Annotated in this window: 54 protein-coding genes and 5 pseudogenes (1 of these 59 cut by a window edge); 38 read left to right on the forward strand and 21 right to left on the reverse strand. The window is 57.9% G+C overall.

Features of this window, described 5'->3' with window-relative positions:
* The 3 genes and pseudogenes from Q4Q11_RS09415 to Q4Q11_RS09425 form a co-directional block, all read left to right on the forward strand.
* On the forward strand, positions 1-646 hold a 646-nt coding region (locus Q4Q11_RS09415; protein WP_498569319.1), incomplete at its 5' end, for an SDR family oxidoreductase.
* A 161-nt stretch (positions 647-807) separates the two neighbouring features.
* The gene (locus Q4Q11_RS09420) at positions 808-1,530 is read left to right on the forward strand and encodes a trehalase-like domain-containing protein (RefSeq protein ID WP_498569320.1); all 723 of its coding nucleotides are present in this window, start codon (positions 808-810) and stop codon (positions 1,528-1,530) included.
* A pseudogene (locus Q4Q11_RS09425) lies at positions 1,452-1,634 on the forward strand (IS110 family transposase); the annotation flags it as partial. The gene Q4Q11_RS09420 and the pseudogene Q4Q11_RS09425, both read left to right, overlap by 79 nt.
* Positions 1,635-1,985: 351 nt before the next feature.
* Here Q4Q11_RS09425 and Q4Q11_RS09430 read toward each other — a convergent pair.
* The 3 genes from Q4Q11_RS09430 to Q4Q11_RS09440 all read right to left on the reverse strand — a co-directional run bounded on the left by Q4Q11_RS09430 (position 1,986) and on the right by Q4Q11_RS09440 (position 3,685).
* Positions 1,986-2,276 carry a type II toxin-antitoxin system RelE/ParE family toxin gene (locus tag Q4Q11_RS09430; RefSeq protein WP_112513263.1) on the reverse strand — a complete coding sequence of 97 codons (291 nt, stop codon included), beginning with the start codon at positions 2,274-2,276 and terminating at the stop codon, positions 1,986-1,988.
* A complete protein-coding gene (locus Q4Q11_RS09435) occupies positions 2,273-2,518 on the reverse strand; it encodes a CopG family ribbon-helix-helix protein (RefSeq protein ID WP_112513262.1) in 246 nt (81 codons plus the stop codon). Before Q4Q11_RS09435 ends, Q4Q11_RS09430 begins: the two co-directional genes overlap by 4 nt.
* Before the next feature lie 255 nt (positions 2,519-2,773).
* Entirely contained in the window at positions 2,774-3,685 is a 912-nt protein-coding gene (locus Q4Q11_RS09440) for a LysR substrate-binding domain-containing protein (RefSeq protein WP_498569356.1), read from the reverse strand.
* A 104-nt stretch (positions 3,686-3,789) separates the two neighbouring features.
* On the opposite strand from Q4Q11_RS09440, the gene Q4Q11_RS09445 reads away from it, so the two are divergent.
* The 4 genes and pseudogenes from Q4Q11_RS09445 to Q4Q11_RS09460 all read left to right on the forward strand — a co-directional run bounded on the left by Q4Q11_RS09445 (position 3,790) and on the right by Q4Q11_RS09460 (position 5,583).
* Entirely contained in the window at positions 3,790-4,536 is a 747-nt protein-coding gene (locus Q4Q11_RS09445; protein WP_498569321.1) for an SDR family oxidoreductase, read from the forward strand.
* A 1-nt stretch (position 4,537) separates the two neighbouring features.
* Positions 4,538-4,810 (forward strand): annotated as a pseudogene (locus Q4Q11_RS09450) (cupin domain-containing protein); the annotation flags it as partial.
* 151 nt (positions 4,811-4,961) lie between these two features.
* Positions 4,962-5,177, forward strand: a pseudogene (locus tag Q4Q11_RS09455) (IS110 family transposase); the annotation flags it as partial.
* 94 nt (positions 5,178-5,271) lie between these two features.
* Complete coding sequence (locus tag Q4Q11_RS09460) at positions 5,272-5,583, forward strand: sensor histidine kinase (protein WP_498569357.1); 312 nt, start codon at positions 5,272-5,274, stop codon at positions 5,581-5,583.
* A 196-nt stretch (positions 5,584-5,779) separates the two neighbouring features.
* Here the strand turns inward: Q4Q11_RS09460 and Q4Q11_RS09465 are convergent, their stop codons facing one another.
* Both Q4Q11_RS09465 and Q4Q11_RS09470 read right to left on the reverse strand, forming a co-directional pair.
* On the reverse strand, positions 5,780-6,925 hold the full coding sequence (locus Q4Q11_RS09465; RefSeq protein ID WP_498569322.1) for an acyltransferase family protein: 1,146 nt from the start codon (positions 6,923-6,925) through the stop codon (positions 5,780-5,782).
* A gap of 34 nt (positions 6,926-6,959) precedes the next feature.
* A complete protein-coding gene (locus Q4Q11_RS09470) occupies positions 6,960-8,051 on the reverse strand; it encodes a helix-turn-helix domain-containing protein (RefSeq protein WP_498569323.1) in 1,092 nt (363 codons plus the stop codon).
* Between the two features lie 426 nt (positions 8,052-8,477).
* Here Q4Q11_RS09470 and Q4Q11_RS09475 point away from each other — a divergent pair, with 426 nt between their 5' ends.
* A complete protein-coding gene (locus Q4Q11_RS09475) occupies positions 8,478-8,873 on the forward strand; it encodes a DUF1236 domain-containing protein (RefSeq protein ID WP_498569324.1) in 396 nt (131 codons plus the stop codon).
* A 459-nt stretch (positions 8,874-9,332) separates the two neighbouring features.
* Here the strand turns inward: Q4Q11_RS09475 and Q4Q11_RS09480 are convergent, their stop codons facing one another.
* The 4 genes from Q4Q11_RS09480 to Q4Q11_RS09495 all read right to left on the reverse strand — a co-directional run bounded on the left by Q4Q11_RS09480 (position 9,333) and on the right by Q4Q11_RS09495 (position 11,918).
* Complete coding sequence (locus Q4Q11_RS09480; protein WP_498569325.1) at positions 9,333-9,572, reverse strand: hypothetical protein; 240 nt, start codon at positions 9,570-9,572, stop codon at positions 9,333-9,335.
* Between the two features lie 613 nt (positions 9,573-10,185).
* On the reverse strand, positions 10,186-10,917 hold the full coding sequence (locus Q4Q11_RS09485; protein ID WP_498569326.1) for a molybdate ABC transporter substrate-binding protein: 732 nt from the start codon (positions 10,915-10,917) through the stop codon (positions 10,186-10,188).
* Positions 10,914-11,174: a hypothetical protein gene (locus Q4Q11_RS09490; protein WP_498569327.1), complete on the reverse strand. Its 261-nt coding sequence runs from the start codon at positions 11,172-11,174 to the stop codon at positions 10,914-10,916. The genes Q4Q11_RS09485 and Q4Q11_RS09490 overlap by 4 nt, the downstream gene beginning before the upstream one ends.
* Positions 11,175-11,270: 96 nt before the next feature.
* The gene (locus Q4Q11_RS09495; RefSeq protein WP_498569328.1) at positions 11,271-11,918 is read right to left on the reverse strand and encodes an ABC transporter substrate-binding protein; all 648 of its coding nucleotides are present in this window, start codon (positions 11,916-11,918) and stop codon (positions 11,271-11,273) included.
* A gap of 257 nt (positions 11,919-12,175) precedes the next feature.
* On the opposite strand from Q4Q11_RS09495, the gene Q4Q11_RS09500 reads away from it, so the two are divergent.
* The 4 genes from Q4Q11_RS09500 (at position 12,176) to Q4Q11_RS09515 (ending at position 14,602) form a co-directional block, all read left to right on the forward strand.
* Positions 12,176-12,580, forward strand: a complete 405-nt coding sequence (locus Q4Q11_RS09500) for a thioredoxin family protein (protein ID WP_498569329.1) — start codon at positions 12,176-12,178, stop codon at positions 12,578-12,580.
* Between the two features lie 92 nt (positions 12,581-12,672).
* Entirely contained in the window at positions 12,673-13,380 is a 708-nt protein-coding gene (locus Q4Q11_RS09505) for a cytochrome c biogenesis CcdA family protein (protein WP_498569358.1), read from the forward strand.
* Between the two features lie 10 nt (positions 13,381-13,390).
* Entirely contained in the window at positions 13,391-13,942 is a 552-nt protein-coding gene (locus tag Q4Q11_RS09510; protein WP_498569330.1) for a sigma-70 family RNA polymerase sigma factor, read from the forward strand.
* Positions 13,943-14,602 (forward strand): NrsF family protein, encoded by a 660-nt coding sequence (locus Q4Q11_RS09515; RefSeq protein ID WP_498569331.1) that lies wholly within the window; start codon positions 13,943-13,945, stop codon positions 14,600-14,602. It begins immediately after the preceding gene.
* 269 nt (positions 14,603-14,871) lie between these two features.
* On the opposite strand, the gene Q4Q11_RS09520 is transcribed toward Q4Q11_RS09515, so the two are convergent.
* Complete coding sequence (locus Q4Q11_RS09520) at positions 14,872-15,447, reverse strand: HXXEE domain-containing protein (RefSeq protein WP_498569332.1); 576 nt, start codon at positions 15,445-15,447, stop codon at positions 14,872-14,874.
* Positions 15,448-15,667: 220 nt separating this feature from the next.
* On the opposite strand from Q4Q11_RS09520, the gene Q4Q11_RS09525 reads away from it, so the two are divergent.
* A complete protein-coding gene (locus Q4Q11_RS09525) occupies positions 15,668-15,982 on the forward strand; it encodes a hypothetical protein (protein ID WP_498569333.1) in 315 nt (104 codons plus the stop codon).
* 263 nt (positions 15,983-16,245) lie between these two features.
* The gene (locus Q4Q11_RS09530) at positions 16,246-17,274 is read left to right on the forward strand and encodes a hypothetical protein (RefSeq protein ID WP_498569334.1); all 1,029 of its coding nucleotides are present in this window, start codon (positions 16,246-16,248) and stop codon (positions 17,272-17,274) included.
* A gap of 278 nt (positions 17,275-17,552) precedes the next feature.
* On the opposite strand, the gene Q4Q11_RS09535 is transcribed toward Q4Q11_RS09530, so the two are convergent.
* The gene (locus Q4Q11_RS09535) at positions 17,553-18,017 is read right to left on the reverse strand and encodes a chemotaxis protein CheW (RefSeq protein ID WP_498569335.1); all 465 of its coding nucleotides are present in this window, start codon (positions 18,015-18,017) and stop codon (positions 17,553-17,555) included.
* Complete coding sequence (locus tag Q4Q11_RS09540; RefSeq protein ID WP_498569336.1) at positions 18,017-20,008, reverse strand: methyl-accepting chemotaxis protein; 1,992 nt, start codon at positions 20,006-20,008, stop codon at positions 18,017-18,019. The genes Q4Q11_RS09535 and Q4Q11_RS09540 overlap by 1 nt, the downstream gene beginning before the upstream one ends.
* A gap of 645 nt (positions 20,009-20,653) precedes the next feature.
* On the opposite strand from Q4Q11_RS09540, the gene Q4Q11_RS09545 reads away from it, so the two are divergent.
* The 5 genes from Q4Q11_RS09545 (at position 20,654) to Q4Q11_RS09565 (ending at position 24,601) form a co-directional block, all read left to right on the forward strand.
* A complete protein-coding gene (locus Q4Q11_RS09545; protein ID WP_498569337.1) occupies positions 20,654-21,328 on the forward strand; it encodes a histidine phosphatase family protein in 675 nt (224 codons plus the stop codon).
* A gap of 290 nt (positions 21,329-21,618) precedes the next feature.
* On the forward strand, positions 21,619-22,209 hold the full coding sequence (locus Q4Q11_RS09550) for a cadmium resistance transporter (protein ID WP_112513250.1): 591 nt from the start codon (positions 21,619-21,621) through the stop codon (positions 22,207-22,209).
* 120 nt (positions 22,210-22,329) lie between these two features.
* A complete protein-coding gene (locus Q4Q11_RS09555) occupies positions 22,330-23,418 on the forward strand; it encodes a nucleotidyltransferase family protein (RefSeq protein WP_498569338.1) in 1,089 nt (362 codons plus the stop codon).
* 254 nt (positions 23,419-23,672) lie between these two features.
* Positions 23,673-23,855 (forward strand): hypothetical protein, encoded by a 183-nt coding sequence (locus tag Q4Q11_RS09560; protein ID WP_498569359.1) that lies wholly within the window; start codon positions 23,673-23,675, stop codon positions 23,853-23,855.
* Between the two features lie 104 nt (positions 23,856-23,959).
* A complete protein-coding gene (locus Q4Q11_RS09565; protein ID WP_498569339.1) occupies positions 23,960-24,601 on the forward strand; it encodes a transglutaminase-like cysteine peptidase in 642 nt (213 codons plus the stop codon).
* 980 nt (positions 24,602-25,581) lie between these two features.
* Here the strand turns inward: Q4Q11_RS09565 and Q4Q11_RS09570 are convergent.
* On the reverse strand, positions 25,582-25,755 hold the full coding sequence (locus Q4Q11_RS09570) for a hypothetical protein (RefSeq protein ID WP_162701733.1): 174 nt from the start codon (positions 25,753-25,755) through the stop codon (positions 25,582-25,584).
* Between the two features lie 103 nt (positions 25,756-25,858).
* On the opposite strand from Q4Q11_RS09570, the gene Q4Q11_RS09575 reads away from it, so the two are divergent.
* The 5 genes and pseudogenes from Q4Q11_RS09575 to Q4Q11_RS09595 form a co-directional block, all read left to right on the forward strand.
* On the forward strand, positions 25,859-26,116 hold the full coding sequence (locus tag Q4Q11_RS09575) for a type II toxin-antitoxin system VapB family antitoxin (protein WP_007818561.1): 258 nt from the start codon (positions 25,859-25,861) through the stop codon (positions 26,114-26,116).
* Positions 26,113-26,517, forward strand: coding sequence for a type II toxin-antitoxin system VapC family toxin (locus Q4Q11_RS09580; RefSeq protein WP_498569340.1), 405 nt, complete (start codon positions 26,113-26,115; stop codon positions 26,515-26,517). The genes Q4Q11_RS09575 and Q4Q11_RS09580 overlap by 4 nt, the downstream gene beginning before the upstream one ends.
* Positions 26,514-27,689, forward strand: a complete 1,176-nt coding sequence (locus tag Q4Q11_RS09585; protein WP_498569341.1) for a site-specific integrase — start codon at positions 26,514-26,516, stop codon at positions 27,687-27,689. The genes Q4Q11_RS09580 and Q4Q11_RS09585 overlap by 4 nt, the downstream gene beginning before the upstream one ends.
* Positions 27,690-27,925: 236 nt before the next feature.
* A complete protein-coding gene (locus Q4Q11_RS09590) occupies positions 27,926-28,339 on the forward strand; it encodes a hypothetical protein (RefSeq protein ID WP_112513244.1) in 414 nt (137 codons plus the stop codon).
* Positions 28,340-28,462: 123 nt separating this feature from the next.
* Positions 28,463-28,760, forward strand: a pseudogene (locus Q4Q11_RS09595) (PIN domain-containing protein); the annotation flags it as partial.
* Here the strand turns inward: Q4Q11_RS09595 and Q4Q11_RS09600 are convergent.
* Positions 28,744-29,721 (reverse strand): chemotaxis protein CheB, encoded by a 978-nt coding sequence (locus tag Q4Q11_RS09600; RefSeq protein ID WP_498569342.1) that lies wholly within the window; start codon positions 29,719-29,721, stop codon positions 28,744-28,746. The pseudogene Q4Q11_RS09595 and the gene Q4Q11_RS09600 overlap by 17 nt on opposite strands.
* Positions 29,722-29,910: 189 nt before the next feature.
* Between Q4Q11_RS09600 and Q4Q11_RS09605 the strand changes: the two genes are divergently transcribed.
* From Q4Q11_RS09605 to Q4Q11_RS09640, 8 genes and pseudogenes are all read left to right on the forward strand, one after another.
* Positions 29,911-33,411 (forward strand): chemotaxis protein CheB, encoded by a 3,501-nt coding sequence (locus tag Q4Q11_RS09605; protein ID WP_498569343.1) that lies wholly within the window; start codon positions 29,911-29,913, stop codon positions 33,409-33,411.
* Positions 33,395-33,778: a response regulator gene (locus Q4Q11_RS09610; RefSeq protein ID WP_112513242.1), complete on the forward strand. Its 384-nt coding sequence runs from the start codon at positions 33,395-33,397 to the stop codon at positions 33,776-33,778. The genes Q4Q11_RS09605 and Q4Q11_RS09610 overlap by 17 nt, the downstream gene beginning before the upstream one ends.
* Before the next feature lie 234 nt (positions 33,779-34,012).
* The gene (locus tag Q4Q11_RS09615; protein WP_112513241.1) at positions 34,013-34,216 is read left to right on the forward strand and encodes a cold-shock protein; all 204 of its coding nucleotides are present in this window, start codon (positions 34,013-34,015) and stop codon (positions 34,214-34,216) included.
* Between the two features lie 885 nt (positions 34,217-35,101).
* Entirely contained in the window at positions 35,102-36,664 is a 1,563-nt protein-coding gene (locus Q4Q11_RS09620; protein ID WP_498569344.1) for a glycosyltransferase family 39 protein, read from the forward strand.
* A gap of 203 nt (positions 36,665-36,867) precedes the next feature.
* On the forward strand, positions 36,868-38,589 hold the full coding sequence (locus tag Q4Q11_RS09625) for a peptidoglycan D,D-transpeptidase FtsI family protein (RefSeq protein ID WP_498569345.1): 1,722 nt from the start codon (positions 36,868-36,870) through the stop codon (positions 38,587-38,589).
* 200 nt (positions 38,590-38,789) lie between these two features.
* The gene (locus Q4Q11_RS09630; RefSeq protein ID WP_498569346.1) at positions 38,790-39,299 is read left to right on the forward strand and encodes a hypothetical protein; all 510 of its coding nucleotides are present in this window, start codon (positions 38,790-38,792) and stop codon (positions 39,297-39,299) included.
* Between the two features lie 729 nt (positions 39,300-40,028).
* Positions 40,029-40,547: pseudogene (locus Q4Q11_RS09635) on the forward strand (HIT family protein).
* A 773-nt stretch (positions 40,548-41,320) separates the two neighbouring features.
* Complete coding sequence (locus Q4Q11_RS09640) at positions 41,321-41,494, forward strand: hypothetical protein (RefSeq protein ID WP_498569347.1); 174 nt, start codon at positions 41,321-41,323, stop codon at positions 41,492-41,494.
* A 76-nt stretch (positions 41,495-41,570) separates the two neighbouring features.
* Here the strand turns inward: Q4Q11_RS09640 and repC are convergent, their stop codons facing one another.
* The 7 genes from repC to Q4Q11_RS09675 form a co-directional block, all read right to left on the reverse strand.
* A complete protein-coding gene (gene repC / locus Q4Q11_RS09645) occupies positions 41,571-42,803 on the reverse strand; it encodes a plasmid replication protein RepC (protein ID WP_498569348.1) in 1,233 nt (410 codons plus the stop codon).
* 187 nt (positions 42,804-42,990) lie between these two features.
* Entirely contained in the window at positions 42,991-44,028 is a 1,038-nt protein-coding gene (gene repB / locus Q4Q11_RS09650; RefSeq protein WP_498569349.1) for a plasmid partitioning protein RepB, read from the reverse strand.
* Positions 44,025-45,248: a plasmid partitioning protein RepA gene (gene repA, locus Q4Q11_RS09655; RefSeq protein ID WP_498569350.1), complete on the reverse strand. Its 1,224-nt coding sequence runs from the start codon at positions 45,246-45,248 to the stop codon at positions 44,025-44,027. The genes repB and repA overlap by 4 nt, the downstream gene beginning before the upstream one ends.
* Before the next feature lie 460 nt (positions 45,249-45,708).
* Positions 45,709-46,254 (reverse strand): sarcosine oxidase subunit gamma family protein, encoded by a 546-nt coding sequence (locus Q4Q11_RS09660; RefSeq protein ID WP_112513235.1) that lies wholly within the window; start codon positions 46,252-46,254, stop codon positions 45,709-45,711.
* Positions 46,247-49,180: a sarcosine oxidase subunit alpha family protein gene (locus tag Q4Q11_RS09665; protein WP_498569351.1), complete on the reverse strand. Its 2,934-nt coding sequence runs from the start codon at positions 49,178-49,180 to the stop codon at positions 46,247-46,249. Before Q4Q11_RS09665 ends, Q4Q11_RS09660 begins: the two co-directional genes overlap by 8 nt.
* Positions 49,177-49,455 (reverse strand): sarcosine oxidase subunit delta, encoded by a 279-nt coding sequence (locus Q4Q11_RS09670; protein ID WP_112513233.1) that lies wholly within the window; start codon positions 49,453-49,455, stop codon positions 49,177-49,179. The genes Q4Q11_RS09665 and Q4Q11_RS09670 overlap by 4 nt, the downstream gene beginning before the upstream one ends.
* A gap of 12 nt (positions 49,456-49,467) precedes the next feature.
* Positions 49,468-50,718 (reverse strand): sarcosine oxidase subunit beta family protein, encoded by a 1,251-nt coding sequence (locus Q4Q11_RS09675; protein WP_498569352.1) that lies wholly within the window; start codon positions 50,716-50,718, stop codon positions 49,468-49,470.
* Between the two features lie 88 nt (positions 50,719-50,806).
* Here Q4Q11_RS09675 and Q4Q11_RS09680 point away from each other — a divergent pair, with 88 nt between their 5' ends.
* The 6 genes from Q4Q11_RS09680 to glnT form a co-directional block, all read left to right on the forward strand.
* Positions 50,807-51,766, forward strand: coding sequence for a GlxA family transcriptional regulator (locus tag Q4Q11_RS09680; protein ID WP_498569353.1), 960 nt, complete (start codon positions 50,807-50,809; stop codon positions 51,764-51,766).
* Between the two features lie 78 nt (positions 51,767-51,844).
* On the forward strand, positions 51,845-52,528 hold the full coding sequence (locus Q4Q11_RS09685; RefSeq protein WP_498569354.1) for a helix-turn-helix domain-containing protein: 684 nt from the start codon (positions 51,845-51,847) through the stop codon (positions 52,526-52,528).
* 93 nt (positions 52,529-52,621) lie between these two features.
* Entirely contained in the window at positions 52,622-53,530 is a 909-nt protein-coding gene (locus Q4Q11_RS09690; RefSeq protein WP_112513229.1) for a class II glutamine amidotransferase, read from the forward strand.
* 29 nt (positions 53,531-53,559) lie between these two features.
* Entirely contained in the window at positions 53,560-54,246 is a 687-nt protein-coding gene (locus Q4Q11_RS09695; protein ID WP_498569355.1) for a protein GlxC, read from the forward strand.
* A 15-nt stretch (positions 54,247-54,261) separates the two neighbouring features.
* Positions 54,262-55,590, forward strand: a complete 1,329-nt coding sequence (locus Q4Q11_RS09700; RefSeq protein ID WP_112513227.1) for an FMN-binding glutamate synthase family protein — start codon at positions 54,262-54,264, stop codon at positions 55,588-55,590.
* A 77-nt stretch (positions 55,591-55,667) separates the two neighbouring features.
* Positions 55,668-56,761 carry the 5' portion of a type III glutamate--ammonia ligase gene (gene glnT / locus Q4Q11_RS09705; protein ID WP_112513226.1) on the forward strand. Its footprint extends 214 nt past the window's final position, so only the first 1,094 of its 1,308 coding nucleotides appear in the window; its start codon is at positions 55,668-55,670; its stop codon lies off the right edge, out of view.

Below are 56,761 nucleotides of genomic sequence, written 5' to 3' on the forward strand. Positions count from 1 at the left end.
TCTCGGACAGGTCAACGGCACGCGTGCGGCACTGAAAAGGATGCTGCCTCGCAATCGCGGCTCCATCGTTCTTACTGGCTCCGCTCTCGCCTATCGCGGTATTCCACTCCAGTCTGCCTATTGCGGTGCCAAACATGCGATCCAGGGATTTCAGGATTCCGTCCGGTCCGAACTGTCGCACCTTGGAAGCAGGATCAATATTGCCATGGTTCAATTGCCCGGCGTCAACACACCGCAGTTTGACTGGATCAAGACCAATCTCGCAATGAAGCCGAAGCCTGCAAGTCCGCCCTATCAGCCCGAGGTTGCAGCCGAAGCGATCTACTTTGCTGCTCACGCCAAGCGTAAGCAAATCATGGTCGGCCTTCCGACCATAAAGGCCATTTGGGGTGACCGGATCGCCTCTCCTCTTCTTGACCGTTATCTCGGTTGGACTGCGTTCAAAGGACAGCAGGATCGCCAGCCCGTTGAAATCGACCGGCGTGACAATCTCTGGACACCGGTAGCCGGCGACCACGGTGCACATGGCCGCTTCGATGCGGTCGCACGTTCGTTCAGCCCGCAGCTCTTCACAACAATGCATCGCAAATGGTTGTTCGCAGGACTGGCATTTGCAGTTGGACTGGCGTCCATTTCAAAAAAGTGAGGGATGATAGAAACCCCGGAAAATGCGTGACAGATCCCGGGACTCGCGGCGGATCAATGGCTCGCTATGAACGACAAATCATTTGAACATGAAGATGCTAATCATATGGCAGCCTCGAAGCGGCCCCCCGAATACGCCAAAATGACGATGGAACAGCGCGAATGGGTTGGAAACCCGAGACGCTTGAAGGTCATGCGATGTTGTCGGACGCGAAAAGTGCCGCGCTCATCTATGAGGACGGTACGATCGACTGGCTGTGCTTGCCGAGATTCGACAGCGCCCCCTGCCTGGCGGCTCTGCTCGGCGATGACGAAAATGGAGGATGGTGGTTACGACCATCCGATGAGATCTTATCGTGGACACGGGCTTACTTGGGCGAAAGTATGATCCTTGAGACAGTTTATCGGACACGGAAAGGAGAAGTCGCCGTCATAGATTTTATGCCACTCAAGCGTGAACAGGCCCCGGACATTGTGAGAATTGTCGAGGGGCGGCGTGGACGGGTTGAACTCATTTCGCGTCTTGCGCCACGCTTCGACGGCGGCAGAACCCATCCGCTAACAGTCAGCGCATCCGATGGGGAGATTGTTGCTATTGCCGGGCCGAACGGACTTGCTCTTCGTTTTGATACTCCGATCGAGACAGGCCCGCGGGCATATGAAAGCCGCTTTTGCGTCGAAGCGGGTGAACGAAAAGCGCTAACTATGACCTGGTTCAACAGCGTCGACCCGGTTCCAGATCGTCTGGATATCGACAAAGCATTTTCCGAAACCATGAGATATTGGAGGGAGTGGTCGAGGATATCCTATGGTTGCGGCACCAACCGAAGTCGGCACTCACTTGTTGGTTCAAGGAGCGCATTGCTCAAAACAGCGGTCGTCTGAAGAAGCCGATGATTGTGGCACTGGCCCGAAAATTGCTGGTCGCACTCTGGAAGTATGTCAGTTCCGGCGTCGTGATCGAAGGCGCAATCATGAAGAACGCCTGAAGCGCGAGCGTCTGCGAAAAGCAAATTTTAATCCTCAGGGAGTGATTGCCCTGACGGATCCAGGTGAACGGACCGGGATTCCTTTTGGCTTCAACCGCCGGTCTTGAGTTTGGTCCCGTTCTCCTGAGCACGCGCCCGCGAAAGCGGGAAATTGGTGCCTGCCGCCAAAGTGCGGCGACCGGATGTGAGGTTGTACAGGCGCGAAAACCGGGCCGGTAATTGCTATGGGCTCAGACCGTGGATCCGTTTACCTAGGAGAAATTCGATGCCACTCGAATGAACAATTGACAAAAAGCCTGATGTGAAGGGAATCGACATCGCTCGCATCAGGCGGAAACTCAAGGTAAAAATCTAAAACCCTGATGGCCATCGCTGATGAGCATGCATGACCGTGAGAATCTCTACGTCTTGCTCGACACGGTAAGGAATGATGTAGGGAATATCCGGCAGCACCAGTTCGCGGGTGCCATTGATGCGGCCAACGCGACCTGTTGCGGGAAACTCCGCAAGCATGTCTACCGCCGACACGATTCGCTCGATGACCCGTGCAGCAGCATCCGGATTATCCTTCTGGATATGCGCGCCGATCCCATCAAGCCGCCGCAATGCTCTCTTTGTCCAGCGGATACGCTTTTCGCTCATGATTGACGAGCAGACTTGATGTACTTTCCAATGACTTTCGCCACCTCGCCGTCGCTGGCGAATTCGCCTCGGCTGGCTTCAACCAACCCAGCCTCGATTTCAACAATTTGCCACTCTTCGCGAGCGACATAATCCTCGATCGCTTGGGCTGCCATATAAGAGCGCGAGCGATCAAGCTTTTCCGCGATCTGGTCGAGTTTGCTAGCCGTTTCGTCCGAAACACGCACGGTGAATGCAGTCATGACACCAAACCTTCCATAGTTCACAATGATTATAGGTGAACCACTATAGTTCATCAAGGTTCAGGCCACTAAGGAACTTTTCATCAAGCCACAGATGGCTATGCTCTTGAACTAATTCGAACCGGTGGATTACGCTCACGGACCAAACTAAACATCTGAAAGCAGCCATATTTTCCGCGCCGCGATACTGCTTTCAGTCGGTCCTTTATTGCGTGAGGCTGGAGCACGTTCCCTTTACCGCCGTCGCGACGACCGCTAGACGGACGCGACTCCAGAGGCCAACCAATCGTGGAAAGTGTTGACCTCGGAGCGCAGCAACGCTTTGGGCGACGCAACCACATAATAGGCCCATTTGACCGGCCACCGGACCTCCGGCATCAGGTGCACGAGACGGCCGCCCTCGATCTCCTGCGCCACGAGAGCCTTGCGGACCAGCGCAACGCCACGTGCCGCGACCGCCCCATTGATCACGGCCGCCGTGGAGTTGATCTTCAGCCCACCGTCGAGCGGGGTCTGGTTCGCGCCGGCGCGCGCCAGCCATTCGCTCCAGGTGGGGAAGTCGCCACCAGGATGCGGCGTGCCGTCATGGATGAGGGTCTGCTCTGCGATCCAGCCGGCCGTGACGTCGCGGTCGATCGGCAGCAGCTTGTTGTGGCAGACGGCGATGATCTCTTCGCCCATGAGATAGGTTGACTTCACGCCCTTCCACGTGCCCAACCCGCACCGGATCCCGATATCCGCCTCGCCCTGCGACAGATCGATCACGCGGTCGGAGACATCAAGCCTGACATCAATGTTCGGATATTTCGAAGAGAAGTCCTCCAGGCGCGATATGAGCCAGTTGGCAACAAGCGCCTGCGACGCCGTCACCACGATCACAGAACGCGCCTTGCGACCACGCAGCTTGTGAAGACCAGACTCGAGGAGATCCAGTCCTTGCGCGATGTCCTCAAGAGCCTCCCGTGCCTCTTCGACCGGCGTCAGACGTTCGGCTCCTGAACGGCTCCTCTTGAACAGAGGGTAGCCAACCCAGTCTTCGAGCGAGCGCACAAGCTGCCCGACAGCGGGCGGCGTCACGTCAAGTTCGGCGGACGCGCCGACGAAGCTTCCGTGCCTTGCCGACGCTTCCAACGCTTGTAGCGATTTCAGTCTTGTCAGGTTTCTCATATCGGTCACGACAAAGATTTTCTTTCTTACCGATATGGCGTCTTTTCCTCGTGAATGCAAACGCTGGGGTCTAGGGATGGACGACCGGACACGAGGAAAGACAAATGGCTCTTGAAGGAAAGACGGCGCTGGTTACCGGTGGATCGAGCGGGATCGGGCTCGCCGCAGCGCGGACTCTGCAGGAGAGCGGCGCCCGCGTTGCCATCACCGGGCGCTCGGAGGAGAAGCTCGCGAAGGCTGCCGCGGAAATCGGCGGCGATGTACTTCCGGTCGTGGCGGACATCACGTCGGTGGAGGATCTTGCCGTCATGAGAACGAAGCTCGAGAGCGCCTTCGGCTCGCTCGACATCGTGTTCGCGAACGCGGGCGTTGCGATGGGCACGCCGCTGGCGACGACCGACGAGGCGACCTACCACAGGATCATGGATGCCAATGTCAAGGGCGTGTTCTTCACCGTGCAGGCGGTGCTCCCCCTACTGCGCGACGACGCCTCGGTCATTCTGAACACCTCCTGGCTCAACCAGGTCGGAACGCCCGGCCGTGCCATTCTGTCTGCGTCAAAGGCCGCGGTGCGCTCGTTTGCGAGAACGATGTCGGCGGAACTTCTCGACCGGCGCATCAGGGTGAATGCTGTTAGCCCCGGATCGATCGAGACGCCGATCCACCGCGGCAAGGATCAGACCGAGGAGGAATTCCGCGCATATGCCGAACGTGTCGGCACGCAGGTTCCGCTTGGGAGAATGGGCAGACCGGAAGAGATCGCAGCAGCCGTCCTCTTTCTGGCCAGTGACGCATCGAGCTACATGCTTGGCGCTGAGATGGTAATCGACGGCGGCAGGTCGGAGCTTTGACATGCTGATCAACGAAGACCTTACCAGCCGCGCGCTCGTTCACGCTGCCAGACTCGAATGGGTTCCAAGTCCGGCGAAGGGCGTCGACAGACGGATGTTGTTCAGGGTCGGGGACGAGAAGGCTCGCGCGACATCCATCGTCCGCTACGCGCCGGAAAGCACCTTCGCCCATCATCAACATCCGGGCGGCGAGGAGTTCCTCGTGCTCGACGGCGTCTTCCAGGACGAAAGCGGCGACTATCCCGCCGGCACTTACGTGCGCAACCCTCCCGGTGTCAGTACCGGAGCAATACATGGGGTAATCGCGGTGCGATCCCCTGCGGCCATGCTTCTGGATGATGGCGGATTTGGCTGGTTGCCCCCGATAAGATGGAAGTACGGGCTCACGATTCGAACCGGGCCCAAGCACCAAATGGGAGGCAACCATGGACCAATATATGGGACTCGACGTTTCGTTGAAAGATACTGCGATCGCCATTCGAGAAGATGGCAAGCGGATCTGGCGAGGAAAAGGGCCCTCAGATCCGCATGTTCTGGCGCAGATGATCCGCAAGCATGCCCCAAACGTCAAACGCATCGTCTTCGAGACTGGGCCACTCTCGACGTGGTTCTATCATGCACTGACTGCGGAAGGACTGCCTGTTGAGTTGCGCGAGATTTTGATCCGCATTTTCATTTTGCGCTGACCGGCTTGGAAAATTCAACCATTTGAAATAATTGATTTATTCTAAGCTTTTGCTGGACCTTGGCCAAACGCAAAAACGGATTAAATCATCACGGAAATCAACAATTAAGTTCACGCCGAGGGAGGGCCGAGCGATCGTGGAGGTCGAAGGTGGACGCATTGCGACAATAACGGTCGAGGACACCGGTATAGGAATCCGCACGGAAGATGCCGAGGCCGTGCTGCGTCGCTTCTACAGGGCTGAAAAAAGCCGGCATGCCCCCGGCAATGGTCTGGGCTTGAGAGCAATCGCGAGACTACATGGCATGGGTTTAGAAATCACGACGGCGGATATTGGCACCCGTGTTCGGCTTGCAATATAATCACCAATGTCGAAGGCGCATGATGCGAGATTCCGGTTTCGTAGCTGGAATTCATGCGCCCGATCGTTTCATCAACTCGGCACAGTTCGTCGAGGGTCGCTAATGATCTGATCTTACTTCCCTTTTTGACGGGGATAACGGACAGGACTGGACCCGCCGCCGGCTTGGCCCGGTCGCGAATAGTCCATAGCCGAGTTCAGAGAACTGCGCGCAAACCAGGCGTTCGTTGGGCCACGAAGCCGACAATGAGAAAGCTTGCCACGATGCCGCCCAGACTAGCGAGGGCGAATTTGACGCCAATGGAAGCAGGTAAAAAGTGCAGCAACCGTGTAATCGCTACCAAGATTGGCGCATGCAAGACATAGACACCAAACGCATTGCGCGTGAGGAAGCGCGCGACGCGTCCTTGGCTGTCAAAGCGGTCTCGGTACAGGACGATGGCCCCCAACGAAAGCGCAAGACATGTGAATGAACGCCACGTATCCATGCCGGCAGCCTGCCAGTTCCAACCGCCGCCGTAGGGAGACACGTCGCCGCTCATGGCACCCCCTACAGCGATCAGCACGATCCACAATGCACCACCGACCCAAAGGCCGCTCCACAACCAACGCCGTCCGACACGCGATGATATCCGGCGCAACCAGTCACCTTCCCATGCGGCAATTCCGGCGGCATACATTAGCGGGTATTGCGGGAAGTCGTGTACATCGATGTTGAGAACAGTCGTCGCGTTCGGAAAGATAGCGCCGACGACAAAGGTCACGATGGCGATCACGGTGGCGTAACCTAACACGGTTCCCGTCGAAGGCGGATGACTGGGAGCGAATTCTATCGGGCGCGCCTGGCAGACAACTGCGTAGATGGCCGAGAATAGGAGAAGTACACGGCAGAACCATAGAGGTCCCGAGCCGTCGAGTAGTTCCCCTGAACGGAAGTGCAGCCACCAGTCCTGGGCGAAGGTGCGCGGCGGATTCGACCGCCACGACCCTGCGACGAAGTATTCGGTCAGCGGACCGATCAAGCTCATATAGAGCAACAATGGCAGGCCAAGTCTCCGTAGCCGCTCGCGGATGAAGCTTTGGACGCCATTGCGCGCAACGGCACCGGCCGAAAAGAAGCCTGCAATGCCGAAAAGCAAACCCATTGCCACCGCGTGCTGGAAGGATTGATAGGTAGCAAAGGCAATCTTCGCTTGGATACTCAGTTCGGGATGTTCACGGTAGTACCATGCGCCAAATGGCGAGTAGGTCACGGCCGCGTGCATGACGACGACCATGCTGATCGCTGACCAACGCAGATTGTCTATATATAAAAGGCGATGGCTCGGCCTCTCACCAGGCATGACTTGTCCTCCGGTTTTACGCCCGGATCAGGCCTCATGCCGAGGTCGGCGTCTTGCCAGAAGTCGCATCCGCCCTGGCTGAATCTCGCAAAACATGGCCGATTGCGAAATCGGCCAGTGCGCGACGGCGGAATTCAGTGGGCGTTTGGCCGGTTTGGCGCTTGAAGGCGCGATTAAACGGACCGATCGATCCCCAACCGGCATCAAGGGCGATCGTGAGGACTGCGACGCGCGATTGTGCGGGATCGGACAGCGCCTCCCGCGCCTCTTTCAACCTGTGCTCGTTCACAAAATCAGTGAAATTCCTATAGCCGAGGCGCTGGTTGATCATTCTCCGGAGACGATATTCTGGAACTCCCAACTGCTCGGCCAGTCGATCCACCGAGAGGTTCGAGTCTCGATAAGCCCGGTCTTGCTCCATCGCCCACCGCAGCCGCTCCGCCAATTGGCGCTCCTCAGTACTCAGTTCCGTTGCCGCGGTGTATATATCAGGGCCACTTCGCGCGGCTGGCACCGGTTCAAGCGTTGGCTCAGGCATCACGGCACGCAGACGCATCAAAGCGGCGACTATCACCAAGCCCAGCACGGCCGAGAGACCGGGCAGCCAGCTCACACCTGCTGCATCGAGCATGGTTGTTGCCAGGATTACCAGACCCACGGCGCACGTAAAAATGATCCTAAAGCGCCGTCGTCCCTCAACCAGATCTGCTTTGCGTCCTGCAAGTACCCGAGCAGTTTCGACCCCTACCACGATTAGCGTTGCAGCATGCGTCGTATTCCACGCCAAGTTTGAGCCGGATAAGGTTGCCACGCCTGCGAGCGGCAGGAAAGCAACGAAGACCGCCCACCTCCATGGCGTCGACGCAGAAGCATCACCGAAGACGGTCTCGGCCCACGCAACGAAAATGCCGGCGATTGAGTTGCTAAGAATCCGCAGCGGGACGATCCACCAGACGAGTCCCTCGTGTATTGTGGGAGCCGTTTCAATAAGAAACGCTATTGCGCATAGGTCGAATAGCAGGGAGGCGCGACCAATCGGTGATCGGAGCGTGCCAGGAAGACCGATGATCGCAAGTAGACCGAGCAGCGCCAATGCACCACCTCGGACCCCGGTTTCGAGCAGCATTCGCGTACCTCCAATGCTTTATCTGGCTCGAAAAATAACCTGATGCAAGCCCTAGAGACATTGCGGGTCCATGGAACATCGCTGAGGCATTTTTGCCGCACTGATACTCCCCTGCGGACGATATCGAAAGTGCGATCTGCAGCTTCAAGAGACGATCTCGTCACCTACCGCGGTCCTCAAAGCCGAGGGCGCAGGTGACGAAAATTGACAGCGCTTTGGCTATTTGCACCGGCGCACATTCAATTGTCGGCCCCCTGAAGGTCGAGAGCCGATTCTGAGCCGCGTTCGTCATAGCGGGAGAGGTCAATTCAATCGGGCTAGGACTAAGGTCTGACGGTTCGGGGGCACGAAGTCTTAGCCGGGAACTCTAGGTCCATCCGACGGTTAATTCTCCAGCGTATCCAATCGCAGAACAGGAGAAAAAATATGAATATCAAAGTTGTAGGCGTTGCCACGGGTATCCTGCTGGCATCGACATCTGCCTTTGCCCAATCCTCGACGGTTAACGGTGCGGCCGGTGGCGCAGCCACCGGAGCGATCGTCGGCGGCCCAGCTGGCGCAGCTGTCGGTGGTGTTGCCGGCGCAGCCATCGGCGCCGCGATCGATCCGCCGCCGCAAAAAGTGGTGACCTATGTTCGGCAGGCTCCCGCCCCGACCACACGAGTCGTGGTGAAGGAAAAGGTGGTTGTCGGGCAGTCCCTTCCGGAAACCGTCGTCGTAACGCCGGTTCCCGACGATCCGAAGTATGCGTATGCAATCGTCAACGACCAGCGTGTTATCGTCGAACCTTCCTCGCGGAAGGTCATCCAGGTCATCCGGTAACCGACCGGCGGCGGCAGCCGTCCTCTTTCCAACCATAGGACATGCATGCGCCGCATGGGAATGCGGGTGGCATGCCGTGCCGAAATCGACGTTCCCTGGCGGGCCATGCGCACCGCCGATCCCCAGGAGCAATCAATGATCTTCCATAAAAACAAGCCGTCTGGCACAGCCCTTCCCATCGTCGTCATCCTGGTTGCGATGATTGCGATTGTCGCCACCCTAGCGCTGTCATCAGGTCACCAAGCGCCGGCTCGAGTGTGGGTTCCCGCCCAATCGGCAGGACCTTGAGCCCGATTTCGGCGCCGGCTATTTGTTGACGGCCTATCTTTCCGATCTCCTCTTAAATAAGCTCACGGTTGACCAGTCCCACTTATGCCGTACCCATATGGGGCTCTCAGATAGCAGTCAGCCCAGGCTACAAAACAGAAATGCGAACATGGTCGTCGAGATCCGCCCGCATCACGACGCGGCGAATTTCACCGTCACGCCGCGTTGTCGAAAGTAGGCCTGCATAAGTTTTCTGCCGGAACGGTTATTATGCGCGAGTCTGGCCGGATCGAATACGGCCTCCTTCAAACCCGCCTGCGCCAAGGCTGTCTTGAGCGTCGCGATATGCAAGTCGATGTAGGCATTTTCCGCCTGAAGAGATTCATAAATGCGGTTGACTGCGTCTGCTACGGTCGGTTCGATCACTCTCATGCTCCAGTTATGATTGGCTCACGCTTACCACGTTTCTCGGGCCTGGCCTTATTGTGGTGAAGTATGTCCACGTCAACGAGGAACGATAAAACCCTGATCGCCGTTCGCGCACCTTTATCTTCAATCTGGCGTCTCTTCTCGGTGGCGAGTGGAGTTCAATGAGCGGGCCCAGTCTGAATGAAGAAGTCATCTAACAGCACCGAGGCACTATTCCGGATGCGATATTGACTTGTGTCAGTAATGATCTCGTCATGTCGTCGACACAAGCACTGGTTTTCAAGAAAAGCGAGACAATTCGTCTCCCGATAGGATAGAGACTGCGCAGCCGCTCGTCGCGCTCGAGTGCAAGGGCGTGACGGGAGCGGCCATGCCAGCCGGCTTACGTCTCCAGACACCTCAGAGCAGACCTCACCAAAATTCACAAGAGATTACGAGCGCCTGCAAGAGTACTGCTTTCGATGTCAAATCTTTGGAAGATTGGCCGCGATCTGGTTGGCGACCGTGCGCCGCGGTAGATCGGACGAAGATCTGGCATTCGTGGAAAGTAGAGCTCTGATGATCAAAAGGCCTGAACGCTTACTCCTTTGGACCCGATCGCCAAGCCACGAAAAGGTCAGAGGATTGGACGGAATGCGGCCATTTGTAGGATTTGCTGCGCGAACGTCGATAATAGAAAATCCCATAGATTCTTCGTATGTTCATCGGCATCCGTGCGAACAGCCATACCGTATTCAACTTCGGGCGAAAATTCCCTCGGAAGCTCAACGATTCTGAATGAGGAGTCCGATTCCAGAAAGCGCGCATTCGAATAATAGCTCATCATCAGGTCGGCTTCTCCGGTGGTTATCAGATGGCCGGCGCCCGTACCGGCGGGCGTCGGTGGTGAGTTGCGACCACCCACCAGCAGGCGAGTTCGGGATTTGATCGCCGCTCCCTTGCCCGGATGCACCGCCTCGATGCGATCAAACACTTCGAACGCATAGTCGCCGCCCGGATCGTCGCCCGGTGTGGACGTGCCGATCTTCACGGTCGGATCGGACAGCACCGCGAGAAAGTTTTCCATCGTCAAACCAAGATCGGCGCGCGAGAGCACGCAGAGCCGATTGCGGGCAAAACAGACCGCATCTTCCGCAAGACCCATAGAAACAAGCCGCCGCGGATGCGCCATGTTGGCGGAGGCAAAGAGATCGAACCTGGCGCCTGCTTCGATCGTTTCGCGCAACAATCCCGCAGGTCCGAGCGTCAGCGAAATGCCAATACCAAATTCATGGCCAAAAGCATCGATGATCGCCGGAAAGGCATGACGCAGACTGCCGGCCGCCAAGACTTGAACTGCATTGCTCACGGGCGATTTCCTTTCCTGTCTCTTTGCCGGAACAGTGGCACGAACGCGGTCTCCACAAGCTCGCCACTGCCGAGCGTCGCCGAGCGAACCGGAAGGCCATAGAGCGCTTCGAGATTTTCTTCCGTCATCACATCATCAATGGCGCCGAAGGCGGCCCTCGCGAGGCCGAGCATGAGCAGCACCTTGTCGGCGATGGCGACCGCATGGTTCGGCTGATGTGTGGTGAAGGCAATCGCCAGCCGCGGCAAGGGTTGCAAGCAGCGACAGAACAATATCCTGGTTCTTGAGATCAAGCGCCGAGGCCGGTTCGTCAAGCAGCAGCACGGCGTTCTCGCCGGCCAACGCCCGCGCGATCAGCAGACCGGCACGCGCTTGTCTTCTTGGAGGTCAGCAAGGCGATCGGCAACGAGCCTGCGGGTCTTCTTGGTCGCCGCAATCATCGCCTCGCCCTGCTCCTTGCGCCCGAGCACATCGGCGATGAGGCGCACGCCGGTCGCAAAGCCGGCGTCGATCGCGGCAGGCTCGTCCTTGACGGAAGGGTTGAGCTTGACGGCCTCTACCGGTGGCACGTCGAGCAACGAGATCGCCACGACGGAAAGGCCGACATCCTCGATCTGCTTCACCATGTCGGCCGGCGCATAATTGGCCACGAAGACCACGTCCGGCTTCAGCTTCAGAATCTCCTCGATGTTCACCTTGGTCAGGCCGCCCGGCATCGGCAGATTGGGCAGCTGCGGCGCAGGCCGCACATAATTGGCGCCGAGCTGCTTCTTCCACTCGTCGAGAACGCCAACCACCTTGTCCATCGCATCGAGCTGGACGACGATATTCAGCGTCTGATGCTGCAGGACGATGACGCGGTTGACGGCATCGGGAATATGCACCTGCCGGCCGATCTGATCGGTTACGACACGGTCAGCCCACGCGGGAGCGGAAAATAACAAGCTGCTGAAAATAATAGCGCTTTTTGTAAAAGCAAACAAATGACGGAGCTTGAACATGGGATCCTCCTGAGAAGATCCCGATCGCTATCATTATATTCCTCTGTATACAACGATGCAGGCCTTCGAGGTCTTCATTCTCGCAGTGAGCTGATAGCCGCCATTGGGTTTTTCGATGCCGATGTCGATCGCTGCTCACTTCCAGTGGCTTCCAAAATTTCCCGCCAGCGGCTGTAACCTTTTCCCGGAAAGTTTCGAACATTGGATCAGAAGCCAGGCTGTGTTTGCCGAGGCCGCTAACTGACCGGAGATTTAAGATGCGCTTTTCAAAGATTGCCTTAGCAGTCGTATTGACGCTAGGCCTTTCTGCCGTATTGGGTTCTCCCCCCGCATTCGCTGGAACGGAGCAGCCGTTCACGCAGCAGGCGTTTGAGAACTCTCAGCATGAGGGTAAGTCAATTCTGGTGCACATTACGGCACCTTGGTGCCCATATTGTGCCAAGCAGAGGCCAATCCTCGATACGCTGGAAACCAAAGCTGCATTTAGGAATTTGGTCGTCTACAATGTCGATTTCGACACACAAAAAGATATCGTCCGCGCCGTGGGCGCCCAGAAGCAAAGCACTCTGATCGTCTTCCATGGCATCGCCGAAAGGGCTCGCTCAATCGGTGATACTGACGCCGTGTCCATCGAGACGCTCCTCGAAAAAGCGAATGACTAGCATTCTGGCTGACACATTTGTTGCGCAAGCAGAACTCGTCTCAACGAAGAACGACCTATGGAGACATTGGCGTGACCTTATCATTTTCGAGTATGGGATTAGGATTTGCTGCCGGCATCATCTCGACCTTGTCTCCCTGCGTGCTACCCTTACTGCCGCTCGTACTCGGCCCGGCGCTTGCCGTAAATCGGCAGGCGGTGGCCGCGTTGCTTGTCGGTTTGACATTGTCTTTTGCCAGTATCGGGATGTTTGTTGCCACGGTGGGCTTTGCAATCGGTCTCGACGGCGATGTGTTCCGTAACATATCGGCTATTCTGTTGGCGGCGTTGGGCGCTGTGCTGCTGAGCGGCGCATTACAGCAACGCTTCGCTTTGGCAACCGGCGGCATCAGCAACGTCGGTGGTCGCATTATCGCGGGCATGGATCCGGGCAGTATTAAAGGGCAGTTCGCGGTCGGCGTGCTACTGGGCGCCGTCTGGAGCCCTTGCGTGGGACCAACGCTCGGTGCTGCTTCCATGTTCGCAGCCCGGGGTCAAAACCTGGCAAATGCAACTGCAATCATGCTTGCATTCGGGTTTGGGACCTCGGTCCCTTTGCTTGTCATTGGATCGCTATCGCGAACCGCGATGATGCGCTGGCGGGGCCAAATGATGAGCGCCGGGAACGCGGGCAAGCTTATACTCGGTGGCAGCGCAGTAATAGTTGCGGCGCTGATCCTGACAGGTACCGATCGCGTTCTGGAGTCTGCACTTGTTGCCGCTTCACCTGCGTGGCTTGCCGACTTCACTACGCGGCTTTGAGGTGCATGAGTTGCGCGAGACGGATCCGCAGAAGTGGTCAGTGCTCATGGTACGGGCGCAAGGTGGCGATATGGATGCCTATCAAAGTCTACTGCTTGGCGTCACACCCTATCTGCGGGCCATCGCAAGCCGGGCACATCCCAATGGGAGTGATGTGGAAGATACTGTTCAGGACGTGCTGCTTACGTTGCATGAGGTACGACAAACCTATGATCCGTCACGCCCATTCAAGCCCTGGCTGGCTGGCATTGCGCGATATCGTATTGCGGACCGCTTGCGAATTCTGGGGCGGGCCGTGGCCCGAGAAGTTCCGCTGGACGCCGAGCACGAATCCATTGCCGCCAGCGCCCAAAGCCACGACGCACTGGATAACCGCGCCGTCAACGCTGCCCTACGGGCTCTTCCGGAAGGACAGCGTCAGGCCATCATGCTATTGAGGTTGAAGGAGCGATCGCTGAAGGAAGCTGCTGCGGAGAGCGGGATGTCGATTGCGTCTTTGAAAGTCTCCGTTCATCGAGGCATCAAAGCGCTCAGGCGTCTTTTGGGCGAAGGGGGTGAGTAGATGGAGACCAGTGCTTTCATCAAGACCTTGGCCAACGCGGCCGAGCCGGTGCGCGCCATTCAACGGCCGATGGTTCGCACCGTCTACTGGCTTCTGATTGCCGGTGCTGTCCTGATTTTGCTGTTGGCCGAGCATGGCCTTCGGTCGGACATCGCAAACCAGCTGCGAAATCCGCTGTTCCTCATCGGAACGACGGCATCCTTTCTGACAAGTGTGCTGGCCGCACATAGTTGCCTGGTTGCAAGCCTGCCGGACCGTTCTCGGGTCTGGCTGCTGCTGCCCCTTGCACCGCTCGCGGTATGGATGACAACCGTCGGTTATGGTTGCCTCACGAATTGGGTGAACTACGACGCCGGCGAATTGCGAATGGGGATTGCTGTTCAATGCTTCGCCACGGTCCTTCTCGTCAGCTTGCCATTGTCGATATCGATATTCGTGATGTTGCGGCACGCCGTTCGCTTGCGTCCGACTTTCGTGACCTTGGTTGCCGGGTTGGCCGTTGCCGGAATGACGTCGACGGCGATGTCGCTCCTCTATCGCCTCGATGCCACCATCATGAATCTGATCTGGAACCTCGGAACGGCGGCTCTGATCGTCATCTTCAAAGCGATTTTCGGGCGACGAGTCCTGAAGGCAATCGCAGGAGCCGTCAGAGGCTAACCAGTAGGATCAACACCGCAACAGGTGAGAACGGATTGGGTAGCTTTTTGCTGGCTGCCGCAGATCTTGCCGGAGCAGATAGCCCGTCCAATGTACTGTGTATGGTCGCCGCTGTCAGCCATGGCAACTGCCTTGCAGTTCGGCACTGCCCGCAAACCTGCCCCGCTTAGTACGCGGGATAAAATCGGTGGCAGCGCTTCAGCGAGCGAACATAAGCCGGCAGGCTATTTCACCGCAATTCGCAATGGAAACGTTCTTGATGGTCAGATCTATTTTTCCTGAGAGGCACGTCTGCGGTTTCCTAAGACATAGGCGACGATGGCAACGTGGACAAGGATCGCCGAGAGGAGGCCGAGCACATGATGAGGCCAACTGACACCCGAAACAGATGAGACCTCGACCAAAGCCCAGATGCCGAGCGGCAGAAACAAGACGATGCCGCTGACGAGGCCGGGATTATAGCTGCGCAGGCGGATGGCCGAGATGATATGCACAACCGAATTGACCAGTGTCAGATAGACGCCGATCAACCCGAAGCCAGCACCATATTCTGCCGCCAGCCAGATCGAGATCATATTGATGCCCCAGACGCCCGGGACATTGATGACGAAAATCGCAGCCGACGACAGCAGTGTGCAGCCATTGCCTAGCATGTCGTTGACGAAACGCCCGAAACGATTGGCGTCGTGCTCCTCGTATTGATGAAGCATGTAGACAGGCAGCTGCAGGAAAATGGCAATCATCGGCCAGGGCCAGCCACGCAGCATAAGGGGTGTGAGGCAGAGGATCAGGATACCGGCCAGCATTCCACCGTAAATCCAGCTTTTGAAGATGCGATCAAACATGGGAAGTTCCTGCGAATTCGGGTTTCTCTAGCGAGTGTCGATTTGTGCCAAAGTTTGACCGATTCGGCACCAGAAGCTCCAATTTACAATTGAGTTTTCGCACATGGCACGGACTGGAGTAGCGACCCGAATTGAGCTACCACGTCCTTCCAACCAATCTCCATAGTGGCTCTTCCTGGATTGTTATGGCGAAGCTTTTTCTTTCCGCCCTGGCGGATAAATGCGTGATCAAGTTTCCTTTTCTGCTGGATTTTTCAACCGGCTCCGGGATGGGCGGGATGCGGATGCACGGGCTGCCAGCATTCTCGCTCGCGAGGCAATGGCGCTACCACCGAATGCGATCGCTCGCTTATTGAGCGCGTTTTGTTCTTTCGATATTCCGGAAAGACCAGCGCTCATCGACAAGGCTTTACCGGCGCCGCATGACCGCTCGACCGAGATTTTTTATCGCGATCGTATTGCGGATCTGCACGCAGTTTCTCTCGCGCCTATGGCCTTGGCAGATCCCAACCAAGCCCTCGACTTGGCTCCCTAGATCCTCGGGCTCCCTGACAGCGACGCCGACTCGCCTGAGATTGTTGCAATGCTGCTGGCAATTTTGAGCCACATGTATTGTCTGACACCGGGTATTCCGGTGGAGGCAACTGAACTTCCCCCGCCAAGTCTGGTGCTGCTAACCTTCTAAACAATCTGGGACCTCGCCGTGCGAATGCGACGCGCTCAGCCATATTCGAGATACTTGCCGACAAGCTGGAGCGCGCCAGGCGGGCTGGAAAATTCAATTTCGATGCATCAGCCGTGGCGGCCGTTGCGGCCAAGCTCGGCGAGCCTAGACTTGCAAAGGTGGCTATTGATTTTTCTGACGCGGGTCACGGAACTCATGTCGAATACAATAGCGGCCTGTTCAAACTGATCGGTGATATCGCCGAACTACAGCGTTTGCCGTCCATGACGCACCGTTTTCAAAGCAAGATCACCCCCTGTCTGACAATCGCCACATTACAGTTGCAGGAGGGGAATTCGCAGGCAGCTTTCGAGACAGCCGAATCAATCATCCAAGAAGCACTGGTCGGCGAGAACCTCAACGAGACCGACATCGTCAATGCGGTGCAATCTGTTATTGGCTTGCACTTACTCGGCGGTGATCAGAGCGGTGCACTCACACTTGCCAAAAGGGCTTCCGAAACGTTGATGGCGCTTGTAAGCCCGCGCATCTACAGCCTTTCGATTTTGTCTTCTCAGCTCTCGCATGTCGGCGATACACAGGCTGCTGCCGAGCTCTGCCGACGTGGCTACGACATCTACGCATCCTCACCCCCTAACTCCTATCCCGAACACTACTACCTCGCCTACGCCGCGTATTGGGCAGGCCTTGGCGACATGTTCTCCGAACTCAAAGCCAAGGTTCCGTCTGAGCATCGCGAGATTTTCTGGGTATGGTTTGTAATGCTCGCGACGGATCATCGGAATGCTAGCCCAAACGACAGCGATGTTTTAGCCGGTGGCGGCGTCCGACTCTGGGACAGGTTGATCGAGCGTGCCATCGTACTGGGTGATCGCGAAAAAGCGATAGCCTTTCTGCCAAAGGCAATTCAGGCGACGATCAATGGCGCAAATGCAGGATCTCTCCAGACGCTACGCCAACTTGCGGCCTATGCGGTATGCCTAGGCCGTCCAGATACGGCGAAAGACGCCCTATATCATGCCGCTCGCGTGGCCACCGTGGTGGGCAAAGGCCACGACGGCATTAAGGCACAGCTTGACGTCCTGATCTGGAAGCGAGCGCTGGCGCGAAATGAGCTCACGGCGACTATGCGCCTACCGTAGTTAGCGAAAAGACTGGGAGGCATGAGATGCCTTTCCTCCTAAGCCACCTAGCTGATTCAGAGTAAGCGCAGTCCTGGGCCACGGCGGGTGGGATCTGATGCTGCTATTTTGTGGGCTGATGGGCAGCCAGACGCTCTGCCTGTACCAACGCGGCAGTTTTGGTTTTAAAGGGGTCGACATCATGGTCTTCCGTGTCAGGCAACCATTTCGGAAGGAACCACCAGCCTCCAGGGGGGTAGCTGGAACTGTTTCTCACAGAACCGACATTCTTGGCGAAGCTAGGCAGCTTCTGTTGCCCCGTCAAGATTGGCAAACATGTGGTCGAGATTGAGGAAACAAACCATCCCGTGGTCGAGAGGGATGATCCCGTGAGAAAACGCCGGATCGAAGGTCCTGCCGAGATCGGGCACGGGCTGAATCTGGTCGCTGGCAATGGAAAGGATATCGGACACGCGGTCGACGACCAAACCGATGATGTTGTCGCCAATTTCCGCCACAACGATGGCACTGCGATCGGTATGGGTTGCGCTGCGAACCCCAAGCTTTGCCGCAAGGTCGATGACCGGGATCACCAAACCGCGCAGGTTCATCACACCAAGAACATCCGGCGGAGCATGGGGCAGCGGCGTTGCCGCCGCCCATCCCCGGATCTCCCGGATCGCGGTCGTCCTGATGCAGAACTGCTGCTCGCCGAGATGGAAGGCGATGATTTCCATCGTCGTGTTGTTGAGCAAGGATTCCATCAAAACTCCTCCCATTCCTTCGTCGCCGCGACTGCCGTGGTGCGTCTGCCGAATGCTCCGGCAAGTTTCTGAGTGAGCGCACGAGCCGGCGAAGCCACAGGCCTGCTGTCGTGCCGAGCAGCGTGTGTCGGAACGACCTGACCACCGAGCTTGAAGCGAGCGATAAGCTGCGCCAAATTTGCGGCTTCGTCGGCAAGCCGGTTCGTGGCCGCCGTCGATTCTTCCACCATTGCTGCGTTCTGCTGCGTCGTTTGATCCATCTGATTGACGGCGGTGCTGACTTCCGACAGGCCTGTCGATTGCTCCTTCGCAGCCGTGGCGATCGAATGTACGTGCTCATTGACCTTGACGACATGGCCCTGGATAAGACCAAGGGCCTCGCCGGTCGCGGTCACCAACTTGACGCCAGTGTCGACTTCCTCGCCAGACCGGTTGATCAACGCCTTGATGTCCTTGGCGGCAGTCGCCGAACGCTGCGCCAGTTCGCGTACCTCCTGGGCGACGACGGCAAAGCCCTTGCCCGCATCACCGGCGCGCGCTGCCTCCACCCCGGCATTGAGCGCAAGAAGGTTCGTCTGGAATGCGATCTCATCGATGACATTGATGATCTGGCCAATCTCGCCCGAAGCCTGCTCGATCCGCCCCATGGCCGCTACAGCATCCTTGACGACGGCACTCGACCGCTCGGTGCTCCTACGGGCTTCATCGACCATGTGACTGGCCTCCGTTGCCCGCTCCGTCGAACTTTTCACCGCGACAGTGATCTCTTCGAGAGCGGAAGACGTCTCCTCAAGTGCGGCCGCCTGCTGCTCCGTGCGCTTCGACAGATCACCGGAAGCGATGCGCATTTCGTCCGCGCCGCCATTGATCGTGTCGATCGCCGATCGAACCTCACCGAGAACGGAGCGAAGATTGGCCATCGTCGCGTTGACGTTGTCCTTCAACTCGCCGAAGGCACCCTGGAACTCGCCGCGCATGTTCTCGGTCAGATCGCCATCGGCAAGTGCTGAGACAACCCGGCCGGTTTCAGCGACACCACGGTCGACGGAGGTCACGAGCTCGTTGACGCTTGCGGCAAAGCTGTCGAGGTCGGCGTTGTCATAATGCTTGCTGATACGTTGAGTAAAATCACCCCTAACGGCAGCCGACACGACTTCGCCGATGCTTGATTGCAGATCGGCGCTCTTGGCCTGCCACGCCGCCTCCTGCGTGTTCATTTCCTGGACTTTGATACCGTTCTGCTTGAACACCTCGACGGCACGCGCCATGGCACCCAGTTCGTCACCACGTGTGGAACCGGGAACATCGACCGCGAGATTTCCTTCGGCGATCACCGTCATCGTGTCGGTCAGCCTTGTCATCGGTCGCACAACCTGCGTGACGGTCACATAGACGCTCAGCAAGAGCGCAAACAATTCGCCAATCCCGAGAACAACATAGGCGGTGGTGATCGTCGTGTCGGCAACGGCGCTCGCCGCATCGTTCTTTCGTTTCAGCTCCGCCTTGGCCCAGTCATAGAATTTGGTGGCATCACTATCAAACTTTCGGCGAGCGGGCATGAAGCTCTCCTTGCCGAGCTGCAATGCCGTTGCGTTGTCGTCGGCTAGCGCTGCCTTTTCGATCGGCGCCGCCGCTGCTCGCACCGCGGCGAGATCGGACGCCAGCATCGTAAAGTCATCCTTCCGCGCGGGATAATAGACTGCCCCCTGCTCGATAAGTTTGCCGGCTTCGTTAAACACTTGAGTCAGCTCTTCGGTGGATTTCTGCATGTCCGAGCCGTCGGTTTCCGCGATCATGCGGTAGAGAACGCGACCGATGGAATCGGAGGTTCCTGTGATCTCCGCCAGTTTGAGCGACCCATTCACGTCGTCATCGAGCACAGCGCTGTAAGCGTTGTCTATCGACCGCAATTTTGTCGCCTCGTAGATGCCGACGGCGGCCCCAATCGCAACCGTCACGAGCGTCAATATCAGCAACTTTCTACCTATCATTAGAGATTCCAATGTATTGGTAAACATCGACGGGATGCTCTTTAAGTCAAGAAAACACAATTAGAGTGCGACCTGGTAAAGATTAAACAATCTCTGCGTTAGTTCGCGCCATATATTTCCGATTCAAATCATTTAAATCGTAAGGCCAGGCTATCTGCGCCGTTTGCCGGAATTCTTTCGAGATAATACTTAGTCACGTATAGTTAAATAATTTTTTCGAGATCTCACTGCGTCGTAAGAGCTGCAGATCGGACAGGGCCGCACTCGAATATCAGTCGAGTCTTTTGTCATCACGTTTCGGGCGGATTGGTCGAACTCATTGGGTAAAGCTATTCGCTGCGATATAGTATGTCCGTTCACCCCGTATGTGCAAAACATCGCACCGTTCTATCCGGAGAAAGACGAGGGGCGAATAAAGTGGCTTTGATGGAGTGGACGCCTCCTCAAAATGGTGGTCAATGTCTCTATTCTGGCACACAGATGCCGTCGGGGGACGTCCACCCCATCAGAGCCCCCCAATTCCGCCCCTTCGTCTTTGTCACAAAGCCGCATCGGAATGTGCTGTAGTAAAGTTGGTATGATCAACTTTGCCCGAGCGTGACCATGCGAATTCGCCTTCTTTCCAAGCTTCTCATAGCCGGTCTGATGTCGCTGATGTTCCAAGGGGCGGCCCTGGCGCAGCCGGCGCAGATTGTTATCGCGCGTCATGCCGAGAAACTCGACCCCTACGCGATTTGCGACATGGGTACCCAGCGCTCCCAGGCGCTGACGGAGCAATATGTCGGCCGCGGCGCGGCGCACCCCCTCTTCGGCACCAAAGGCCCAGACGCGATCCTCGCGATCGGCCTGCATCCGATTGAGACGAGCACGCCGATAGCGCAGAGTTGGGGGATGCCGGTCGTCGCATACACGGTCCTTCCGGCCAAGGGCGGCAAAGGCCGCGCGGAAAAAGTCCTCGAAAACCAGCGCACCCAGCAAGCAGCGCATGATGTCCTCACCGAACCACGCTACGACGGCAAGATCGTGCTGATGATCTGGGAGCATGATCACATTGCCAAGGCCAAGCTCGAACAGGAATTCCCGGGAGAGAAGGTCACTCTGCGTCAACTTCTTCATCTCGATCAGATTGCCGACGTGCCCGACACATGGCCCGACGCGACCTACGACTACTTCTGGATCATCGATTACGCGCCCGGCAATCCAGTGCCGACAAAGTTTCGCATGGTGCGGCAGGTCTTTGTTCCACCGTTTGAAACCCTCCCGGCCAATAGTTGGGGCGAGCCAGAGCCGAACCATATAGCTGCGGGCTGCCTCAAATAGCGGTGAGATCCGAGCAGGACCGGCCCGGCCGGACCGCCATCAACCGCTATGACGAATGCCGAGCACTCCGGCTGGTGCGCATCCGCGCAGGCGGCAGAGAGGACTTCGCAGACGCAGCTTGATGACACTCCACACCCACTGATTCGACGGCACTGACACTGAGCGGCCGTTGATTTCGTCCATGTGGACCGGGATCTGTTGCGATGCGTCGACGGATAAGTCATGAGCATCGGGAGATGCCAGAGCTGAAATCTGGCCACCGTTGAATCTAAGCTGCGAGTTGAAGCTTGATGTTGAGTGCTGTCGGTCTTGCGATTGTCCTGTTCGCCTCTACGAATATCGACGACATCTTCGTTCTACTGGGCTTTTTCGCCAATCCGAAGTTTCAGACGCGACAGGTCATTATCGGCCAGTATCTCGGCTTTGCCGTCTTGGTCGCCGCCAGCCTCCTGGCATCGCTCGTTTCGCTCGTCTTTAGCCCCGCCCATGTCGGCTTGCTTGGACTACTTCCAATCCTCATCGGCGGCAAGAAGCTTGTCGAGCTATGCGTAAGCCATGGCGACCCGGAAGATGACTTAGGCAAGCCTGCCCTCGGCAATGTTCTCGCCGTCGCAGGCGTAACGATCGCAAACGGCGGTGACAATATTGGCATCTACACGCCAGTGTTTGCCACCAGCCCCGCTGCATCTATTGTGGCGACGATCCTGGTGTTTGTCATCATGGTGGCGATCTGGATCTTGATATCCCACTTTCTGGTCAATCATCGTGCGCTCGGTGCGCCCATCCGGCGGTTCGGACACATTGCGACACCCATCATTCTAATCGTAATCGGGGCGCTCATCCTGTATGAAGCCGGCAGCCTGCCCCATCTCTCATTGTAGCCTGTTCACAAAAAGGGTATAACTCAGCCGTCCTGGCCATCCCTGTGACAAGGCTCTCTTGTTCCCTACTTCCTAATGCACTATATCTTTTCCCCGAAAAGGTATAATGCGAGGCGACCCTTGAAGACCATTGACCTTATGTACCAGACCATGCTCGCCGAGCTGGGCCAGCGTTCGCTCGACGCTGCATGGACAGCCGACTTTCCTCCAGAGGGTAGATTTACTCCCGTCACGGTGAAGGGTCGGCGCTACTGGTATTTCGACATCCCCGATGGGACAGGTGGTAGGACACGTCGCTATGTCGGTGCCGCGGACGATCCGGACATCGCGCAGCGTGTCGAGGCTCACAAGCGCGACAAGGACGATCTCCGCGCAAGACGTCGCCTGGTCTCGTCCCTGACCCGAGAAGGTGGCATGATCGCGCCCGACCACATGTCCGGCGACGTCGTCGAAGCTCTGGCGGCCGGCGGCTTATTCCGGCTCCGTGGCGTTCTGATCGGGACCGTCGCTTTCCAAACATACGCGGGCATTCTCGGCGTTCGGCTACCCATGGCCGCGCTCCTGACCGGCGATGCAGATCTGGCCCAGGACTACGCCATTTCCCATGAGGTCGAAGACAGTCTACCGCCCATTCTCGATCTGCTGCAGGCGGTCGACCCTTCCTTCCGGGCGGTGCCTCATCGATCGGGCGGAGCCGCCTCCTCCGCATTCGCTACCGAGAGCGGCTATCGCGTTGAGTTCCTGACCTCGAACAGAGGTAGCGACGACTATATGGATCAGCCCGCGAGGATGCCCGCCCTTGGCGGTGCCAGCGCCGATCCTCTGCGCTTCCTCGATTTCTTGATCCGCGATCCGGTCCGCACGCTGCTCCTGCACAAAAGCGGCATTCCGGTTGTTGTCCCGGATCCGTCCCGGTACGCTGTCCATAAGCTCATCGTCGCCAGCCGCCGGCACATCGACGGAATGAGCGCGATCAAACGGGATAAGGATATCCGGCAAGCCGAGCTGCTGTTCGAAGCCCTAGCCCTAACGCGCCGGATGTCTGACCTAGCGCTGGTCTACAATGAGGCATGGGAGCGTGGCTCAGCATGGCAAGACGCCATACGGGCAGGGGCAGCGATGATGACCGATACTGGCCGTCGGCAGCTCCTCGATACCCTTCAGCTCGGCGCTACCCAAATCCGGGAAGATATCACCACACCGTTCTGAAGAGCGCCGTCATATCTTTACACAAGAATGGGGACTGCCTTGGATGTGCCCATGACCAAGGGATTAGAAGACGCTTAGCGAAGCAAAAGCACAGGAATGGATGGATGCAGTCGGGGCCGAGGCTCGGCTGGAGCCTATCTTGGATGAGGTGGATGCGACCTACACTCGGGGAATTCAAATCATTCCCGGGCCTGAATGGCTCCTGCTGCCATCCGCCTCGTCAATAGTCTCATCGGAAGCAAAGCTATATCATTCTGTGCAAGGGTCAGGATGAGGTGATCGTCGAACACGCGCTTCGAGATTCAACAAAGCCGATGGGTGTTGCCGAATACCGGCTCTCTGACGCCCTTCCCGAGCCGTTGCAGACAGAGCTACCGACAGAATCGGAATTTGCACGCGAATTTCCCCTGCGCTTACCTCTTGGCTCTCGCCATTAACCATCTATTAAGATTTGCGGCGCCGGCCTGGCCGCCCAAATTGACTTTGGGTGCCGCAAAACTTAACGATCCGTTAATATTGTTCCTTAGGTAAAGGCGACTTTATGTTTTGCGTAGTCCGGCCAACCAGGATGCTCTCCCTATATAAGAGCATTGTCTCGGCTTTGACCTTTGCCATTGCGCTGCTTTCGTACGGCGCGAGTGCATCGGCTGCATCAAACCAGTTTATGTCGACAGGATCGATAACCTCACAGCCGATCGGGCATTACGAATTTTGCAAGCGGCGGCCTGATGAATGCTCGATGCATCCCACTGATTTGCACCCAATCACGATCAACCAAAAGACTTGGGATGAGATCGTGGAAGTCAACACCTCCGTAAATAAATGGGTCCACCCAATCAGCGATATGGATCACTACGGCGTCGTCCAGTATTGGAATTATCCTGACGACGGCATGGGCAATTGCGAGCACTACGCTCTGGAAAAGCGAAGGGAACTCATGGAAAAGGGCATGTCGCTCGCCGATTTGCTAATCACGGTTGTCCGCCTGCCGGATGGCGAAGGTCATGCGGTCGTCACCGTGCGCACCGACCGCGGCGATTTCATTCTCGACAACCTGACCGACGACGTAAAGAACTGGACGCAGACGCCATATCATTTTCTGAAGCGCCAGGCGACCGATGATACCGGGCGTTGGGTGGATATCATCCAGGAGCCGATTGTCGTGGCCACTATCGTGAAATAGCGATCCGAGCGTTCCCGGGTGATAAATCACTTCCGAACCGATTTCCCCAAGCAATATGCCTCAGTCCGCAGAATTATCCGGCAACCGGGCCGCACCCTTTGTCTACGATGGCGCAATAAACGGTAACGTCGCCATCATGGACAACTTGCCGATGAAAATTACGCTATCCTCTGTCAAGGTTCGCCTCACTAAGCTTGGGCTCGGCTCCGGCCTATCCAGGGCACTTCCTGAATCCAGACTGCTCGTCGAGGGGGCTATCCCTCCGCCAGAGTCGTGCAAACCCCGGGGTGTCCGTTTGTGTCGAGATTTCACCCAGATTTGCATTTCATCGTAACCCTGTCTGGATGTCGAAACCACAAATTCGTCAATGGATTCGCAGCCGCTGATTGGATCAGCCTCAAATGCAAATCTAGATCAAAGCGCGATGAAACTGAACAGTCGAGCCCTTGAATGTCTCACCAGAATCCATTCTCGCTGACGCTGGAAGGACAATTTCAGCCTTTCCCTGGGCCGGTGGCTTCTTTGGGCCTGAGCCCGAAATCCTCAAAGCCCTCAAAACACTCGCAAGCATACCGCCGCCTTGCTTGAACTGAAGGTAATCATCATAGGGGATACGGCCTCTCGCATAGGCGGTGAGGACACGGCGGCAAAACTCTAGCCGGACATTCGCCTCCGACACACCCATGAGCTTCGCAAGCCCTTCCTGCACCTCAGGTCTGATGCCACCGTGGCTGCATGCCTCGATGTTCCAATTGAGAGCCGATGGATCGCTCAGCAAATTTTGTCGTATTCATATCCGCCCCTGCTTGCCGCCGATTGTGCCTGTGCCGGTATTGTAAGCGCCGCCATAGCGATCGCCCCCGAAATTATTTGCCTTTTTCACTGTGCCCGTTTTCCCTTTGATTGGTCTACCGCTCCTGCATGGCCTCGGAGGCGACTTGTGCAAGCGGCGAGAACTGCCTGAAGATCCTATACGATCTCTAAGATCCGCCCTGGTCTTCCGCTTCTAAGTCGATATCGGCCTCTAGATCGAGCTCCAAATCCATTTCGTCGCCAAGACCACTAGCATCTGTTGTAGCTGCCGCCTCCGATTGAACTTCCTGCTCGGAGTCACCGCGAAAAACCTCGTAAAGGAATTCGAGTTTCGCTAGCATTTCGTATCAAGTATCGATAGTTAGCCATCAGACGCCAAACCTTGCTATCTTCGCCGCAAAGCACTATCTTTGCGCCATGATATCCGGGCCAGGAGTGCTCAACATGTCCGAACCGCAGCTTTCCATCCGCAGCTCCAAGGCACGCGATCTGGCGCACGCGCTGGCCAGACGTACCGGCCAACCAATCAACAAGCTCGTCGAGATCGCGCTCGAGCACTACGACCAAGAACTGCGGCAAAAGCCAACACAGACGCCAGCCGACACGCTTTGGGAGTTAATGGCGGAGGGCCGACGGTCCGTGCCACCCGGCACCACCTCCGCCCACGATGATCTCTACGACGAAAATGGCTTGCCGAAATGATCGCCGTCGATACGTCGGTGATTGTGGCCACTTCACTGGGAGAGCCCGAAGCTGAACGGTTTCATGCGCTCGTCACCCGTCAGGAAGTCGTCATTGGCTGGCCGACCTTGCTTGAGGCACGAATGGTGCTCACCGGCAAGAGCTTTCCCAACGCTGCAACCATCATTTCACAGCTCGTGGCGCTGCCAAATGTGACCGCGTTGGCCTTTGGCGAGCGGCATTATTATGCCGCCGAGAAGGCCTTCGACCTGTTTGGTAAAGGTCGCCATCCGGCCAGCCTGAACATAGGCGACTGCTTCTCCTATGCCGTTGCCGCGGTTGCCAAGGCCCCTCTCCTCTTCAAGGGAAATGATTTCGGGCAGACAGACGTAAAGTGCCATCCCGCATCGGCTACGCAATGACAAGCAAAGCTGTCGTCCAGCCCTCCCCCGCTGATCCAGTGCTCAACCGCGCCGAAGAACTCGATGCGCTCGACGCCATCCTGCCAATCGACCGCCGCGACCAACTGGCGACGCTGCTGACGGACGAGGATGTCGCCACCCTCAAGTATCTCGCCAAGGAAGGAATGGGCGCCAATACGCTGCGCGCGCTTGCCTCCGATCTCGGCTATCTCGAAGCCTGGTGCGAGCTTGCCACCGGCAGCGCCCTCCCCTGGCCGGCGCCGGAAAGCCTGCTCCTGAAATTTGTCGCCCATCATCTCTGGGATCCGGTCGAACGCGCCGAGGATCGCACCCATGGCATGCCTGACAACGTCGAGGTGGGACTGCGGACCAAGGGGCTCTTGCGTGCCGACGGTCCGCACGCGCCGGATACCGTGCGCAGGCGACTGACGTCCTGGTCGATCCTCACCCGCTGGCGTGGCCTGAGCGGATCGTTTTCCGCCCCTTCCCTGAAATCCGCACTCAGGCTCGCGGTGCGGGCCAGCGCTCGGCCAAGGCGACGCAAGAGCAAAAAGGCGGTCACCGGCGATGTCTTGGCAAAGCTGCTGGCCACCTGCGACGGTGAACGCCTGGTCGATCTTCGCGATCGCGCGCTGCTGCTGACCGCATTTGCCTCCGGCGGCCGGCGGCGCTCCGAGGTCGCCGACCTGCGGGTCGAGGATCTGGTCGATGAAGAACCAGTCCATGATGATCCAAGAAACCCCACCTCCCCTCTCCTGCCGTGCCTCACTGTCAACCTCGGCCGCACCAAGACGACGACGGCAGACGACCGCGTGCATGTGGTGCTGATCGGTCGGCCTGTCGAGGCGCTGAAGCGCTGGATTGAAGAAGCTAGGATCGAGAGCGGTCCGCTCTTCCGGCGGATCGACCAGTGGGGCAATATCGACCGGCGAGCGCTGACGCCGCAATCGGTCAATCTGATTTTGAAGAGCCGGTGCAAGCTGGCTGGGTTGGATGCCGAGATGTTTTCCGCGCATGGGCTGCGGTCCGGCTATCTGACGGAAGCCGCCAATCGTGGCATACCGCTACAGGAGGCGATGCAGCAATCCCTACATAAGTCAGTGACGCAGGCCGCGAGCTACTACAACAATGCCGAGCGAAAGAACGGACGCGCGGCTCGGCTCATTCTGTGAACTATGACATTCGCGCTCTCCAGCTCTGCCAAGGCATCGCCGTATCAATCATCCGCTTGTAAAGAAGGGCCGACTAGCGTCGATTTTAGTGCCGCCACAATAAACACCTGTTGGCCGTCACGACTATTTTTGGTTCGCTGGGCAATAACGCCAAAAATGTCTGTGGCGGCTGCATGCTCCTAATTTTGGATTCATGAAGTCGTCCTAAGAAGACCTGCTAATCGGGAGAATTTAAGATGCAGAATATCACGAACATCTTACGAGCGGTTGTTTTTACGGCAGCCATTGCCTCGACTTCGACGGCTTGGGCCTCAGGCTTTGAGAACATCATCGTCTCGAACAGCAAGGATGCCGATGCGACAGAGACGACGCTTCCGGCGAACAGTGCCGCCATTTATCTGTCGGCGGACGTTGCAGAGGACATTCAGTCAGGCTCAAAGATCACCGTTTCGTGGATCGCTGTTGATACCAACGGTGTGGCACCAGCGAATTATAAAATAGACGAATCCAGTTTCGATATCGGCTCGCTGGAAAACCGCGTTGATGCGTCACTTAGCAAACCGAACGCAGGTTTCCCCGTCGGCAAATACCAGGCGGTCCTATCTGTGGACGGCAAGGTGCTGAAAACCGTCGACTTTTCCATCAAGTAGGCCCGTCCGGATACCGAGCAGGCCATAACGGACATTTCCAGATGAAGTTCGCGTGAACACCGCGGTAATGTCCTGTTCATTCGCGGGGGTGCCATGCGAAGCTGGTTTCAATGTTCTAGGTGTCGAGACGTCGCCTTGATGGACGCTGGGCGAAAGCGTGATGCCCTGACAGAATGGCTGGCGACAGACCTCCCCGGGCGCTTCGAAAATCGGGGGGGTCACAGTGAATGAACCGATCGCCTTGGCATGGAGCAATCTTATGGGCCTTGCAAAGCGCAGTGGTCGAGGGCTTTCATCTATGGACGGTTTGATTGCCGCCACCGCGATTGTCCATGACCTCACGATCGCGACCCGCAACGTCGAGGATTTTGAGGGATTTGGAATGGCTTACCGGCACCATCGATCTACGGCATTGCGATAGCCTTAAGTAGAACGTCGGCATAGGTTCGGCTCTCGTTCAATCGCTTTTCATACAAGGCAGCCGCCGCATCTCTGCCGGACCTGCGCGCATCCTCGGCCATCTTTTGGGTAAGGGCGATCCGCTCTTCCATGATCCTCAGCGCCACGCGAACCGCCTCGTCCACCGAGCCCTCCTGTTCACTCGCGAGGGCTTCGGCGGTGTAGGCGTGGCCGACCTGGCACCGGAACCGCAGTGGCGAGCCTTGTTTGATTTGTGAAAGGACACCCCCACATGCCGGGCATGTGAGCGCAACCGGATCGGCGAGCCGTGCGGTCGTCTCGGCATCCGCTCGCCTGCCCAAAGCGATTGCGACCTCGCTCCTGATATTTTCCGGAATTTCGACAGCAGGACCTGCTTCTTCACTGCAGAGCTTCACCAAAAGCTCCGCCATATTCGACAACGGGGCGCGATAATCGACATCGCTGGCTTGAAGCGCTCCCATCGGCATATCCGGAGCGAACGCATCCGCAGGTGTTTGCACCACGGTGATCCCACCGCATCGTTTGACATCCGCGAGCCCGGCCGCCCCGTCATTGAGCATGCCCGTCAGCACCACCGCAATCGCTCGTGGTCCGAAGGAGACGCCGACGGAGCGAAAAAGTGGATCCAGTGCCGGACGGGCCATATTCTCGCGCGGTCCCCGGCCTAATCTCATCCGATCGCCCATCACCAGGAGGTGGTGGTCGGCGGGAGCGACATAGGCGTGACCCGGCCGCAGAACCTCCCCATCTACCGCTGTCTGGATGGAAATCGCTGACTGGGCGTTAAAAATCTCGCCCAGCAGGTTGTTACCCTTAGCGCCGACATGAATAACGATAAACATCGATGCAGCAAGGTCGCCCGGCAGCCCCTGACAGAGCTGCCTGACCGCGTCCACAGCCCCTAATGATCCTCCGATTGCAATGATGTCGCGGCGGTTCATGTTATCTCCTGCGCCTCCCGAACATCTCAGAAACCTTTTTGTTCGATCGGACGGGCTCCACGGCCTTAAGACAAGCGGCCCAGCTCTGCCATTAGAACGATTGCCCGGACGCGGAACTAAAATGTACAATGCGAACTCATGAACGGCTGCGCTTTCTGGGGCAATGGCCAGCAGATAGGGAGATATGTCATGGCGTCAGATTCCGATCCGTCGATCGTAGGGGTCGGTGCATCAGCCGGTGGTGTCAAAGCCCTTCAAAGCTTCTTCGAGGCACTGCCGGACGAGCCGAACGCGGCTTTTGTCGTCATCGTTCATCTTGATCCGGAGTCCAGAAGCCAGCTCGCCGACATTCTCGCCACGAGAACGCCGATGCCGGTGTCTCAGGTCAACGAGACAGCAAAGCTCGAAAACAACCATGTCTATGTCATCGCGCCGAACAGCCGGCTTCTGATCTCCGATCACACAATTTCGGGAGTTCCTTTCGATGAGCCTCGTTTCCATCGCGCGCCGATCGACCTTTTCTTTCGATCGCTCTCTGACCAGCACGCCAATGGCCGCATTTATGGCGTCATCCTCACCGGGGCCGGCACCGATGGCGCCAACGGTGTTAAAGCACTCAAGGAGGCAGGGGGCATTATTCTCGTGCAGGATCCAAAAGAGGCGGAATACCCATCCATGCCGCGCAATGCGATCGATGCCGAAATCGCGGACTTCGTGCTTCCGATCCGAAGTCTGGCGCAACAGCTCACTGATCTTTTGAATGACGGTGAAAAGGGATCGGTTACCCCAGTACAGGATACGGACGAGGAGACGCTTCGACGCATATTGGGCCACCTTCGCATCAGGATCGGCCATGATTTTTCCTTGTATAAGCGCGCGACCATCCTGCGTCGGATCGCGAGACGCATGCAGGTCACGCGACAAGACAGCCTTTCGGATTACTATGCCTACCTGCGAGAGAACCCCGAAGAGGCTCAATCTCTTTTTGCCGACTTTCTGATCTCGGTTACTACGTTCTTTCGCGATCCACACGCCTTCAATCTTCTCGCCCGCGACGTCATACCCGTGCTTTTCGAAGGAAAGGACGCAGCCGGCAGCATCCGAGTCTGGGTGCCAGGCTGCGCGACGGGCGAAGAAGCCTACACGCTCGCCATCTTATTGCTTGAAGAAGCGGCTCGTCGAGATCTGAGGCCAGAACTTCAAGTTTTCGGTACTGATCTGGACGTCAGGGCTCTGGCCGTCGCCCGGGAAGGCCGGTTTCCCGCGACGATCGAAGCGGACATTTCCGATGAACGGCTTCGCCGGTTCTTTTTGCGCGAAGGAGAGCATTATCGTGTCCGACGAGAGCTTCGTGACGTAGTGCTGTTTTCCAATCACAGCCTTCTGCGCGATCCGCCTTTCTCGCGGGTAGACATGATCTCGTGTCGTAATCTTCTTATCTATCTCGATCGGGAATTGCAGCAGCAAGTCTGCAATACCTTTCATTACGCGCTTAATCCAGGTGGTTTCCTTTTCCTGGGGGCCTCAGAAAGCGCCGATCAGCCAGCCGGCCTCTTCAGGGCCATAGACCGTGATGCAAGAATCTATCGCTCGACAGGCAATCCGGCGGAAAAGCGATCCGCGCTACCGATGCTGCTTGGCCCCCGCCAGGCAGCAGAGGGCGGACCAGCAGTTCCCCGCCCCTCCTCGCCAGGCGCGAACATCGGCGATGCCGCTTTGCATCGGCAGATGCTGGAGAAGATCGCTCCCCCAAGCATGCTGGTAGACGAACATTTTCGAGCCGTTCACCTTTCGGAAAATGCGGGCCGGTTCCTCCAGTATTCCGCCGGATCGGTGAGCATGGAAGCGACCGAAATGGTCCGAGAAGCGCTTCGTTTCGATCTCAGGACAGCCCTTCACCGCGCCTTTGAGCGTGGCGAAGCGACACTCAGCATGGCGCTGCCGGTTCAGCTCGACGGCTCAAAGCGTAGCGTTTACTTGCAAGTGAAGCCCGTGCTTCAGGACAATGATCCGGCGCGCTATGCGCTCGTCATGTTCATCGAGGGTGAGGCGCTGGACGAAGACTCGCTCCCAGGTGGCGCTCGGTTTGATCGGGGAAGCGAAGGAGAGACCGTCAAACAGCTCCAAGAGGAGCTTCAGCTGGCTCATAGCCGTCTTCGTGCAACACGCGAGGAGTCCGAGGCGACGAACGAGGAGCTACGCGCTGCCAACGAAGAACTCCAATCGATTAACGAGGAGTATCGATCCACTTCCGAGGAACTGGAGACGAGCAAGGAAGAACTGCAATCCATCAACGAGGAACTCCAGACCGTCAACAATGAGCTAAAGCTCAAGCTGGAAAGCATCTCGCGCGCCCATAGCGATCTGCAAAACCTCATGGCAGCAACCGATTTCGGCACCCTGTTTCTCGATCCATACCTGCGCATCAAGCGCTTCACGCCTCGCCTGACGGAATTGTTCAACGTTACCGCAAGCGACGAAGGCCGTCCGATCACCGATTTCACTCACCAGCTCCGTTATGACGGATTGGCTGATCACGCCCGCGCTGTTTTGAAAGACCTGGCACCGGTCGAGCACGAAGTCCAAAGCCTCGACGGTGGATGGTTTCTTGTCCGCCTCCGGCCGTACCGCACTGTTGATGACAAGATCGATGGGGTCGTGGCGACCTTCGTCGATATTAGCGAACGCCGCCGCGCGGAGGAAGCCTTACGCGAAAGCGAGGAACAGCTCAGGCAGGAAACACTGTTGGTTGAACTCTCTCGTTCCCCGATTTTCGTCTGGGATTTCGATGGCGGCATCATTCAGTGGAACCGCGGGAGCGAGGAGCTCTATGGTTACTCGCGGCAGGAAGCGATCGGAAAGAGAAAGGAGACGCTGCTCAGGACGTCCGTTCCGGGCGGCACGTTCGATGAACTCCAGCAGTCGCTGCTGCAACAAAAGAGCTGGAGCGGCGAATTACTGCATCGAACAAAGGACGGGCGGCTTCTGACGGTGGAAACCCAAATCGAGCTGGCTTTGATGAGCGGTCGACGTCTGGTTCTGGAAAGCACGCGAGACGTAACGGATCAAAAGAAATGGGAACGTCGAAGCAAATTGCTAATCAGCGAACTCAGCCATCGGGTGAGCAACACATTGGCTGTTGTTCAGTCCATTGCACGGCAAACGTTGCGGACAGCAGGCTCCGAGAAACGATTTCTGGAATTGTTCGAGGGCCGTCTGGACGCCCTGGCACGCGCCCATAGCCTGTTGGTCGAAGCTCGGTGGGAAGGGGCCGAATTTGCCGCTCTCGTTCGTAGCCAGCTCGGGGCCTATCTGACGGATGATCCGCGGCGCCTCGTCTTCGAAGGAGATGCAGTGATGATTCCTCCAGACTTCGCGACGCCCTTTGGCCTTGTCCTTCACGAGCTTGCGACGAACGCAGCAAAATATGGCGCACTGTCAGCTGGAACAGGACAAGTGCTGCTGAGTTGGGGGGTCCAACGCGAGAGCGGTCATCGCCGCTTCATGGTTAGATGGCGGGAAACGGGAGGTCCACCGGTGGTCGAGCCTGAAAGAGTAGGATTTGGAGGTTCGCTCATCGAGCGTGGCTTGCCTGGCGCAGTCGTGCAGCGTGAGTTCGCTCGCGAGGGACTTACCTGCACAATAGAGCTTGAGCTTCCGGAGGACCAGCACAATGGGGAACGAGGCTGAGCACGCCCAGGATCTGCGGGGGATGCGGGTTCTCGTCGTCGACGATGAGTTCCTGATTGCAATAGCAATTGAACAAACCTTAACCGAGGCAGGCGCCGATATTGTAAGTGCAGCAACGTTGCCGGCCGCTCTGAAAATCGCGTCGGAAGAGCCGCTTTCAGCCGCTTTGCTGGATGTCGGCCTTGGCCGTCAGACGTCGGAAGGGATCGCGGACATATTGGCAGCGCGTGGGATACCGTTCGTCTTCTACACCGGCCAGCCCTTGCCGGACAGCATGCGGGAGAAGCATCCAGCCGCCCAGGTGCTCATGAAGCCAATCCATCAGGACGCATTCGTTCGAGCGATAAGACAGTGCACCAGCGAATGATTGCTGCCAGCAGTCGTGCCATCATTGCCCCCGATTGCAAGCCTGTGGCTCACATCCATTCAAAATGGCCGAATTCACGAGGCTTCAGCCGTAGGAGCCCGCTCAGATAACGTCCGTATGCCTGCTTCACCTTGAGTGAAGTTCGAACCAATCATTCAAGCGATCCGCTTGATCTGACAATGGCTGACCGCTAGGTTGGCGTCGCGTTCAAACTGCAAAGACATGAGGATTGTTATGCCGACTGGCAAGGTTAAGTTTTTCAATGCTGACAAGGGCTTTGGTTTCATCACGCCTGAAGCCGGAGGACCGGACGTTTTCGTCCATGTCTCCGCCCTGCAATATGGCGATGTGCTGAGAGAAGGGCAGTCCGTTTCCTACGACATCGGCCAGGATCGAAAGACCGGCAAGTCAAAAGCAGAAAACGTCAGGCCACTTTGATAGCAGTGGACACACCGCTACCCGACATGTCGGGTAGCGTTTCTGCAGGCGTCAGCTGATCTGACCCGAAAATGCATCTTTCATCTGGGCGAGCGTCAGGCATCATCTGCGAACAGCCGCGGGACTGGTGAACAACCCGGCTGGATATGCGATCATGTCCGACATTCAACACGAGAAGTGCGGGAAGCCGGAGAGTTAAAGGCAGTGCTGCTCTCTTATCGGCATCGCACCCGTCCGACCGGCGGTGCGGCATGCATCGGTATTGTCCGACCGCCGCTTCCGAAGACCTTTTACGCAGCATACGCAAGCTGACGCCGTCGCCGACGGCAGGTAAAGCCTGAAAAAGAGAAGGATCCGGAGGGAAAGCCGGATCCTTCTCGCTTTGATCGGAGGTCAACCGATCTAAGTGAGCAGCTTCTCGGATTGGAGACGATCAGCTGCTGCTACCGACACGATGTGTCGGATACCGTTAAACTTCTGCTCAGGACGAGGAGCCATCATCCCATTTCGGAAGATCAAATCCGCTTCCCGAGCCTCGGTTCAAGTTCGGTAATAGATATACATACGTTTGGTATGTTTGACAATACACCCAATGCTGGATAAGCCGTCGCCGAGACCTAAAATTTGACGGCGCAAGTTCGTGCTTTCCGAAACGCCGCATGCGTTCAGGCGAGCAAGCCGATCGCACCTGCGGCAAGCTCGCCTCGCTACCGGCGGTCCCCCACGCGTGACGAAAATGCACCAACGATCCGCGACCGAATGCACGACGGCGGCAATTAACGCAGATCCGCTTTCAATATGATGACCTCAGGCGGTATGTCAGAAACCGTTACGGGGCAGCGACGTGGCGCGGACCACGACATGGGCAAATGCACGGAGATCGGGATGAAGCCTCTGGAGAAGGGCAATTTTGCAGATGCGTTCGGCGGAGAAGCATCTGCGGAAGATGGCCGATTGTCCTCCGTTTTCAGATGGGTCCCCTGGATTCTCGCAGCATATTTCGCCGTGCAGGCCGCTATCCGCATCTCCATCTCGGACTCGCTGCGGATCGACGAGGCTCAGCAATTTCTCGTAGGCCAGTGGCTTGCTTGGGGATACGATGCGCAGCCGCCGCTCTATAACTGGTTTCAATACGGCGTCTTTGAAATTTTCGGCACGAGCGTCGTGTCCTTCGTCGTCGTGAAAAACCTTCTGCTCTTCCTCGTCTATCTCGCCTATCATAAATTGCTGCGGCTGCTGGTGGTCGACAAGAAACTGGCGGCTGTCGGAACCCTGTCTCTTCTGACGATGCCGCAGATGTTCTGGCAGGCTCAAAGGGATCTCACCCATACGGTCGCGACGCTTCTTGCAGTTGTCTTATTCATCTATTTCGTGGTGTCGACCATTCGCCGACCGACCCTCGCCTCCTATGCGATGGCCGGTTTCTCGGCTGGGCTTGGAATGCTGACGAAATATAATTTCGCTCTCACCGTGCTCACCGTCCTTGCCGCAACCCTTCTTCATCCCGAGGGTCGCAAGCGGCTCCTCGACAGACGTCTCCTGCTGACGCTGGCAATTGCCGTTCTGGTCTTTCTGCCGCATGCCGTCTGGATGATGTCCAATATGAATCTTGTCCTGACCACGACGGTCAAGACGATGTCGGAGCAAGAGACGGGCGGAAAATTGTCCGACATCGGCTTTGGAATTGCCGAATTGATCCGCACGACCGCAGGGATCGTCGTTCCCACGACCGCGGTCTTCCTTCTGGTCTTTCGTCAGTCCTTCCTGCGGTCGCTGCGCGCCAGAAGCGAATGGAGCGACTTTTTTGGAAGGATGCTCGCAAGCACCGCGATCATCCTGCTGATGTTGATACTGATCGTGACGCTCACTGAGTTTCGTGACCGCTGGCTTCTTCCATTCCTGTTTCTGCTGCCGATCTATTTCTGCCTGAAACTCGACGCTGCCGGCAAGCAAGACCCGGCCGTCGTGAAAAGGTTCCTTTATGTGCCCATCGTCATGATGGTAGCCTTGCCCATCATCATTGCGGGAACTGTCCTGCTGGCGAGATACTTCCACTCATATGAGCATCTGAATACACCTTACGCGGCCTTCCTGGATAAAAGCATCGCAGCGGAGGGCCGTCAGCCCAAGGTCGTGGTGACGACGACATGGCACAAGGCGGGCAATATTCGTGTGAGCATGCCGAATACGGCCGTGATCTCCACGGAATATCCTGCATCGGACCTCAGCCGCCAGGCTATCGGCGAGGGGCCGGTCCTTTTGGTCTGGAACCAGCGAAACGGACAACCATCACCCATGCCGGATGAGTTGAAACGATGGTTTACGGCGAAATTCGGAAACGAGGTTCAGCTGCCGCCGGAACAGGATGCCGCCCTTTCCTACTATTACGGGAAGGACCCGGATCGTTATCATTTCGGCTATGCGTGGTATTATCCGAAGGCCGAATAGCGGCTGAAACTGGCGCTCCTCCCGCGCCGGGACTTGACCATAAGGCCGATTTCAGCGCCGGCGCCTCATTCGATCGAGACGCTATTTTCTGAAGCGCGCATGGTAAGGCGGTCTTAATATTAGACTTCTGTTAACCATCTCAAGGTTAAAGATTTCTGATCGGAAGGCGCATCCGCCCCTCCAGTTTTTGCGAACAATCGGTCATGTCGATCATCCACGCCCTCAGCGCAAACAGCGGTCGCCTTATCAGGATCACCTTCGGCCCGGGAGGGCGCGTGCGCCCGCCGGCGAGAGCTACAGGCCAAGCCAAGCTCGCCAGAGCGCGCATTATGATGCTCGCGGGCGGGCTCGTCATCTGCTACGCGGCGATCTTTGCCAGGCTTACCTATTTCGATATGGAGCCAAGGACCGACACGTCGGCGATTCCGCCTGACCATGTGAGTGCGGCGCGTCCGGATATCGTCGATAGAAACGGCGAATTGCTTGCGACGGATATCCGCACCGTCTCGATGTTTGCTGAGCCCAACCGCGTGGTCGATCCGGACGAGGCGGTGGAGAAAATCGCTTCGATCTTTCCGGATATCGACCGCAAATCCCTCTATAAGAAGCTCGCCGACCGCCGTTCGCATTTTGCATGGCTGCGCCGGCAGCTGACGCCGAAGGAACAGAGCGAAATCCTGGCGCTCGGCATTCCGGCGATCGGGTTTCGGCCGGAGGTCAAGCGCTTCTACCCGGGCGGACGAACCGCCGCTCACATTCTCGGCTATGTCGATATCGACAATCATGGCGTTGCCGGCATGGAGAAATATCTCGACATGCAGGGCCTCTCGGATCTCGCATCCACCGGCCTGACGAGCCGCGACCAACTGGAGCCGGTGCGCCTTTCGATCGACCTGCGCGTCCAGAACGTCGTCCACGATGTGGTTTCGGATGCGATCGGCCGCTACCAGAGCCAGGCGGCCGGTGCCGTCATTCTCGACATCCACACCGGCGAGGTGCTGGCCATGGCCTCCGCTCCCGATTTCGATCCGAACGATCCGCAGGCGGACGTCAAGGGCTGGCTGAACCGCATGTCGAACGGCACCGACGAAATGGGTTCGGTATTTAAGACCTTCTCGATCGCAATGGCCATCGACACGGGCATGGTCAAGCTGACGGACACCTTCGATGCCAGCGCGCCCCTGCACTACGGCGGCTTTACCATCCATGACGACCGCGACGTGCCGCGGCGCGTCCTGTCGATCCCGGAAATCTTCCGCTATTCGTCCAACATCGGTACGGCCAAGATGATGGACAAGGTGGGTATGACCATCCAGAAGAGCTATCTGACCCGCTTCGGGCTGTTGACGAAGATGCAGACGGAACTGCCTGAGGTGAAGGCGCCCAGTCAGCCGAAAGTTTGGAAGAAGCTCAACTCCATAACCATAGCCTTTGGCCATGGTGTCGCCACCACGCCGATGCAGACCGCCGTCGCTGGCGCAGCCCTCATCGACGGCGGTAAGCTGATCGAGCCCTCCTTCCTGCCGCGCACGCAGGAAGAGGCCGAAAAGACCGAAACGATGATCGTCAAGAAGAGCACCAGCGACACGATCCGCTACCTCTTCCGGCTGAACGGCGAGCAGGGCACCGGCAGAGCCGCCGACGTGCCCGGCTATCACGTCGGCGGAAAGACGGGCACCGCAAACAAAGTCATTCACGGTGTCTATTCGCACAAGCTCAGCTTCAATTCCTTCCTGGCTGCCTTTCCCATGGAAAATCCGAAATATGTGGTCCTAGCTTTCATCGACCAGCCGCTGACCGGGGTGCACAATCTGAACCTCGCTGCCGAAACGGCGGCACCGATGGTTCACGACATCATCAGCCGCGCAGCACCGATCCTCGGTATCGAGCCCGATTTCGGAACGAACCTGGTTGCATCCTACTGAGCGTCGTGTCCTTTCGCGGCGGCTGAAAAGAAGACCTGGAAATATCGATGACGCCTTCCTGCCGGCCACTGTAAGAAGCATTCGGCCGTTGCCCTTCATTCCCGCCGCTGCCCAACAACGCGATACCTGCCGCAATCGGTGCGCAGGACTTCGGCTACACCGCCGCCTGGGCGGAGCTGTCCCAGGGCAGCGTGGCGACCATGGTGGTGGTGTTCGTTGCCGGCTATCTGTCGTCGAGGCCGCACCCAAAATACCTCATCGCGATCGGCGCAGGCTTTATCGCTCTGTCGATGTATCGGGTCACGATTATCCATAGCGGTGCTTGCTTCTGGCATCTTGCCAAAGCGCGGATGTTACAGGGAATTGGCTTGCCCTTCATCTCCCTGCCGATCATCTCGGCTTCAGATGACGGCATTCCAGCGAGCAGGATCGATCAGGTCCTCGCCTCTGCTCAATGCTGCCCGAAATACCGGCGGGCGGGTCTATCGGAGTGTCACGAATATCGTATATCTACGCACCGGGAGTTGCTCCACCAGAGCCGTCCGATCGAGCATGTCGTTCCGTCGAACGGCGTTGTCAAAATATGTTCGATCACGCGACAAGCTACTTCATGGGGCTGGAAGTTCGCTGGTGAGAGCCCAGCAGCAGGCGCTCGGCTGGATCGACCAACAGATCCAAGGTCACGCCTCATTCCTCTCTTATGTCGATGATTTCTGGGTTCGATACTTATTCCGCTCGCGACCATTCCCCTCACGCTAACGCTGAGAAACGCTGCCCCGGCAAGAAGGCTTCGATGGGTTACTGGCTGACAACGCATGGCCGGACCTTCGATTATGATGGAGGTTCCGGCGTTTCCGGATGGCCATAGCCTTTTGGGGAACTAATTCAAGCGGCCTCCCATATATCAAAAGCCTGCAGTGGCGCGAGGCGAATCTGCATCGATAGCGATCTAAGATCGGCCAATCAGGCTACAATAGATAGAATCCTGACAGCTGTCAGGGTTTTATGTGACGACGTCGGATGAACGGCATCGACATTCCCGTAACCTGCCTCGAAAGCGGCTCAGGCCGTCCGCGCTCGTCGCGTCCTTCCTTACACGCTTCTTCAAAATCCTGACAGCTGTCAGGATTTTGAAAAGCGAGTACCTTCGGCTCAGTTCTTCAGGCGCAACCGACGCGCGTCTATGACCGCCCCGGCCACCATCTTCCTCGTCGTGAGAGCCGATTCGGCACTTCTTTGACCCTACGCGCCCAGGCAATAACCTTTGCAACAGCGAACGGCCACAATATCGATTGGGACAGTCCCGCCGTTTGTTTCCCTAGCGGATACCGGAAAGCCACATCCGCTTGAATTCCTTCCCCGCCGCAGACATCATCCTCTTCCTCCTGAAGGGAAATTTGAGCGGGGATAGCTGTCCATATCGGGCGAAGGAATAGGAAGTGGAAATTGATGAGCAATTTCTCATAGCCGAGACCGACGGATGGCTCGTGAGCCATCGGATGAATTCCGCGATGCCTGGCTATCTCATCATTGGCTCGAGGAAGTTGACCGACGATCTATCGGAGTTATCCGATGCAGCCTTGAGCGACATAGGCCCATTGCTGGCTCTAGCCCAAACTGCTCTGAAACAGCAATTGAACGCCCGGCGGATATATATAGGCCGCTATGGCCATATTCCTGGCCTCGCAATCCACTTCCATGTGATCCCGATGTACGATTGGGTCGAGGAGCTGTTCTGGCAAGACGTGCGATATCGCGCGCTTTAGCAATTCGCAGCGGTTCCAGGCGAAACGGAAACGGATGGCGCCGAGCTGACGCTATTCGTTTGGCGGGAGTTCTGCGAACGCCCTGATCCGCCTCCCATTAGGGGACCTAAGATTCCCGAAGTCATCGAAATGCTGCGTAAAACGATGCCTCTCAGCTCGCAGTCCATCACGTCGCCACCCATCTTTCGTTGAAGGCATGCTGAAACTCTCAGCCGCGCGCCAGGGCAAGTAATTTCTCAGGCGGTGTACCCGTTGAGGGCATGAGAACAGCGGCCGCGGAAAAGGATCGGCAGCCTGCGCCAGACGACAATTTGCTTGACTAATCGGGGTATCTGACGTGCAATATGGTCGAAGAAAGATTGAGATTCTCTATTCTTCCGGGTCGAAATCGGCGTAACGTAAAGAGCTGATTTTCCAACGCAATTTTTTTATCCTGAAGTAATATCAGCTTTAATTTCCATCAGCCATACAATGCTGAAAGTGCCTTCTCGTGAGCAAAACTGTCCCTGCATGCGAACGTCGCTTTTGCTCAGGAAACTCGCGCAAACAGGTATCTGAACTGCGATTTCAAGTCCGTTTTCCTGATCCGGTTGGAGCTTGGAATGAACCGGCTTTTCGAGCCTCGTGCATCAAAAGCTCTCGCCTTGAAATGATTTTTCAAAGACTGGTGTGGTCAGCTGACAAGCCGTGATGTTGGCATATGGCCGAGTCATGCCGGCTCGAAGAAATCTTCTCGTCGCGGGCGGACAAGCAAGGCTTCCGACATGGATCCGACCATTCATTTCACGCAGCAGCAGACGCCTTCGCTTTCCGGGGGCACTTGCCGCCGGCTCAAGCATCGGTTAGTTCCGATCTGAGTCTTACGAAATTGTAAGGATGCTATTCATTTTCGGTTAAGTCGAATTCGGTCATCAAAGTCATGCGTAAACACGCAGCATCAACCCCCAATGCTTACGAGGTTCACCATGAAAAACGTCCTTCTCGCTTCCGCAATCGCCCTTGTGTCAGCTGTTGCCGTCAGCGCTCCGTCGCAGGCTGCCCCTTTCCATCGCCATCATCATCACCATTGCATCGTCAAGGCTGTAAAGCACAAAGTTCATGGTCATTGGGTGGTGCGTAAGGAACGCATCTGCCGTTGATCTCGTATTCACCCCGCCGGTAATGATCTGGCGGCAACTGGACGGCCATAACTGAGGCAATATCAGCTGTGGCCGCTCAGCACGTCATGACAAAACCTTTGCCCGCAGCATAACCGGTGCCGTTATTTGCCCTGAGCAGCGCCATCAGAGCCGGTCCGAGCGAAAATTCACCGCGCTTTGCTTTTATTGAAAGGTTGCGCAGATAGGCGCCGGCTGAGTTGATATGCCCGGAGCGTTCGAGAATGCAGGCCATTGTTGTCGCCGCGTTCTCCGGTCCCATCATGTTGCAGGCCTCCTGGTAGGTTCTGGGGCTGACACCCAGCATGGATCGCACCACGACGGCAGCCGACAGCATGTCCCGCCAATCGTTGATGGCTCCCTTAGGGCCGTAAGACGAGATTTCGGGGCAGGCTTTCAACACAAGGCTCAGCGGGAATACCCGCATCTCGCCGTTGCATGGTTTCTCAGCCTGAAGAATTGCTGGTTTGCGATCTTCCCAGGCGCATTCAGATTCAGAAATGGATTCTGGATTTGAATTCTGTATGTGATGCTCATTATGAGCATCATTGGTGCTATAATTTTGCGGTTTTTCCTGCTTTTCCAGAAGCTTGATGACCTCGCCGCGCAAAAGCTCCATAGCCTGAAGGATGGAACCGATCTCCGTCATCGTCGGAGATCGGGGAATGAGATTGGTAAGCCGGTTGAAGTTCTCTTCGATAGGAGCCCAGTTGCCGGCAGCGCCTTCCTCGATTGCCGCTGCAATCAGCTTGCGGACGTCACGCCGGCAAATCGTCAGGTTCTCCTTGGCGCGGCGGAAGGCAAGGCGGTCCGCGACTACTTGTTGGGCCAAGCCTGCCAGCTCCTCGGCACGCCAAAGAAGGGGAGAAATATCGAAACCGAATGCACTTTCGATCTCTCCGGTCTTGCTTTTTCGAGCATAGCGTTTGCCATTGGCGCTATCCCTGCGCACGATCAGACCGGCCTCAACGAGGAGGGCAAGATGCCGGCGAAGCGTCGCACCGGCAATGCCATGGGCACGCAAGGCCAACTGCGCGTTGGAGGGGAAGACAACAAGCTGCGCGTCTCGACGAAGCTCATTGTCGGGATAAAAACTCAAGAGAGCATTGAGCACGGCCAAGCTGCGATCCTGCAGCCCCAGCAGCTCTCTTGCCTCGGAGGCATCCCGAAAGATTCTCCATTTGTCTGCTGATTTGGCACGCCCCACCTCTGCTGCTGCAGACTGTCGCCGCAGCAGGGCAAGCACTACCGTCCGCCGCCCAAACGGCGTCGTTACACTTCCATTTTGCATTTTCCCCACCTCTGAAGAGGCAAAAGAAATCCGTTCACCAAAAACGGTGCCAAAAACTCTTGACTGTGATTCGGGGAAATGCGATTCTTCAGTTGCTACATTGAAGAGAAGGCTTCCACGACGGCAACGTTTGGGGGCCTTTTTTCTTTTGCTAAGCTTCCTTTCCCATCAAAAAACCTGACAGCTGTCAGGAGTTGCGACTATTTCGTTGGCGAGAAAAGCGCTCGACCAAGCCGGGCAGCTCCTCTTCGACAAATTTTATGAATTCGGTTCCCAGCGCTCCTTCGGCCGAGATTCGAACTTCCTTGGGTAAGACAAGGAAGGCTCCGAGCTGAGTTCCGGAGGCGTCGGCAAGCGGGATCTGCGTACTGCTGCGCGGACCGGGGCGAGGCTTGGTTGCATTGAGAACCTGCTGGAATCTCTCATTCGATGTCTCATGTTCGTCACGAGCACCGGACAGGATCGCGCGTACGGTCCGCAGCGCATCCGGTGTGTCGGATATGGTTTTTGCGAGCTCCAGCCATCGAGGCCTGCCGATTTTCGGTGCTCGCCCGATCGACTCGATCACATCCGAAGGGATTGCCCGGTAGACGCTGCGCATTCGCGCAAGCTCGGCATCCTCGATCGAAAGGGCTGCGTAGATATGTCGTGCCTTGATGCCTGCATCATCCATACGGGCGGCAAACAGGGCGCGTTCGATCCATGTCAAATCTTGCCGGCCGGCGTTTTCGATGCCCTGAGCCAAGACCAGGTCGAGATCGGAGATTTCGACTTCAATGGCGCGCACTGCACGGCCAAGTTCACGAGCAGCCCGCCATCTGCGATGGCCGTAAATCACCTGATAGCGATCGGATTGAGACGGATGCCGTCGAACCTGAATCGGAATCTTCTGCCCTTCCTCCTCTATCGAGCGCTTGAATCTCTCGAAATCATGGAGATCGTCGTCCGGCAGACGGTCCGGATAGGGGGAGGGATCGATGATGTCCGGATCCAGCTCCTGAATCCAGCCGCCACCGGATTCGACGATTGCCCGCAGCCGATCGCGCTCGGCACGTATATCGCCGATCGCCCGGTGTGCGGCACCGATGACGCCCGCTCCCACACGACCCGGCGGAGCGGGGGAAGGGGCGGGGGAAGGCTGCTCGGTGGAGGATTCGTTGCTGTCCAATTCGGCGGAAAGCAGGCCGAAGCTTGCGACGATGGATTTTCTCGGGCTCTTGCTCATCCACGCCCCCAGCTTGCATTGATGAGCTGCACGATCGACTCGTTGACGGCGTCCACAGCCTCGCGCGCTCGCTTATGCGTATCACGGCCGATCTGGCCCATCTCGAGCTCGTACAAGGAGCGCTTGGCAAGTCCGGCCGCTTCGACCGCCGTACTTTCGATTGCCGTCGGCAACAAGACGTCGGCGCCGAAGAGGTGGCGCAACATGGCGACCACCTGCGACTGCGGCGCATCGTTCGGATCGTGCCGGGTGACCAGATATCGGATGAAATCTTGGTCGAGCTGGGCGCCGCTTTCGTTGAGCACGCTGATCAGATCGCCCATCATGAGGAGGAACTGGCTCATCGATGCCACGTCGAGCATGGCCGGATGCACCGTGATGATCATGCTCGTCGCGGCGTAAATTGCGCTCAGCGTCAAAAACCCAAGCGAAGGAGGTGTATCGAGGATGACGATATCGTAGTCCGCCTCGACCTCGGCAAGAGCAAGTTTGAGGCGCTCGAAAAAGATAGCGCCCGTCCCCGACTTCTGGGCGAGCACACGAGGGGTCTCGTGTTCATATTCCATGACTTCCAGATTGCCGGGAATGAGGTCTATGCCGTCGAAGTAGGTCTTGCGGATGATTTCACGGATCGGGCGCCTTTCTGTGGCATCATATCTCAGAGCGGCATAGATGGTTTCGTTGGCGCCGACATCGATTTCCGGCTGTGCGCCGAACATAGCAGAAAGCGACGCCTGCGGATCGAGATCAAGGGCAAGCACGCGATAGCCATGCAGCGCGAGATAGTGGGCGAGATGAACGCAGGTGGTCGTCTTGGCGCTGCCGCCTTTGAAGTTGGCGATTGCAAGAACCTGAAGGTGCTCGTTCTGGCGGCGGCGAGGCAGGAAGCGAAGCGCTTCGGATGGCTTCTGCTTGGCAAACAGCTCCCGCAATTCATTGATCTGGGCAAGCGTGTAGACGCGATGATTGTTTTCCAGCCGGCTAGGAACGGGGCCGCGGCCTTCGCTCGACATCAGTTTCAAGGTCGAGTCCGGAATCGACGTCAGCTTGGACACTTCGTTGGTCAGAAACTGGCGGAGCATCTTTTCCGATTTCGGCGGATACATGCGCGTTCTGAGCTGCTGGAGCTGGCCCGACAACACGGTTGCATGGCGCGCAATTTTGCTGCCGGCATTTTCCCTGGAAGGAGCCATCGTCTCCATGCGGTTTTCTATCGCCATCTGTTCCTCTTGGCGGCCTGTCGCCGGTTTGCCGACCTTTGGCCGCCAGAAGATAGAACACGATTCTGTCAGGCCGTCCAGAGATTAACGGTCAATGACCGGCTAGCGTATGACAGCCAAGACTCCAAAGCCGATCGACTAACGCGCTGCTTTTCCTGAACTTTCTTCCAGAGAATGCGCAAATACTTTGCTGCGGCGAGCTACATCTTTTGATAGCAAGTCGCGGGCGCAGTCGAGCAATCGGCCTCTATCCGGCTAAGTTATTTGCGATCTCGCTAAAGAGAATCACCGTCTCGCATCTTGTGAGTCGCGTGCTCGTCCTGCCAACAGTACATCCGTTCGTTCAAGTTCTGGGCGATCAATATCGCGTTCCAGCCCCTCGGCAAACAGATTTCAAATTGGTCGCAGGCGGGCAATTGCAAGCCAACCGGCAGGTCTGCCGTTGCAATGAGAAAATCGCTCAGCGCGCTTCATGCATAGCGCCAAACGAGAGCGCCAGCGCCTCAAGCTCCTCGTAAAGCGACTCTGCAAAGCTGCGCAGCACTGTCAGTTCGAAGTCATTGATAGCAGTGCGCGTGAGCTGGATCGTGATATGACCGAATAGGGTCACGGCGCTGCTTCCTTCAGGAAAATTGACCGGATGCAGGTCGATGGCCGTACCTTTGTTGAGGAGCGCGGCTGCATTCGATCCGGAAACACGGATGCGGATACGGCCGTGGCTCTGGTCCGATATGAAAACCCGCCCGGCCAGAGCGTCTGCGAGAGCCTCCTCTTGATGTACGGCGAGCTGCTCGTTGCCGGCGACGAACCATTGCCGGTATCCGGCCGGGCGCACGGAGCTTTTCCTGAGGCCTACTGCAAGAAGATGGCTCATAATCTCCTCGTTCGTGGTCGCGCCCGTGACATGCAAGAGATGGCCTTCGGGCAAAGCTTCCAGCCGGATGGTCTCGCCCTGCAAAACGGCCTTGCCGGCAAGGACCGGCTTTGATGTCGGCAAATCACGCATGGAGTTTCTCGTTCTGAGGGTCGATGAAGACGGGACTGCAGATCATCGCTTCCGTGTATTCGTTTCTAAGGCCATTCCAGACGATAATCTTCTCGCCGATACGCTCCGGACCATTCTTGATGAGCGCGAGCCCGATCGTATGGCCAAGGTTCGGCGAAAAGGCGCTCGATGTGACATAGCCCTGATCGTTTTCGAGCGTTGCAACTGCACCTTCCGACAGGATATGGGCGCCGGTGCGGAAACTGGTCGCGGGGTTCACCGGTCTGACGCCGACGAGGCGAGGCCGGTCGGGCGCCTGCAGGCCCTCACGCTGAAGCATCGCTTTGCCGATAAAATCGGGCTTCGTGGTCGAAACCATGCGGGCAAAGCCAAGATCACCGGGCGTTACCGTGCCGTTGATCTCCGCATGGGTGACGTGGCCCTTCTCGATGCGCAGAACGCCGAGCGCTTCGGCGCCATAGGCGCAGATATCATGGCTTTGACCCGCCTGCATGATGGCGTCGGCGACGAACTCGCCATAAGCCGCGGGCACGCCAAGTTCGTATGCGAGCTCGCCCGAAAAGGAGATGCGAAAGAGCCGGCCCCTGAGCTTGCCGCCGAACAAGGAGACCGCGCGCGCGGTCATGAACGGGAAAGCCGCATTGGAAATGTCGTCATCGACAATCCCGGAAAGGATGGCGCGGGATTTCGGGCCTGCCACCGCCATCTGCGCCCATTGGTCAGTCGACGATGCAAAATAGACGTCCAGCTCGGGCCAGAGCGTCTGGGCGCAGAATTCCAGATGCGTCAGCACGCCGGCCGCAAGCGCCGTCGTCGTGGTCATGAAGAAATGGTCTTCTCTCAAGCGGCTGGTGGTGCCGTCGTCATAGATCATGCCGTCCTCGCGCAGCATGATGCCATAGCGCGCCTTGCCGACGGGCAGCTTGGCAAAGCCGTTGCAATAGATGCGGTCGAGGAAGGTAGCCGCGTCCTTGCCGAAGATCTCGATCTTGCCGAGCGTCGAGACATCGCAGATGCCGGCGTTCTTGCGGATGTTCAAGACTTCGCGATCGACACTTTCGCGCCAGGTCTTTTCGCCATCGCGCGGAAACCAGGAAGAACGATACCAGAGGCCGGTTTCGACGAAGACCGCACCGTTCTTCTTTGCCCATTCATGTAAAGGAGATTTGCGTGCCGGCTGAAAATGCTTAGCCCGCGAAGTACCTGTCAGCGCGCCGAAGGAAACAGGCGTATAGAAGGGCCGGAACGTGGTTGTCCCGACCTCGGCCGGCGAGATGCCGCGGGCTTCGGCCAAGATGCCGATGGCGTTGATGTTGGAAAGCTTGCCCTGATCGGTTGCCATGCCATTCGTCGTATAGCGCTTGGCAAGCTCGACATGGCCATAGCCCTCGCGCGCGGCAAGGCCGAGATCCTCGAGGTGGACATCGTTCTGATAATCGACGAAGGCTTTGCCCTTGCAGCCTTTGACATGCCAGAGCGGCGCGGCGGCGGCCGATGTTTCCTCCGCCGAAGCAAAGGCGGGTGCGACCTTGCCGAAACCGATTGCCTCCAATGCCTCGGCTGCCTTGATGGCTCCGTCACCAAGGCAGCTATCCGTGGAGGCAAGGCCGGCCGCAGAGCCGGCGATCAGCAAGCCGTCCTGCCGTTCCGGCGCGAGGAAAGCTCCATGCCTTTCCGACCAGACCGGCTTAGCCCCGCGATGGCAGGCAAGATGGATGATCGGGCTCCAGCCGCCGGACATGGCCAACGCATCCGCATCGATCTCCTGCGTGCCTGACCTGCTCGCAATACTGACCGCACGGACCTGCCTGGCGCCAAACGCATCGACAACGCATGCGCCGGTCAGCACCTTCGCCCTGCCGGTCCAGCGTTCAGCGCTATTGGCGCGCGTATCGACGATGGCGGCGACTTCGAGGCCCGCGGCTTCGAGGTCGGCGGCAGTCCGGTAGCCGGAACTGTTGGTCGTGAAGACCACGGTGCGCTTGCCGGGAGCAACAGCCTGACGACCCAGATAGCTACGCATGGCCCCTGATATCATGACGCCTGGAATGTCGTTGCCGCCGAACACGAGTGGCCGCTCCTCGGCGCCCGTCGCAAGGATCGCCCGCTTGGCGATGATGCGCCAGAGGCGCTCGACCGGCTGGCGCGGGTCCGGCGTTGCCACATGCTTCTGGACGCGTTCGACGGCGCCGAAGACATTGTCGTCATACCAGCCAATGACGGTCGTGCGCGGCAGGCATTGCACGTTCGGCAGGTTGGCGAGTTCGCCCAGTATGTCCTTGAGGGGTGAATCGCACTCTGAGAGCAAACTGCCGCCGAGTTCGCGGCCTTCGTCCGCGAGAATGACGCGCGCTCCGGCGCGTCCTGCTGTCAGCGCCGCGGCAAGGCCGGAAGGCCCGGCGCCGACGACGATGAGATCGCAATGCGCCCAGCACTTTTCGTAAGAATCGGGATCTGCCTCATAGGACGCCTTGCCGAGACCGGCGGCCTTGCGGATCAAAGGTTCGTAGACTTTCTCCCAGAAAGCGGCCGGCCACATGAAGGTTTTGTAGTAGAAACCGGCGCTCAGGAAGGGTGACAGCAGCCCGTTGACGGCGCCGACATCAAAGGCAAGCGAGGGCCAGCGGTTCTGGCTGCGTGCGATCAGCCCGTTATGGAGTTCGATCATCGTGGCGCGGCTATTGGCTTCCGTTCGCCCGCCTGTGCCAGTCGTGACGAGCGCATTGGGTTCTGCGGCGCCAGCCGTCAGGATGCCGCGCGGCCGATGGTACTTGAAGCTGCGGCCGACAAGCTGGATGCCGCTGGCAAGAAGCGCGGAGGCGAGCGTGTCGCCGGGATGGCCGGTCAGGTTCTTGCCATCGAAGCTGAAGGCAATGGTTTTGGAGCGGTCGATCCGGCCACCGGACGAGAGGCGATAGCTGCTCATGCGCCACCTCCAAGCTTGGCAAGTGCCGCATCGCTGACGCCGTGGACCTTGTGGGTGACGGTGTCGCGCTCGACGATCAGCCAGCGGCGGCAACCGGAGGAGTGATGCCAATATTCCTTGTGCAGCCCTTTTGGGTTGTCGCGCAGGTAGACGTAATCGTACCAGCCCTCCGCGGCGGCATGAGGTACAGGACGGCTGAGGTTCGCATCCCCTTTGATGGTGAATTCTTCCTTGGGACGTGTGCCGCAATGAGGGCAGGAAATCAGGCTTGCCATGTCGTCATGTCCTCAATGCAGGTTCGGTTGGGCGCCGCTGCCCTTTTCATCGATCTGATAACCACGCTGGAAGCGGTCGAGGCGCAATTGCCGGGCCGTCTCATGCGGCTCGTTGCGGGCGATCAGATGTGCGTAGCAATAGCCAGATGCCGGTGTCGCCTTGAAGCCGCCGTAGCACCAGCCGGCGTTCAGATAGAGATTGTCGATATGGGTTCGGTCGATGATGGGAGAACCATCCATGCTCATGTCCATGACGCCACCCCAGCTACGCAGGTAGCGCACGCGGGTCAGCGCCGGGATCATCGCAACGCCGGCCTCGGCGACATGCTCGACGGTCGCAAGATTGCCGCGCTGGGCATAGGAATTGTAGCCATCGATATCGCCGCCGAAGACGAGGCCGCCCTTGTCGGATTGCGAGACGTAGAAGTGGCCGGCGCCGAAGGTGACGACGCAATCGATGAACGGCTTCAGGCCCTCGGAGACGAAAGCCTGCAGAACATGGCTTTCGATCGGCAGGCGCAGCCCCGCCATATCGGCGACGACGGTGGAATTGCCGGCGGCTGCCAGCGCCAGCTTGCCGCAGCCGATGAAGCCTTTCGTGGTTTCGACGCCCATCACCCGGCCGTTTTCGGTGCGGATGCCGGTTACCTCGCAGCCGGTGATGATATCGACGCCACGGCTATCGGCGCCGCGGGCATAGCCCCAGGCAACGGCATCGTGTCGCACCGTGCCGCCGCGCGCCTGCAGCAGGCCTCCCATGATCGGGAAGCGGGCATTTTCGAAATCGAGAAAAGGCAGTTTCTTACGGACGGCCTCGCGGTCGAGCAGCTCGGCATCGACGCCGTGCAGGCGCATGGCATTGCCGCGACGAGTGTAGGCGTCGCGCTGCGCATCCGAATGGAAGAGGTTGAGCACCCCGCGCTGCGAGACCATGGCGTTGAAGTTGAAATCTTGCTCCAGTCCTTCCCAAAGCTTCATGGAAAGTTCGTAGAAAGGATTGTTGCCCGGCAGCAGGTAATTGGAGCGGATAATCGTCGTGTTGCGGCCGATATTGCCCGAGCCAAGATAGCTTTTTTCCAAAACGGCGACGTTGGTGATGCCGAACGTCCTGGCGAGATAATAGGCTGTCGCCAGCCCATGCCCGCCCCCACCGACGATGACGACATCATAGTGCGGCTTCGGTTGCGGCTGGCGCCAGGCAGGCGCCCAGCCGGTATTGCCGCGAAGGCCGTTGAGGAAAACTGAGAAAGCCGAATAGCGCATGATCAGGTCCGCTTTGAACTGCGCTCATGTTGACAGATCGGCAAATAGCGACTTGTACAATTGGGACCTGTTTCGATAGAAAAGGGACATGACTGCGATCGACGCGAGAAATACCCAAAATATCGGCTTCATCCTGATCTCGGGATTCGCACTGATGTCCTTTGCATCCGCAAGCGAGCCGTTGCGCGCCGCCAATCTCCTGGCCGGGCGCGAAATCTACCGGCTCTCAATCTTTTCGCCGGACGGCACCTCGGCGGTATCGTCGGGCGGAGTGCCGGTGCCGGCCGAGCCTCTTCCGGGTCGCGGATCTGGCCTCGGCACGGTTTTCGTCTGCGCCGGCGGATCGCCGCGCGATTGGCACTATCCCTCGGCGCTCGCCTGCCTCCGCCAACTCGCCCGCGAGGGTGTGCGCATCGGCGGCATTTCCGGCGGCCCCTATTTGCTTGCCGCCGCCGGTCTTCTGGCCGAGCGCGATTTCACCATTCATTGGGAACATGCACCGGCCCTGCTCGAAGCCTTTCCAGCGCTTTCGCCCCGCCAGGCGCGTTTCGTCATCGATGGCAACCGCATCACCTGTGGCGGCGGCATCGCGCCGCTCGACATGATGCATGTCTTGATTGCCGAACGCATGGGGGCGGATTTTGCCCGGCGCGTCAGCGACTGGTATCTGCACACCGAAGTCGGCGAACCTGCGGCGCCGCAGCGCGGTTCGCTCGCCGAACGCTATGGCGTTCATCATCCGGGTTTGCTGAGTGTGCTGGAAAAAATGGAAGAAACGATCGAGATGCCGCTCGATCGCGCGGCCATGGCCCGGATTGCCGGGATCACGCCGCGTCATCTCGACCGGCTGTTTGCCGCTCATCTCGGCTCGACCTTTCTCGCGCAATATCGGCGGATAAGGCTGCAGCATGCCCGCCGGCTCCTGGAACAGAGCCCGCTTTCGATTTCGGAAATTGCCATCGCCACCGGCTTTTCCAGCGGCGCGCATTTTGCCCGCGCTTATCGCTCTTTGTATGGGATGGCGCCTGGCGATACTCGTCAGGTGTAGTTTCGTCGCAGTTGAGAAGATTTCACTGGGAGGATAGAGTTCTTCCCAATAAGCCCTGCCGGTAAAAAAGGATATAGAATGAAAACCAAGGCAGACAAAATATCGGCTGACGATCCATCCCATGCAGGACGCTCGGCCTTTTCCCAAGACCCCCACGCGGTTCGCGAGCCGAAGGAAAACAATCTCGAAATGGCGATCGGCCACGAGGTTCGCGCCTATCGCAAGAAGCTCGGCATTACCGTGACGGATCTTGCCGCCGCGACAGGTATCTCGCTCGGGATGCTGTCGAAGATCGAAAACGGCAATATCTCGCCGTCGCTGACGACATTGCAATCGCTGTCGCGAGCGCTCGGTGTGCCGCTGACCGCCTTCTTCCGCCGCTACGAGGAGCCGCGCAATGCCGTCTTCGTCAAGGCCGGCCAGGGTGTTGAGCTCGAGCGGCGCGGCACGCGCGCCGGCCACCAATATAATCTGCTCGGTCATATCGACAACAATTCGAGCGGCGTCATCGTCGAGCCCTATCTCATTACGCTGACAGCCGATTCCGATATCTTCCCGACGTTTCAGCACGAGGGCATGGAGTTCCTCTACATGCTCGAAGGCGAGGTCATGTACCGCCATGGCGACCAGCTTTATCCCATGCAGCCGGGCGACAGCCTCTTCTTCGATGCCGATGCGCCGCATGGCCCGGAGGTGCTGGTGAAACTGCCGTCGAAATACCTGTCGATCATCAGCTATCCGCAGCGAGGCAAGACCGACTGACTTGCCTTAAAAGAAAAAAATATTCTTTTGAGTTGATAAACCGCAATAGACCTGATAGCCATTTTTGCAGATGCGAAAACGGAGGCTTTGGGCATGTGCGGAATTGTCGGTCTTTTCTTGAAGGATAAGGCGCTGGAGCCGAGACTCGGCGCGCTTCTATCCTCGATGCTGATCACGATGACCGATCGCGGACCTGATAGCGCAGGCATTGCGATCTATGGGAGCGATAACGGCAACACGGCGAAGATCACCGCTCAGTCGGCCGATCCGGCAAAGGATTTCGACGGATTGGACTATGAGCTGAGACGCGCGCTCGACGTGCCGGTGACCGTGACTGTCAAGAGCACCCATGCCGTCATCACTCTTGCCAAGGACAAGCTCGACGAGGGCAGGAGGGTCCTGGCGACCCTGCGCCCGAATGTCCGCGTCATGAGCAGCGGCGATACCGTCGAGATCTACAAGGAAGTCGGCCTGCCGAAGGATGTGATTTCGCGCTTTGGCGTGACCGGCATGTCCGGGACGCACGGCATCGGTCACACGCGCATGGCAACAGAGTCCGCTGTCACGACGCTTGGCGCCCATCCGTTCTCCACAGGCTCGGACCAGTGCCTGGTCCACAACGGTTCGCTGTCGAACCACAACAATCTGCGCCGCGAGCTGAAGCGCGAGGGCATGACCTTCGAAACGGAAAACGACACCGAAGTCGCCGCCGCCTATCTCACCGCCGAGATGGCCAAGGGCAAGGATCTCGGCGCGGCGCTCGAAAGCGCGGTCGACGATCTCGACGGCTTCTTCACCTTCGTCGTCGGCACCAAGTCGGGCTTCGGCGTCGTCCGCGATCCCATCGCCTGCAAGCCGGCTGTCATGGCCGAAACCGATCAATATGTCGCCTTCGGCTCCGAATATCGCGCGCTCGTCAATCTGCCTGGTATCGAGGATGCCCGCATTTGGGAGCCGGAGCCGGCAACCGTCTACTTCTGGGATCACGAAAAGGCTGCCTGACAGGCTTGCTGCAATCGAGAGAGTTTTTCATGCCAGTTTTCGACCTATCCGTCACGCCGCTGCGTGAACTCAACAGCGCTCTTCATGGCCTTCCTGCGGGCACCAATGATCTAGCCTTCGAAGTCGTCAATCCGCGTGGTCATCATGCCGTGGCTGCCGGTATCGATGCAGCCGTTACTGTCGATATCAAGGGTTCTGTCGGCTACTACTGCGCCGGCATGAACGATGGCGGCAACGTCACTGTGCATGGCTCCGCCGGCCCGGGCGTTGCGGAAAACATGATGTCCGGCATCGTCGTCATCGAAGGCGATGCCAGCCAGTATGCCGGTGCGACCGGGCAGGGTGGCCTGCTCGTCATCAAGGGCAATGCCGCTTCGCGCTGCGGCATCTCGATGAAGGGCATCGACATCGTCGTCCACGGCAATATCGGCCATATGTCCGCCTTCATGGGACAGTCCGGCCATCTGGTCGTGCTGGGTGACGCCGGCGATGCGCTCGGTGACAGTCTCTACGAGGCCAAGCTCTTCGTCCGCGGTTCGGTGAAAAGCCTCGGCTCAGACTGTATCGAAAAGGAGATGCGTCCTGAGCACCTCGCAAAGCTTTCCGAGCTTCTGGAAAAAGCCGGCGTGCGCGGCGTCAGGCCGGAAGAGTTCAAGCGCTACGGATCGGCGCGCAAGCTCTACAATTTCAACATCGACAATGCCGACGCCTATTGAGACGAAGGGGACCTCATGAGCTATCACAATCCATATACGCCACCCCGCAAGTCGGCGACCTTCGACGATTATACGCTCGCTGAAATCCGTCGCGCGGCGGCGACCGGCATCTACGACATCCGCGGCGCCGGCACCAAGCGCAAGGTACCGCATTTCGACGATCTGCTCTTTCTCGGTGCGTCGATCTCGCGCTACCCGCTCGAAGGCTACCGCGAGAAATGCGACACCACCGTCGTCCTCGGCAGCCGTTTCGCCAAGAAGCCGATTACCCTCAAGACCCCCATTACCATCGCCGGCATGAGCTTCGGCGCGCTTTCGGGCAATGCCAAGGAAGCGCTCGGGCGTGGCGCGACGCTTGCGGGAACGTCGACCACGACGGGCGACGGCGGCATGACCAACGAGGAGCGCGGCCATTCGCAGACACTGGTCTATCAATATCTCCCCTCGCGCTACGGCATGAACCCTAGGGATTTGCGCCGTGCCGATGCGATCGAAGTCGTAGTAGGCCAAGGTGCAAAGCCCGGCGGCGGCGGCATGCTGCTTGGCCAGAAGATTTCCGATCGCGTCGCCCACATGCGCAATCTGCCGAAGGGCATCGACCAGCGCTCGGCCTGCCGTCATCCGGACTGGACCGGTCCGGACGATCTCGAAATCAAGATCATGGAATTGCGCGAGATCACCGATTGGGAAAAGCCGATCTATGTCAAGGTCGGCGGTGCGCGGCCCTATTACGACACGGCACTCGCCGTCAAGGCCGGCGCCGATGTCGTCGTTCTTGATGGCATGCAGGGCGGTACGGCAGCAACGCAGGACGTCTTCATCGAGAATGTCGGCATGCCGACGCTCGCCTGTATCCGTCCCGCCGTCCAGGCGCTGCAGGATCTTGGCATGCACCGCAAGGTGCAGCTCATCATCTCCGGCGGTATCCGCTCCGGTGCGGATGTGGCGAAGGCTCTGGCGCTTGGTGCGGATGCGGTGGCCATCGGCACGGCCGCACTGGTTGCGATCGGCGACAACGATCCGAAATGGGAAGAGGAATACCAGAAACTCGGCACGACGGCCGGTGCTTATGACGATTGGCACGAAGGCAAGGACCCGGCGGGCATCACCACCCAGGATCCCGAGCTTGCCAACCGCCTCGATCCGATTGCGGCCGGCCGGCGCCTTGCCAACTATCTCAAGGTGATGACGCTGGAGGCGCAGACGATCGCACGCGCCTGCGGCAAAAATCACCTGCACAATCTGGAACCGGAGGACCTGTGTGCCCTGACGATGGAAGCTGCCGCTATGGCGCAGATCCCGCTCGCCGGCACCAACTGGTATCCGGGCAAGGGAGGCTTTTGATATTTCGGCCGGGCCGGTAGGCCCGGCCGTTCAATGCATCATCGAAGTGTCTCGAAGAAATCCAAAGGGGAACGAGAATGACACTGGATCTTGCTGCCTTTGCAAAGGACAAAGGCATCAAATATTTCATGATCAGTTATACGGATCTTTTTTCCGGCCAGCGCGCCAAGCTGGTACCGGCGCAGGCCATTGCGGGTATGCAGGAAGATGGTGCCGGCTTTGCCGGCTTCGCGACCTGGCTCGACATGACGCCCGCCCATCCCGATCTTTTTGCCGTACCCGACGCATCTTCCGTCATCCAGCTCCCATGGAAGAAGGACGTTGCCTGGGTCGCGGCCGATTGCATGATGGAGGGCGAACTCGTGGGCCAAGCACCGCGAAACGTGCTGAAGAAGCTCGTGAAAGAAGCGGAGACCGCAGGTAAACGCGTCAAGACCGGCGTCGAAGCCGAATTCTTCCTGATCACCGCTGATGGCGGCAAGATATCGGATGAATACGACACGGCGGAAAAGCCCTGCTATGATCAGCAGGCCGTCATGCGGCGCTACGACGTCATCTCCGAGATCTGCGACTATATGCTCGAGCTCGGCTGGGGCGCCTATCAGAACGACCACGAGGACGCCAACGGCCAGTTCGAGATGAACTGGGAATTCGACGACGCCCTGAAGACGGCCGACAAGCACTCCTTCTTCAAATTCATGGTCAAGTCGATCGCCGAGAAACACGGGCTTCGCGCGACCTTCATGCCGAAGCCTTTCAAGGGGCTGACGGGCAATGGCTGCCATTGCCATATTTCCGTGTGGGACAATGACGGCAGGATCAATGTCTTTGCCGATAGGGAGGCCGAATTCGGCCTGTCGGCCGAAGGCAAGCATTTTCTCGGCGGCATCATGAAACATGCCTCGTCGCTGGCGGCGATCACCAATCCCACCGTCAATTCCTACAAGCGTATCAATGCTCCGCGCACGACGTCGGGTGCCACCTGGTCTCCCAACACCGTGACATGGACCGGCAACAACCGCACCCATATGGTGCGTGTACCCGGTCCCGGCCGCTTCGAGCTGCGCCTGCCTGATGGTGCCGTCAATCCCTACCTGCTGCAGGCCGTCATCATTGCTGCTGGCCTGGACGGGTTGCGCAGCAAGGCCGACCCCGGACCGCATCACGATAT

Source organism: Rhizobium sp. UFLA01-1127, from assembly GCF_059803845.1.

Excerpts from the sequence above, each read along its gene's own strand:
- Q4Q11_RS09625 (WP_498569345.1), top strand. The coding sequence starts at position 36,868 with ATGTCGATCATCCACGCCCTCAGCGCAAACAGCGGTCGCCTTATCAGG.
- repB (WP_498569349.1), bottom strand. The coding sequence starts at position 44,028 with ATGAGCAAGAGCCCGAGAAAATCCATCGTCGCAAGCTTCGGCCTGCTT.
- Q4Q11_RS09585 (WP_498569341.1), top strand. The coding sequence starts at position 26,514 with ATGACAAGCAAAGCTGTCGTCCAGCCCTCCCCCGCTGATCCAGTGCTC.
- Q4Q11_RS09620 (WP_498569344.1), top strand. The coding sequence starts at position 35,102 with ATGAAGCCTCTGGAGAAGGGCAATTTTGCAGATGCGTTCGGCGGAGAA.
- Q4Q11_RS09465 (WP_498569322.1), bottom strand. The coding sequence starts at position 6,925 with ATGCCTGGTGAGAGGCCGAGCCATCGCCTTTTATATATAGACAATCTG.
- Q4Q11_RS09605 (WP_498569343.1), top strand. The coding sequence starts at position 29,911 with ATGGCGTCAGATTCCGATCCGTCGATCGTAGGGGTCGGTGCATCAGCC.
- Q4Q11_RS09435 (WP_112513262.1), bottom strand. The coding sequence starts at position 2,518 with ATGACTGCATTCACCGTGCGTGTTTCGGACGAAACGGCTAGCAAACTC.
- Q4Q11_RS09660 (WP_112513235.1), bottom strand. The coding sequence starts at position 46,254 with ATGCGTGATTTGCCGACATCAAAGCCGGTCCTTGCCGGCAAGGCCGTT.
- Q4Q11_RS09590 (WP_112513244.1), top strand. The coding sequence starts at position 27,926 with ATGCAGAATATCACGAACATCTTACGAGCGGTTGTTTTTACGGCAGCC.
- Q4Q11_RS09690 (WP_112513229.1), top strand. The coding sequence starts at position 52,622 with ATGTGCGGAATTGTCGGTCTTTTCTTGAAGGATAAGGCGCTGGAGCCG.
- repC (WP_498569348.1), bottom strand. The coding sequence starts at position 42,803 with ATGCAAAATGGAAGTGTAACGACGCCGTTTGGGCGGCGGACGGTAGTG.
- repA (WP_498569350.1), bottom strand. The coding sequence starts at position 45,248 with ATGGCGATAGAAAACCGCATGGAGACGATGGCTCCTTCCAGGGAAAAT.
- Q4Q11_RS09580 (WP_498569340.1), top strand. The coding sequence starts at position 26,113 with ATGATCGCCGTCGATACGTCGGTGATTGTGGCCACTTCACTGGGAGAG.
- Q4Q11_RS09610 (WP_112513242.1), top strand. The coding sequence starts at position 33,395 with ATGGGGAACGAGGCTGAGCACGCCCAGGATCTGCGGGGGATGCGGGTT.
- Q4Q11_RS09685 (WP_498569354.1), top strand. The coding sequence starts at position 51,845 with ATGAAAACCAAGGCAGACAAAATATCGGCTGACGATCCATCCCATGCA.
- Q4Q11_RS09440 (WP_498569356.1), bottom strand. The coding sequence starts at position 3,685 with ATGAGAAACCTGACAAGACTGAAATCGCTACAAGCGTTGGAAGCGTCG.
- Q4Q11_RS09500 (WP_498569329.1), top strand. The coding sequence starts at position 12,176 with ATGCGCTTTTCAAAGATTGCCTTAGCAGTCGTATTGACGCTAGGCCTT.
- Q4Q11_RS09420 (WP_498569320.1), top strand. The coding sequence starts at position 808 with ATGGGTTGGAAACCCGAGACGCTTGAAGGTCATGCGATGTTGTCGGAC.
- Q4Q11_RS09520 (WP_498569332.1), bottom strand. The coding sequence starts at position 15,447 with ATGTTTGATCGCATCTTCAAAAGCTGGATTTACGGTGGAATGCTGGCC.
- Q4Q11_RS09575 (WP_007818561.1), top strand. The coding sequence starts at position 25,859 with ATGTCCGAACCGCAGCTTTCCATCCGCAGCTCCAAGGCACGCGATCTG.
- Q4Q11_RS09470 (WP_498569323.1), bottom strand. The coding sequence starts at position 8,051 with ATGCTGCTCGAAACCGGGGTCCGAGGTGGTGCATTGGCGCTGCTCGGT.
- Q4Q11_RS09700 (WP_112513227.1), top strand. The coding sequence starts at position 54,262 with ATGAGCTATCACAATCCATATACGCCACCCCGCAAGTCGGCGACCTTC.
- Q4Q11_RS09445 (WP_498569321.1), top strand. The coding sequence starts at position 3,790 with ATGGCTCTTGAAGGAAAGACGGCGCTGGTTACCGGTGGATCGAGCGGG.
- Q4Q11_RS09675 (WP_498569352.1), bottom strand. The coding sequence starts at position 50,718 with ATGCGCTATTCGGCTTTCTCAGTTTTCCTCAACGGCCTTCGCGGCAAT.
- Q4Q11_RS09540 (WP_498569336.1), bottom strand. The coding sequence starts at position 20,008 with ATGATAGGTAGAAAGTTGCTGATATTGACGCTCGTGACGGTTGCGATT.
- Q4Q11_RS09480 (WP_498569325.1), bottom strand. The coding sequence starts at position 9,572 with ATGAGAGTGATCGAACCGACCGTAGCAGACGCAGTCAACCGCATTTAT.
- Q4Q11_RS09535 (WP_498569335.1), bottom strand. The coding sequence starts at position 18,017 with ATGGAATCCTTGCTCAACAACACGACGATGGAAATCATCGCCTTCCAT.
- Q4Q11_RS09505 (WP_498569358.1), top strand. The coding sequence starts at position 12,673 with ATGGGATTAGGATTTGCTGCCGGCATCATCTCGACCTTGTCTCCCTGC.
- Q4Q11_RS09570 (WP_162701733.1), bottom strand. The coding sequence starts at position 25,755 with ATGCTAGCGAAACTCGAATTCCTTTACGAGGTTTTTCGCGGTGACTCC.
- Q4Q11_RS09680 (WP_498569353.1), top strand. The coding sequence starts at position 50,807 with ATGACTGCGATCGACGCGAGAAATACCCAAAATATCGGCTTCATCCTG.
- Q4Q11_RS09695 (WP_498569355.1), top strand. The coding sequence starts at position 53,560 with ATGCCAGTTTTCGACCTATCCGTCACGCCGCTGCGTGAACTCAACAGC.
- Q4Q11_RS09670 (WP_112513233.1), bottom strand. The coding sequence starts at position 49,455 with ATGGCAAGCCTGATTTCCTGCCCTCATTGCGGCACACGTCCCAAGGAA.
- Q4Q11_RS09640 (WP_498569347.1), top strand. The coding sequence starts at position 41,321 with ATGAAAAACGTCCTTCTCGCTTCCGCAATCGCCCTTGTGTCAGCTGTT.
- Q4Q11_RS09665 (WP_498569351.1), bottom strand. The coding sequence starts at position 49,180 with ATGAGCAGCTATCGCCTCTCGTCCGGTGGCCGGATCGACCGCTCCAAA.
- Q4Q11_RS09545 (WP_498569337.1), top strand. The coding sequence starts at position 20,654 with ATGTCGCTGATGTTCCAAGGGGCGGCCCTGGCGCAGCCGGCGCAGATT.
- Q4Q11_RS09495 (WP_498569328.1), bottom strand. The coding sequence starts at position 11,918 with ATGTTCAAGCTCCGTCATTTGTTTGCTTTTACAAAAAGCGCTATTATT.
- Q4Q11_RS09525 (WP_498569333.1), top strand. The coding sequence starts at position 15,668 with ATGCGTGATCAAGTTTCCTTTTCTGCTGGATTTTTCAACCGGCTCCGG.
- Q4Q11_RS09475 (WP_498569324.1), top strand. The coding sequence starts at position 8,478 with ATGAATATCAAAGTTGTAGGCGTTGCCACGGGTATCCTGCTGGCATCG.
- Q4Q11_RS09600 (WP_498569342.1), bottom strand. The coding sequence starts at position 29,721 with ATGAACCGCCGCGACATCATTGCAATCGGAGGATCATTAGGGGCTGTG.
- Q4Q11_RS09615 (WP_112513241.1), top strand. The coding sequence starts at position 34,013 with ATGCCGACTGGCAAGGTTAAGTTTTTCAATGCTGACAAGGGCTTTGGT.
- Q4Q11_RS09565 (WP_498569339.1), top strand. The coding sequence starts at position 23,960 with ATGTTTTGCGTAGTCCGGCCAACCAGGATGCTCTCCCTATATAAGAGC.
- Q4Q11_RS09430 (WP_112513263.1), bottom strand. The coding sequence starts at position 2,276 with ATGAGCGAAAAGCGTATCCGCTGGACAAAGAGAGCATTGCGGCGGCTT.
- Q4Q11_RS09515 (WP_498569331.1), top strand. The coding sequence starts at position 13,943 with ATGGAGACCAGTGCTTTCATCAAGACCTTGGCCAACGCGGCCGAGCCG.
- Q4Q11_RS09630 (WP_498569346.1), top strand. The coding sequence starts at position 38,790 with ATGGTGGTGGTGTTCGTTGCCGGCTATCTGTCGTCGAGGCCGCACCCA.
- Q4Q11_RS09550 (WP_112513250.1), top strand. The coding sequence starts at position 21,619 with ATGTTGAGTGCTGTCGGTCTTGCGATTGTCCTGTTCGCCTCTACGAAT.